We start from the raw sequence: 57671 nt of genomic DNA on the forward strand, positions 1-57671 counted from the left end.
TACTACTATAATAGCAAATTTAATCGTATTTATAATAGATACTTTTAATGTCTCATCTGTAAATAATTTTTTATAATTTTCTAAGCCTATAAATGTTGCTGGACTAATAATATTGTACTTTGTAAAACTAAAGTATATTGACATTATTATTGGTAATACATAAAATGCCACTAAAATTATGCCCAATGGTAATATGTATATATATGGTTTAATATTTAATTTTAATTTTTTTCTTGTTGAATTTTCTTCAAACTCTCTAACTAAGTTATTCATTTTTATCCTCTCCAATATAAATATTAGCATTGTACTTATAAATACAATGCTAATTTTAATCTGTAAAGTATTTTATAACATCTTACAGCCTTAAACTTTTATTGTGCTAATAAATCATTTGAATATTTTGCAGCATCATCTAACGCTTGTTTTGGAGTTTTATCTCCTGAAATCATAGTTTGAAGTTCTTTCCATAAATATTCATATATTTCAACACCATGTGGTCCTACTACCAATGGTCTATATACATCCTTATCATTTTCAACCATTGCTTTAAATCTTTCATCACCTTGATATGGTTCCCCTTTTGTTATTGGTGCTCTTGGTATCGCTTTATGGAATTCTGTCATTGATTCAACACTTAACATATGTTGTATTAATTTATATGCAAGTTTTTTATCTTTTGCTGATGACATTAAAGATAAATGGTCTACTGCTCCAAAAGTTGCAGCTTTCTTGTCTTCTAAACCAGTTACAAATCCCCAATTTAAATCTGGGAATGACTTATCAAATACACTTGTTGCAGCAGAAGACAACATTATAGTAAAGGCTGCTTTCCCTGGTCCAAATACACTTTCTATCATTTCATTGCTATCTTTAGATAAAGAATCTTCAGGTACATATGCTTGTAATTCTTTTAAGAAATTAGCTGCTTCTAAACCACTCTTATCATTAAATTTAACTGATTTTAAATCATCATTAAATATATCTCCACCAGCTTGCCATAAATATGGATACCAGTTCCAGTTCATGTTGCCAAAAGTTTTAGCTCCCCATCCTTGAGCTAATCCCCATTGGTCTATTTTTCCATCGCCATCAGTATCCTTTGTTGCTTTTTGGCAGATTCTTTTAAAATCTTCCCATGTTTTAGGAGGTTTTTCTCCTATTTTATCTAGAATATCTTTGTTATAGTATAATACACCTGGATTTGCTGCTTGGAATGGCATTCCATACATTCCACCCATCATTTCAGATGTTTTTATGTAAATAGATTGTTCTTTATCCTCTTTAGTTGCATAGTCAGTTAAATCTTCTACTGCTCCACTTTGTATAAACTGAGGATACATTTCTGCATACATATATCCAACATCAGGGCCTTCATCAGCACTTATGGCTGTTGCAAATTTTTCTGAATAATTTTCCCAAGGAATTATCTGTAAATCTACTTCACAGTTATTTTTTTCCTCAAATTTATCTAAAATAGGGTCCCAAACTTCCTTCATATTATCTTCTACTGGTGGCATCCAAAGAACTAGCTTTTCTTTTTCCCCATCCTTTTTTGCATCTTTTCCACTACCACTTGAACACCCTGTTATAAGTGTTGTAGTCATAATTGCCACCATAGCTAGTGAACACAATTTTTTCAACATACTCACCTTAATTCCCTCCATCTTGTTTGGTTTTTCTTTTTTCATTGTAATTCTACATAATTTTACTCCATTTAAAATATTATCAAAGCATGTATTTCTTGTCTAATCAGTTTTTTCTATATATTTTTTTTTATTATAGTTTTTTTCTATAGTGCCATTTTTAATTTTATTTTTTATGGCAATAAATATAGTTAAAATAAACTAGAATCTTTTAGTAAAATTTTTAATTTTAAAGTCTCTTTTATTAAATTACAACACAAAAAACAGACCATATAATTATATGGTCTGTTTTCATCTACTTAAAAAAGTTTATTTTTTAGGTCTAAGTTCAGCTTTATCTCTTTTTATTTCTTCTAATATTTCTTTTAAATTATACTCAACACTAGAAAGCACATCTTCTGCATATTCAATTGAACCAATTCTTATCTCATTGGCTATTCTTTCAGCCCTATCAACTATATCCTTAGCTCTTTGGTCTGCTTGAACAACAGGTTCACTTGACTCTACATAGGCTTTTACTACATCTTCAGAATTTTTCTTTAATTCTTCTATATTTTCTTGATATTCTTGCTGTATTCTTTCAGCTTCTTTTTGTGCTTGTTCAACTATGTTTGTAGCATCTTGTTTAGCTTGGCTTATTATTTTATTTCTTTCTTTATTTATCCAGACTGCCTGTGTTACTTCCTCTGGTATTAAAGTTCTTATATCATTAACTATTGCTAAAACTTCATCCTTATCTACAGTGCATTTATGAGAAAACGGAATTGTAGAAGCACTTCTAAATATCTCCTCTAACTGATCAAATAGTTCAATCATTTCTAAATCTATCTTCATATATCAATTACCCCCAGTAGTTTTTTTCTTTAATTCTTCCAAAACAATTTTTGGAACCAAATTTTTTATATCAGCATCAAAGAGCAAAACCTCTTTTATTAAAGATGAACTTATAAATGAATATTTTGTACAACTTGGTAAAATTATAGTCTCTATATCTGGATTAAGCTCTCTATTCATATGAGCCATTTGAAGCTCATAATCAACATCTGCACCACTTCTTACACCTCTAACTAATGCTCCAATTCCATTTTCTTGACAGTAACTTATTAATAGCCCATCAAAAGTTACAACTTTTATATTCTCTAGATGGCTTGTACTTTTTTTTATAAGTTCTACTCTTTCATCAAAGCTAAATAGACCTTTTTTATTAGGATTATTTAGGACTCCTATTTGTAATTCGTCAAATAACTTCGAAGCCCTGCAAATAATATCTAAATGTCCATTAGTGATTGGGTCAAAGCTTCCTGCAAATATAGCTTTTCTAGGTTTATTTTCCATTTTATGCCTCCATCTTATAAAAAGTTAATGTAGTATTTCCATATTTTTTATCTTTAGTTTTTTCTAACTTACATATTTTATCTGGAAATAAATCATTAGTATCATGTTCTACAACTATTATTCCATCTTCATTCAATAAATTGGAATTATCAATTTTTTCAATAGCTTCTATAAACATATTTTTATAATACGGAGGGTCCATAAAAATTATGTCAAATTTACTATTTTGTAACTTAAGCTTATCTATAGCAGTTTTAAAATCAAGGTTTAAAATAAAACTCTCATTTTCAACCCTTGCTTTTTTTATATTAGATTTAACAATTTCTATACTTTCTTTACTAATATCTACAAAAGTACATTCTTTGGCACCTCTTGACAAACACTCTATCCCTAAAGAACCAGTTCCAGCAAATAAATCTAGAACTTCACTTTCCATTATATATGAATTTATTATATTAAATAAAGACTCTTTTACTCTATCCGTTGTTGGCCTTACATCTTCATTTTTTGGAGTATTTAATTTTAATCCTCTTGCTTTTCCTGAAATTACTCTCAATATGACAATCTCCCTTCAGCACATTCTTACATCAATAATATTTTAACATAAATTAAAATCAATTTAATGAAATTTCTTCCAATGTATCTTTAAATTTATCTATAATTTCCTTTTTAAGTGGAATATTCTCTTTCAATTGTAGATTATTATCTTCACCTAATATATATCGAGCTTCCTGCTGTGCTAATTTTAATATTTTTATATGCTTAAACAAATTTGCTACTTTTAATTCTGGAAGTCCATGTTGTCTGGTCCCAAAAAACTCTCCAGGTCCTCTTATTTCTAAATCCTTTTCTGAAATTCTAAACCCATCATTTGTTTCTTCCATTATAGACATTCTCTGCCTGCATACATCTGTTTTAGAGTCGTAAATTAGCACACAATATGACTTATGGCTTCCTCTCCCAACTCTACCTCTAAGCTGATGTAATTGTGCAAGTCCAAACCTTTCAGCATTCTCTATTATCATTAGAGTTGCATTTGGCACATTGACACCAACTTCTATAACTGTTGTTGAAACCAAAATATCTATTTCTTTATTCTTAAAGTTACTCATTACTTCATCTTTTTCACTTGATTTCATTTTCCCATGAAGAAGTCCAAGTCTTAAATCTGAGAAGTATTCAGCTCTTAATTCCTCTACTAATTCAACAGCTGACTTAGCTTCTATTGATTCACTTTCTTCAACTAGTGGACATACAATATATACTTGCCTTCCCGATTCAACTTCTCTTCTTACTAGGTTATTGTAAGCTCTATCTCTCTTGCTCTTTTCAATAGCAAGTGTTTCTATTGGCTGTCTACCTGGGGGGAGTTCATCTATAATAGAAATATCTAAATCTCCATAAAGTATAAGTGCTAATGTTCTTGGTATTGGTGTTGCTGTCATTACCAGTATATCTGGATTTATTCCTTTTAATGAAAGTCTACTTCTTTGCATAACTCCAAATCTATGCTGCTCATCTGTTATAACTAGACCAATATTATTAAATTCAACTTTATCTTCAATTAATGCATGTGTTCCTATCAATATATCAATTTCATTATTTTTAATTTGTTCTAATACCATATCTTTTTGTTTTTTTGTAAGACTACCTATTAATAGACCTACATTTATACCAAAATCTTTTAAGGTTTCAGTAAGTGAAATATAATGCTGTCCTGCTAATATCTCTGTAGGTGCCATCAAAGCTCCTTGATAACCATTTAAGACACAATTTGCAAGTGCTAAGAGAGCAACTACTGTTTTACCACTACCTACATCACCTTGAACTAATCTATTCATTATTTTATCAGAATTCATATCATTTATAATTTCATCTAATGCTCTATTCTGAGCTTTAGTCAATTTAAATGGTAAAGAACTTATTATATTCTTTAAACTTTCACTTGTTGTAAATTTTATTCCGTTTTCTTTATTTCTTCCACTTTTAAATACAAACAGTCCCAACTGTAATATAAGTAATTCTTCAAATACAATTCTATATAAAGCTATTTTTAACGATTCCTTATTGCTTGGTGAATGAATATTTCTAACTGCAAAATCTATATTACATAATCTATATTTTTCTATAATTCTTTGTGGCATATATTCTTGCATAATTAATTCCTTATCTTCAAGTACAGTCTTAATTATGCTCATAATCTCTTTATTTGTAACACCATATGTAAGTTGATACACTGGCATAAATCTACATGTATTTTTAGGTGAATTAGTAAGGTACTCTAATTCACACGATGTAAGTTCTAAGTTATTAAATCTTTTCTTAACTTTTCCAAAAACCAATATTGAATCTCCAGGTCTAAATGTATTTTTTATATAAGTTTTATTAAAAAACACTAGTTTAGCCGAACCAGTTTCATCTTTTACATCAATCTTTGTTAAAGTCATTCCTTCTTTTGGACTAAATGTATTTATATTTGATATTACTGCTTTTATTGTAGCTTTTTCATCATTCTCCAACTGCGCTATTTTCTTAAGATTGTTTCTATCTTCAAATTGCCTTGGAAAATAATACAATAAATCTTTTAATGTGAATATACCCAGCTTATTTAGCTTACATGCCTTTTTAGGTCCTATCCCTTTAACATATTGAACATCTTTATATAAATCCAACAAATATATCACCTACTACACAAAAATCCTGTACAACCAACTTTATAAAAGCTACATGGTCATACAGGTTCTTATAATCATTATTCAACTGAAATTAAGTAATAATAAAGAGGTTGTCCTCCATAATATAATTCCACATCTACATCTTCAAATTTTTCTTCTAAAGAAGTACGAAGTTCATTTGCCTGAGATTCTGTAACATCTTCACCAAAGAATAAAGTTATTATAGCAGTATCCTCATCAACCAATTTTTCAATAAGATTTGATGTTACTTCATCTACATAATCCCCTGCTGATAATAATTTACCTTCTGCAATTCCAATTATATTACCTTCTTTAACATCAATTTCATTCATTACTGTATCCCTAACAGCAAAAGTTACTTGACCTGATTTAACTGAATTTAAAGCATTCATCATAGCTTCTTCATTTTCATCTTCACTTAATTCTCCATTAAATGTTACTAATGCAGCAAATCCTTGAGGTGTGTTTTTTGTAGGTATAACTATTATATTTTTATCACTCAATTCTTTAGCTTGGTTAGCAGCCATTATTATATTGCTGTTATTTGGGAAAATAAATATATTTTTAGCATTTATATCCTTTATGGCATTCATAAAATCTTCAGTACTTGGATTCATAGTTTGACCACCTTCTATTATATGGTCAACACCAAAGTCTTTAAATATATTTGCTAATCCTTCACCCATTGAAGTAGCTATGAATCCAAATTCTCTTTCTTCTTCTAAAGGCTCACAATCATTTTCTTTTTTTTCTTCTACTTCCAATATTGTATTTTCATGTTGTAACTTCATATTTTCTATTTTTATAGTTAATAATTGACCATACTTTAGAGCTTCTTGAAGCACGTTTCCTGGGTCATTAGTGTGTACATGTACCTTTATGACTCCATCATCTCCAACTACTGCTAAACTATCGCCATAAGCCATCATTATATCTCGTATTTTCGTATCTTCTACTTTAGAACTTTCTAGTATAAATTCTGTACAATAACAGTATTTTATATCATCTGTGCCAGTACTATTCTTTGGGAAGTCTATATTTGTTGCAATATTAGTGTCTAGGCTAGTATTTTTTATTTCTATATTGTTACCTTTCATAGAAGCTAACATACCTTCATATATAAGTACAAGCCCTTTTCCTCCAGAATCAACTACACCAGCATCCTTCAGATTTTTTAGAAGGTCTGGAGTTCTTTCTAGTGAAGCATTTGATTCCTTTACAAGCATACTTAAAAACTTTACTACATCTTTTTCTTTTTTAGCAGCTTTTACTGCAAACTCTCCGCTCTCTCTAACTACAGTAAGTATAGTTCCTTCAATTGGTTTTATTACAGCTTTATAAGCTGTATCAGAACCATTTTTAAAAGCTTTTGCTAAATCATCTGTTGATAATTTACTTTTTCCCTCTATAGACTTAGCTATACCTCTAATTATTTGTGAAAGTATAACTCCTGAGTTTCCTCTTGCACCCATTAAAGAACCTTTAGATAGTGCTTTTCCGATGTCTGATATATTATCATTGTCTACTTTCGCTAACTCTTTTAAGGCATAAGATATAGTTAAGGACATATTAGTCCCTGTATCTCCATCTGGTACAGGGAATACATTTAATTTGTCAACTAAATCTTTATTGTTTTGGAGATTGTTTGCACCTGAAATGAACATCTCTCTTAACCTTTTACCATCTATATACTGAATCATTTCTTTCCTCCTATAAAATTACTTCACTCTTATTCCTTGTACATTAATATCAATTTTAGTGACTCTTACACCAGTCATCTTTTCAACTACATATTTAACTCTATCTATTATGTTATTTGCAACTGTAGATATATTTGTACCATATTGTATTATAACATAAAGTTCTATTGCTATGGCATCTTCTTCTACTTCTTCTACTCTAACACCTTTAGTAGCATTTTCACCTTTTAATAATTCTACTATTCCTTTAGATTTAGATGCTAAACCTACTAGACCATAACTTTCCATTGCAGCTCTATATGTGACTTGAGCTATTACTTGATTATCTATTTCTATACTTCCATATTGATTCATTACCTTTGCACTCATGGTTGACCCCCTTAAGTTTTTTTTATTAAAAATGTTTCTTAATTTATTTTTTACTATTTTTACTTATTTATTATATAAAATTATAATCATATCATACTATAAATATGGTATAATTTAAACCTAGAAAAGTTTTTGGATAAAATTTCTTGTACTGTCTATATATTTAAAGAAAAATAATAATTATTTTTCAAATATATTTACTTTATATAAAATTATATATATAATTTTATATGATAATGAGAAATTCTTCAATATATGTAAGGCAAATATATATTTCTATTGCAAATTTTTGTTATTTATGATAATATAAATATGTTTTTAGTCTTTAAATAGTTATCATTTTAAGGAGGTGTGCGTAGATGGCAAAAGTATGTAGCGTATGTGGTAAAGGTAAGGTTTCTGGAAACCAAGTATCACACTCAAATAAACATAATAAAAGAACATGGTCAGCTAATTTAAGAAGCGTAAGAGCGATTATAGATGGAGCTCCTAAGAGAGTAAAAGTTTGTACTAGATGTTTACGTTCTGGTAAGATTGAAAGAGCTTAATAGCCACGTTTAAAAGCCTACTTCCGAAAGTAGGCTTTTTAAATTTAATCATTTTTACTCTTTCTCATAAATTTTAAAACTATGTTTGAAATCCATTTTGGTAACTTTATTGTTACTACTTTCATCAATACTCACCCCACACTTTATAGTTAAAATTATTTTAACAAAAAAATAATAATGCTCCACATCCAATAAGTATTAATGCGGTAAGTGCTGACCAAATCCAGCCAGGAAGCAACATAGATAAAATTACTGCCATTCCTGTTGCTAGACACAGTATTCCTAGCAATACCTTAGACTTGTTATTTCTCATGGAACACCTCCACATAGAACTTGTATCTACAAATATTTTCATATTTAAGTTTATGCGATAAGTTCCTATTTTAGACCGATAAATACATTATGTAATTTTAATTTTTTATACTGGAATTATTACTATCTTCTGATGCAGATTCTATAATATCTAAAATACCTCTTTTTTTACTTAACCTTTTAGGTCCACTATATAGAACTACTGGTATAACTTTTGGGAGTTTAAAATCTTTGCTTTCTATTTCTTCAAGACTCTTTTTCATTATAAAGCTTTTCCAAATTTGCTCTCTGTATGATTTTAATCTTGGTACAATCTCAGTATCCATTTCTGTTTGAAACTCCAACACTATATAGTGTGAAATTTTACGATTTTTAGAAAAAACTTTATAAATTATATCTACTTCCTTTCCTTTATATTCACATATAAAAGATGTTTCTAACTCTATACTTTTAAGAGTTAATTCCTTTGCTATTGAGACGCTTGTAAAATTTTGAATCAAACTTAAAAAACTTTCTTTATCTGAATACAGCCTTCTATATTCTTCACGTTTTTCTTTGCTTCTTTTTAAATTCATACAATTCCTCCCAGGTTATAGATTCTCTATCTTTTGATAAAAATAATCTATAAATTTTATTTTTTAATTTTCACTAGTGATTATTGACACTTATGATTAAAATATCCAATAAAGATATTTTTTTATATTTTTATTAAAAGATATGAATTTTTATATTTTAATATATTGACATTGACGTTGCGTAAAAGTGTATATTTAATTTATAGGAGGTATTACTTATGGAATATACAGTTCAGAAATTAAGTAAAATAGCTGGTATAAGTACTAGAACCCTTAGATACTATGATGAAATCGAGCTTCTTAAGCCACTTAAAATAAATTCCTCAGGTTATCGTATATATGGTCAAAATGAAGTTAATAAGCTACAACAAATACTTTTTTATAGAGAGTTAGGCATTAGCTTAGAAAATATAAAAAACATTATAAATTCACCAACTTTTGACAGTCTAAGTGCATTAAAACAACATCATAGCAAATTACTAGCTAAAAGAAAACAAATTGACTTACTGATAGAAAATGTAACTAAAACTATAGCATTAAAGGAGGGAAAATATATTATGACAGATTTAGAAAAATTTGAAGGTTTTAAAGAAAATATGATTGATGAAAATGAAAAAAATTATGGAACTGAAATTAGGGAAAAATATGGTGAAGATGTAATCAATCAATCAAATAGAAAATTTAAAAATATGTCTAAAAAAGATTATGAGGACTGGCAAGATTTAAGTACTGAGATAATTAGTAAACTCAAAAAAGCTTTTAAAACTGGTGATGCATCTAATGAACTTTCTCAAGAAGTTGCGAGATTACATCATAAATGGTTGAGTTACACTTGGAATGCCTACTCTAAGGAAGCTCATGCCGCTTTAGCACAGATGTATGTAGATGATGAACGTTTTACATCATATTATGATAAAGAACAGCCTGGACTAGCAAAGTTTCTAAGAGATTCCATAGTATTCTATACAAGATAATAATCAATGTAAAGTAATAAAAAGAGTGCTACTTTAAAATAGCACTCTTAAAAAATTTTATTTTTCAAATTATATAGTTATAATCTGTGATAAAAATCTAACTTAGTTTTTATTAAAAGTAATTGTAACTTTAAATAAATCTCCATCTATATCTATCTTCATTTTACCACCTTGTAGCTCTACAAAACTTTTTGCTATTGCTAGACCAAGTCCAGAGCCTTCTGTATTACGTGACTTATCTCCTCTTACAAATCTCTCCATAATATCATCTACACTAAAATCAATTTCAGTTGCTGACATGTTTCTAAGCATGATATTTACTTGTCTATCTGTTTCTAAAATATCAATATATACTCTTGAATTTGGCATTGCATATTTACTTATATTTATTATAAGATTCTCAAATACTCTAAATGTACGTTGACTATCTAATGGTAATATTATTTTTTCGCTAGAAAAATTATTTTTTATTTTCAGTGATGACTCTGCTATCTTATCATCTAATTCTAGTAATGTCTGTTTCATTAGAGATATAATATCTACATTTACTATGTTTAAGTGTACATCTCCACTATTTACTTTGCTCACTTCAAATAAATCTTCTATTAAGTGTTGTAGTCTTTGTGACTTTCTATCCAATGTATCAATATACATTTTACGATTTTCATCTGTTATATTTTCATCCTTTAGTAAATCTATATAAGTGATTATAGATGTCAAAGGTGTTTTTAAGTCATGTGACACATTTGATATAAGCTCTGTTTTCATTTTTTGACTTTTAACTTCTTCATCTACAGCTTTTTTAAATCCAGATTGAATATTTCCAAGCTCATCTTTAATAGGATTAAAGAACCCTAAATCATCTTCCATATTTGCTTCTAAATTTCCATCTGAAATTTTCTTTGTAACATCTAAAAGTTGATTGTATTCACGTATTGTTTTCTTAGAGTAATCTGACAATACCTTAAATAAAACTATTGAGTAAATTAATGCAAGTATTATTCCAAAGAACCACATACTACACATTATAACTATAATTAATAAGTTTACTGCTAAAATTATAGCTATAGTTTTATTTGGCTTTTCTTTTAAATTTGTCATTCTAACTTGATTAATAACTACTTTACTTGATTTTTTAAACCATTTTAGAAACATCCCTGTCAAAGTATTTTTTACAAAGTACTCTTTTATTCCAACATTTAGAATATGTTTTAAAAGTACTATAAATACAAATATTATTGAGAAGATTACAAACCAATAAATTAAATTCATTGAGCTTACTAATATATTTGCCATTTTACCACTTATATCATTTTTTATTAGATACTCGACATAATTTCCATTCAATGTGTTACTTATTATATCAGTAGGATATAAAGCTACAATACTCTGTATAATAACAATAGCAATAAAAAGTAACTCTAACGGTATTCTTGTGATTATCTCAAACCCTAATAACTCTTTAGATTTTCTATATGGAAATGCTACAGCTACAATTACAACTATAGATATTATGATTTTTATAATCATTGCAGAAATTTTATAATAAGAATTATTCTCTACATTATTTATATATCTACTTATATCATCACTACTATAAATCATCCCATAATTATTATATGAGCTATATGAATTATCTTGGCTTATTACTTTAGGTACCGCATATACCAATGTTTTATTTTTTATTGGAGATAATTTATATGAGATTGAATTTCCATCTAAATCTGTCTCCATCAAATCTTCTTTAGATTTAGATAATAACATTTGGCTGATAATCTTTTGGTCTACTCCATAAGAGTCTACAATATTTACTTTTCCATCTTTATCAAAATTCATCACAAGGTAAAACCTATAATTTGCTTTTATATTTTTAATCTTTTCTTGTCTTTCCTCATCATTCATAGTTGTCTCTTGAGGCTGCTTTTTATCAGATTCCTCTTTTGAAGTGTCATTTTTTGTTGTATCCAGTGCTTTTAACTCTTTATTCTCATTAAAAAGCTCAAAGTTATTTTCTTTATCAACTAAATAGTATTTTAAGTTTTTACTTGAATTATTAATAAAAGATTCCCATTCATCAAATTTTTCATTAAAATCTGCATTAATACTCTCATCAGTGTAATAGGTTTCTGAACCTTCATATGCGCTTTTCTCTTTACTAGTATTTTTTATATAATTTATAGTTTCTTCACTTAAAAAAAGCTTCGAAGGTTGTATCATCTTACCTTCTTGTTCTTCTTTCATATTGTGGTCTAAAACATAACTTCCTTTATATATGCTATCTACAAATCCTTCTTGCTCAAATGGATTTTTAGCTCCACCTTTAGCAGCTGACTGTATAGTCGAATATTGGCTAATCATACCTAATGATGCTGATAACATAAGTATAAAGACTATCACACTGATTATATATTTTTCCTTAAATTTTTTCGATTTTATATCCAACACCCCACACCACCTTTAAATATTTTGGATTTTTTGGGTCAATTTCTATCTTCTCCCTTATATTTCTAACATGTACCATAACTGTATCTGTGTTTACAGCATTTTCATTCCAAACTCTTTCATATATTTCGTCTGCAGAAAAAACCCTTCCTGCATTTCTCATAAGTAAACTTAATATCTTAAATTCTATAGGAGTTGTTTTTATATAATTTCCATCAATACTGACTTCTTTTGTATTTTCATTTAATTCTAATCCACCTATTACAAATATACCTTCATTATTTTCTGAACTTTCTTCTTTATTTTTTATCATATTTAGATACTTAGTATATCTTCTAAGTTGCGAATTAACTCTAGCCAATAACTCTAATGGCTTAAAAGGTTTTGTTACATAATCATCCGCTCCGATGTTAAGTCCCATTATTTTATCAACTTCTTCTGATTTTGCAGATAACATTATCACTGGAAAATTATGATTTTCTCTAAGTTTCATTGTAAGAGTTATTCCATCCATTTGAGGCATCATTATATCAACTATAGCTAAGTGTATTTCTTGGCTTTCTATAATTTTAAGACCTTCCAATCCATTGTAACCTTTAAAAACATTATACCCTTGATTTAAAAGGTATATTTCTATAGCATCTGCTATTTCCTTTTCATCTTCTACCACCAAAATATTATATGAATTCATTTTAATCTCCTTTATATCAATTAATTTATAAACTACCTTTACATATATGATTATACAATATGATAGAAGTTTTTCCATTTTTTTATAAATTTATAGTGGTCTATTCTAATTATTTATCTTTGATGTCCATTTTAGAACCCTCCCTTTAATTTAACTTCAATACTGTTTTACTTTATTTATATATCTAATATTAAAGCTAAAAACTTAAGATATTATATATACTTTTCTAAAGATTTTCTAAAGATTTAAATTTACTTGTTTTAATATACACAAAAAAAGTAGGTATTATTGTATTAATTAAATCAACAACCTGAAACATAAATTTAATATCAATAAAATCTACTTTTTAGTTTTTGCATATTTATTTTTAGTTTATTTACTTTTTATAAAAATTCTTGTTTTTATTTTATAAATGTACATATGTCTTCCACTGGTTTTTTAGATGGACTTCTTAAGTTGTCTTCTGGTACTCCAAGTGCTAACATTGCACCTAAGAAGTATTCGCCTTTTTCAAACCCTGTTTCTGCCTCTAAAACAGATTCTATCTCATCTGCTGCATAGTTTTGACTTGTCAACCAACAAGAACCATATCCAAGTTCAATTGCTGATAATGTAAAGTTTTCAATTGCTGCTCCTAAACTTTGCATGCCTGGATTTCTTATAAATAACTTATCTATAGTCTCTTTAGGTGCATTTATAAGTTCTAACTCATAATAGCCTGATGGGTTGTATACCTTTGTAAAAACTAATACCAAAACTGGAGCTTTTAAATAAAATAAAGTAAAGTTTGGCACAAATTTTCTAAACCTATTAGCTTTTTCTACTGATACTTTGTCCATCTCTACAAGTATTTCTTGTTGTTTTTTAGTTATCACATCTGCTATCTTTTCCATTAAATCACGACGCTTTATAACTACAAAATGCCAGTTTTGAATGTTTTTACCTGATGGAGCTGCCCCTGCTGCTTTTACCATTTTCAAAATATCTTCATCTAAAACATCTTGTTCTTTAAATTTTCTTACACTTTGTCTTTTGTAAATAGTATCTTGTAATTCCATTTTTAAGTCCCCCTGTAGATTATTTTTTTAATTTAAAAACAAACTTTAAACTTCCCTTATTTTAATATATCATGTTCTAACAAATCTTTAAATGACTCTATAGAATAATCATACTCATCCACATTTCCAAAACCATATTTTGCATATACAAAAGGAATCCCAGCAAATTTAGCACTATTTGCATCCCCTTGAGTATCTCCAATATAGATTGGATTAGTTAGTTTATTTCTATCAATTATGAGTTTATTATTTTCACCTTTATGCAATCCAGTATTTCCAGGACACTCAAAATCTATAAAGTAATTTTCTAGCTTATGTGCTTTTAAAAAAGATTCTATATATCCTTTTTGACAATTACTTACTATAAATAATTTATATTTTTTAGATAATTCTCCAAGAGTATTTTCTATGTCTTCAAATAATTTGCCTCCATATTCAGATAAGTAATCACATTCTCTTGCAGAACATTCATCTAATATATTCATTCTTTCTTCTTCATCTAAATCTGGAAAGAAACGCTTTGCTATTTCATCAAATGAAAGACCCATAACACTTCTAAATAATTCTACTGTAACATTTAAACCTATATCCTCACGTTTATCTAAGACCTCTTGCCATACCTTACATACTCCTTCAGTTGAATCCCATAGAGTTCCATCTAAATCAAAAATAATACTGTCTATCACAAAAAATCCCCCTTGCGTCAAAAATTATTATTTATTTATAATTATATATTAAAAAGCAGATACAATTATAAATATATTTTACTTGATTGTATCTGCTCTGTAATATAAAATCAATTATTAAAGTCCATTTTTATAAATTTCTAATTACAAGTACACATCCCTGCTCTACTTTAATTTTACAAGAATTCCCTAACATAACATTGGATATTCCAATAGGTACTGAATACTTCATATAATAATCATCCAAAGGATATTCCAAGCCAGTAAGTGTTACTCCTTTAGCATCTCCTTTTACAGCTATTACAGAAATAGTATCTCCTTTGTTTCCAAACAAGGTAAATTCTTCATTTTCAACTATATACATCTCTTCTTTATCTGAGAGTATCCTAGAATATATGCCATCTTCTTTTAAATAATATAATAGCTTTATATTTGCAAGGGTATGGTCAATTCTCCCACCTAAAGCACCAAAAAAATCAATATGGTTAGCTTTAAGAGTTTTAGCTAAAAAAAGACATAGTTCTGTATCAGTTTCATCCTTTTTAGATGGAAATTTTTCAAATTTAACACCTTGATTTCTATAGAAATTTATCTTGTCTTCTTCTACTGAATCTAAATCTCCCAAAATATAATCTGGTATTATATCCATTTTGTAGGTGTGATTTGCTCCTCCATCTGCACATATTATGCAGTCATAACATTCTTTAAGTATAATATCTCTTGTAATTTTATAATCTTCAATTTCACCATTTAAAACAATACAGATTTTCATACCTAAGTCTAAACTAATTCTTCAAGAGAAGCATTCTTTCTAAATAAATTAACTGTTTCTTGAATGTCATCACTTCCAAATATTGCAGAGCCTGCTACTATTACGTTAGCTCCTGCTTGCACAACTTCAGCCACATTTTTAGGACTTATACCACCATCAACTTCTATATCAATATTTAATCCTTTACTATCTATAAGTGTTTTTAATTCTTTAATTTTATCTAACACACAAGGTATGAATGATTGTCCTCCAAATCCAGGATTAACAGACATTAAAAGCACCATATCTAAATCAGATAGTACATGTTTAATAGTATCTATTGGTGTTGCTGGATTAAGCACTACACCTGCCTTTATTCCATGTGATTTTATATTTTGTATAGTTCTATGTAGATGTGTACAAGCTTCCTGATGAACAGTTATTATATCACATCCTGCTTTTACGAACTCTTCAATATATTGGTCTGGATTCTCTATCATTAGATGAGCATCAAATACCATATTTATATTCTCTTTTTTTAAACTTTTAACTACAAGTGGTCCTAGTGTGATATTTGGTACAAAATGTCCATCCATTACATCGATATGAAGATATTCACATCCTGCACTTTCCACTTTTCTTACATCCTCTAATAATTTTGCAAAATCTGCTGATAATATTGATGGTGCTAATTTAATCATGTTTCTAATACCTCCTACTGTTATTTTGTCTTATTTCATTTAGTAGCTGTATATAACTATCATATCTTTCTTTAGATATTTCTCCATTTGCAACAGCTTCTTTTATAGCACAATTAGGTTCATTTTCATGAATACATTTTGAACCAAACTTACAATCATTAAATTTATCAAATTCTATAAAATAATCTTTAAGTTCAACTTCTTCTATGTCTTCAAGTGCAAGTGAACTAAAACCTGGTGTATCTGCAACCATTCCACCAAACTCCAACTTTAAAAGTTCAGCATGACGAGTGGTATGTTTTCCTCTTTTTATTTTATCACTTACTACACCTGTTTGCAGTTGAAAATTTTCATCTATTTCATTTAATAAACTCGATTTTCCAACTCCAGACGGTCCTGCAAATACTACTACATTTTCTTTTAATTCATCTTTTACTTTATCTATATTTAACTTAGTGACATTACTTACAGGAATAACCTTATATCCACTAAGCTCGTATATCTTTTTAACATGCTCTAATATGTTATCATCATCTAAATCTGCTTTTGTAAGGATTATTACAGTTTCTAAATTTTCTTTTTCTGCCAAAACTATAAATCTATCTAAAAGAGATAAGTTTGGTTTAGGATTTTTTATTGCAAATACTATTAGTGCCTTATCTACATTTGCTATAGGTGGTCTTATAAGTTCTGTGTCTCTACTATCTATTTCTTCCACAATTCCCTTTTTTTCATCTTCATCAACAACACTTATTTTAACTCTGTCACCAACTAAAGGTGTTACTTTTTGCTTTCTAAATATACCTCTAGCCTTACATTCATAAAGACCTTTTTCTGTATCTACATAATAAAATCCGCTAATCCCTTTTATAATTTTTCCTTCTAGCATCAAATACCTCCCTTTATAAAATTATATAAACCTATACTGTTTATGAGTAGTATATAGTGTTATTCTTTCCTATTTTTATATAATACCACATTTTTTTTAAATAACAAATCCTCCGTTTGGGCTAATTACCTGACCAGTAATAAAACTTGATTTATCAGATGCTAAAAAAATAGCACAATTTGCTATATCTTCTGGTGTTCCTAATCTCATTAAAGGAGTTTCCTCTACAAGAACATCTATCTCATCTTCATTATATTCAGATAACATATCTGTATTAATAACTCCTGGTGCTATGCTATTTACTCGAATATTTGATGGAGCAACTTCTTTAGCTAATGCCTTTGTCATTCCTATTATACCTGCTTTTGATACAGAATAATGTACTTCACAAGAAGCACCTGATATACCCCAAATTGAAGATATATTAATTATGTTTCCTTTTTTTTCTGATATCATGTATTTTAAAGCAATTTGTGAACAATAAAAACTTCCTTTCAAGTTAATATTCATCATATTATCCCAATCTTCATCAGTTATATCTGTAAATAACTTATCTTGGCTTATACCAGCATTATTTATAAGTACATCTAATCCTCCAAACTCCTTTATACAATAATCTATCATATTTTCGACTTCTTCTCTATTTGAAATATTAGCTTTAAATAATTTTACAGAAAAACCCTTTTCGTTTAATACAGTGTATAATTCTTTAGCCTCATTTTCTGATTTATTAAAGTTTATTAATACATTATACCCATCTTTTGCAAATATTTTAGATATTGCTCTTCCAATTCCTCTAGAGCCTCCTGTTACCAAAACTGTTTTATTGTTTTTATTCATAAATATTTATCTCCCTTATAATTAATCTAATATTTTATACAAAACAAACTGCCCCTTTAAAGAAAATAATTTCTATAAAAGGACAGCTTTTTATTTTTAGCTACTATTTATTCTGATTTACCAATATTTCCACCAGTTCCTTCTGGAGTTTCTCCACTATTTCCTGAGTTTGAACCTCCTGAGTTATCTCCACTATTTCCTGAGTTTGAGTCTCCTGAATTATCTCCATTATTTCCTGAGTTTCCTCCACTATTTCCTGAATTATCTCCACTATTTCCTGAGTTTCCTCCACTATTTCCTGAATTTCCTCCGTTAGTTCCTGAGTTTGAACCTCCTGAACTTCCTCCACTATTTCCTGAGTTTGAACCTCCTGAACTTCCTCCACTATTTCCTGAGTTTGAACCAGGTGTTGTTGTATCATTCTCATCTGGTGTTGTTGGAGTCTTATTTGGTGTTGTTGGTGTTGGCGTATTTGATTTCTCTGAGCCTTTGCTAACATATAGGTCTATTTCATCACCTTCTTGAACACTTGATGAACCAGAACTAGGGCTCTGACTTAAAACTGTACCTTCTTTATATACTGAACTATACTCATACTTGACAGTTCCAACTTTCAATTTATTTTCCTCTATAATTTTTTTTGCATTAGTTAAAGTAATACCTACTACATTGGGAACTGAAGCTTCGTTTGCACCTTTACTTACAACGACATTTATGGTGTCACCTTTTTTAATATTTGTACTTCCACCTTCAGGTGTCTGCGATATTATACAATTTTTATCTACCTCACTGCTATACTCTTCACTTTTTACACTTAAGGACAATCCTTCTTTTTCAACTGCACTCTGTGCTTCCTCTAATGTCATATTCACAAGATTAGGAACAGTTAAATCTTTACTACCAAATCCTCCAGCAAATAAAAATTTATATGCTAAGAATACTTGTGCACATAAGATTACTATCAAAACTGCCGCGACTACTTTTAGTCTTTTTCTAGCTTTAGGACTTTCTTGTTTTTTCTTCTTTTTCTTAGCCCTCTTACTTTGAGTATTCTTAGGTTTTTGATTCTTTTTAGCTCTCATTATCTCTTCCTCATCTTCATCGTCTTCATCTTCTTCTTCATAAAAATCATCATAATAATCTTCATCTTCATCTAAATCAGCAACTTCTATAGGTTTAACTACTTTTTCCGGAACTGGCTTTGCAAGTACTGGATTTACAGCTTTATTAATCTCTTTTTCATCAATTTTCTTCGTTGCAAAATCATCGTATTCCTTTATAAAATCTAAGTCAATATTTTTTTCTATATAATCTATATCTTCTATTAACTCTTCAGCAGTTTGGTATCTATCTGCACTAGATTTTTCTGTAAGCTTTTTTATTGTAGTTCTTACACTTTGAGGAATCCTAACTTTCTCTTCTGATGTAAAATCTATATCATCATTGATATGTTGAAGTGCTATAGAAATTGGGCTATCTCCTCTAAATGGTACTTTTCCTATCAGCATTTCATATAAAACTATACCTAAAGAATACAAATCTGCATTATTAGTTACAAACTTTCCTTTAGCTTGCTCTGGTGAAAAATAGTGTACTGAGCCTATTATACTACCAATATTAGTCATAGTTGAATTTGAGACAGCTTTGGCTATACCAAAATCAGCTACTTTTACTACTCTTCCTTCATTGGATATGAGAATATTATGAGGTTTTATATCTCTATGTATAATCCCCTTTTTATGTGCAGCACTAAGTGCCATAGCTATTTGTTTTGTTATATCCAGTGCGGTATATTCGTCTAATATCCCTTCATCCTGTATAATTTCCTTCAAATTTTTTCCATCTACAAATTCCATTACAATGTAGTGAACTTTTCCATCTTCCCCAACATCATATACATTTACTATATTTGGATGTGAAAGGCTTGCTACTGCTTCTGCTTCTCTTTTAAATTTTGTTAAAAATTCATCGTCATCTACAAATTCAGGTCTGAGTACTTTAAGTGCAACAGTCCTGTTTAATAATCTGTCTTTAGCCTCATATACAAAGGCCATTCCTCCATCACCAATCTTCCTGATGATTTCATATCGATTTCCTAAAATTGTATCTCCCACAATATCACCGTCCTAATTATACTTTTATTACTATCACCGAAACATTATCTTTACCAGAAACATCATTGGCCATGCTTATCAATTCATCACTTATATCACTAATTCTCTCATATTCATAATCTAATATTAAACTTCTTATATCTTCGTCATAAATAAACCCAGTTAATCCATCTGTTGCAAGAAGTATTATATCACTTTTTTTGATTTCCTTCTTAAAAATATCTACAACAACCATATCATCTGTTCCAATTGCTCTAGTTATTCTATTTCTCTGTGGATGTCTTCTCGCTTCTTCTTCTGTAATAACATGAGCCATCATAAGTTCTTCAACCACAGAATGGTCTATAGTTATTTTATCAAATTTTTCATCTGTTAACAAATAACATCTGCTATCTCCAACATTTGCCACATATAAGACATTATTATACACTATAGCTGTAACTAATGTAGTTCCCATTCCTTCAAATGCTATATCTTCCATAGATTTCTTGTGCACAATTGAGTTTACATTATTATAAGCCTGTTTTAGTATATCATCTATATAGTCTATTTTTACATTATCATGCTGTAATAAGTTTTCTTTTAGAAAATCAATTATATTTTCTACTGCTAACTTACTGGCGACTTCCCCCTTTTTATGTCCACCCATTCCATCAGCTATGGCAAATATTCCTATTGGACCATGTTCTGTATCTATAACTTCTCCCTCACAATAGTCTTCATTGTTTTTTCTTACTTTTCCTATATGGGAGGCACAACTATAAACCATACGACTTCCTCCTTACATATTACTTGTATTTTCTTCTCAATTGGCCACAAGCTCCACTAATATCAGAACCCATAGACATTCTAACTGTAGCAGGTATATTATTTTTCTCTAAACTATCTCTAAACTTATAAATAAATGCCTTGTCTGGCTTTTCATATTCTCTTTCTTCAACCTTATTTATTGGTATTAAATTTACATGGCATAGCATACCTTTTAAAAGCTTTGCTAATGCCTTTGCTTCATTTTCTGAGTCATTTACACCCTTTATAAGAGAGTATTCAAATGTAACCCTTCTATTTGTCTTTTTTATATAATATCTACAGGCATCTAGTATTTCTTTAATAGAATATGCATTTGCTACAGGCATAATCTTTCTTCTTTCTTCATCATATGGTGAATGAAGTGATAAAGCCAAATTTATAGCTATTTTCAAATCAGCCAACTCGTACATTTTAGGCACTATCCCACAAGTTGAAAGAGTTATATGTCTATACCCTATATTAAGACCATTTTTTTCATTAATTATTTTTAAAAATTGTTTTGTATTTTCAAAATTGTCAAGTGGCTCACCACTTCCCATTAAGACAAGATTTGATACTCTTTTTCCAGTATCTTCTTGAATTTTAATAACTTGGTCTAAAATCTCCCATGGTTCTAAGTTTCTAATCAATCCATCCATTGTAGATGCACAGAAGTTACATCCCATTCTACAACCTACTTGATTAGAAACACAAACAGTGACCCTACTGTCATAATCCATCATCACAGTTTCTATTATATTTCCATCATCTAATAAAAACAAATATTTTTTTGTGCCATCTACCTTAGATTCTAACTTTAATTCTATATCTATATGACCTATACATGAAACTTCTTCTAATTTATTTCTCAAACTTTTTGGTATATTATTCATGTCATCAAAAGTTTTTGCACCTTTGTATATCCAAGAAAATATTTGGCTCCCTCTAAAAGGTTTTTCATCTATAGTTTTCATAAATTCCTTGAGTTCATCTTCAGTAAAGTTTTTTAATACTATTTTTTTCTCTTCCATTCTATTCACTACCTTATTCTCTTTAATTTTGCTATAAAAAACCCATCTATACCATGAATATTAGGATATATTTTTAAATATCCTTTATCTTGATTGTCTAAATCTACGTTTACTGTGTCAATTGGAGTCAATTCAAAATTATTATATTCTTCAATAAAAGAAGTAATTATATTTATGTTTTCCATATCTTGAACTGTACATGTACTATAGACTAAAGTTCCTCCAATTTTAACATACTTTGATGCATTTTCTAATATTTTCTTTTGTATAGAAGTAATATCTTCCAACTCTTCTTCTTTCTTATATTTAATTTCTGGTTTACGTCTTATTATACCAAGACCAGAACAAGGAACATCTGCTAAAACATAATCAAATTTATTTATGCTATTTTCATCAATTTCAGAAGCATCAAATCCTTCTACACATACATTTTTTAGACCAAGTCTATTTACAGTAGCTTTTATAAGCTTTAGTTTATGCTCAAAAATATCTCTAGCTATTACTTGACCTGTATTATTCATTAAAGTGGCTAAGTGAGTAGATTTTCCACCAGGAGCACTACATACATCCAAAATCAATGAATCTTCCTTTGGATTAATTACTTTCCCTACTATCATAGAACTTATATCTTGAATTGTAAATAAACCAGCCTTAAATAACTCATTATTTTCTATATTTTTTAATTTTTCGACTTTTATAGCTTCTTCCACCATAGGGACTTTCAAACACATAATACCCTTTTCATTTAATTTTTCAATAAGCTCTTCTCTGCTAATTTTAAGTGTATTTGTTCTTATATAAATACTAGGTTTTTCATTGTTTGCTTCTAATAAATCTTCAGTAAATTCTTGTCCAAAATTTTCTATCCAATTTTTTATAATCCAAGAGTTATAAGAATACTTTATAGATAAGTATTTTACACTATCTTCCTCAGTTATGTCCATTATAGTATCTTTATTTCTTATTTCATTTCTAAGAATAGCATTTATAAAACCAGAAGATTTTTTATCATATTTTTTAGATAACTTAACAGTTTCATTAACTGCTGCATAATCTGATATACTATTTAAAAATAAAATTTGATATGTTCCCATTCTTAAAAAGATTTTAACATAAGTTGACATTTTTTTTACTTTTATTTTTGAAAGTTTATTAATTATATAATCTAAGTAATATTTATTTTCTACTACTCCATAGATTAACTCTGTTGCAAGTCCTCTATCCATATCGCTTATTTCTAAGTTTTTAAAATGCTTATTTATTGCAATATTTGAATAGTTATTATTTTTCTCTATATCACATAATACTTTAAATCCAATTTCTCTTGCATCCATATAAATTTCTCCCTTTTATTAAACATAAAAAAGGGTTGTTTCTAAACAACCCACTTTATTTTTAGTCATCTCTTCTTTGAGCTATTAGTAACAATCTAAGTAATTGAAGTATTGAAACTAGTGCTGCTGCAACATATGTTAAAGCTGCTGCTGAAAGCACTTTTCTACTTTGTCTTACCTCACCCTCATCTATAATACCTAGATTTCCAAGTTGAACAATTGCTCTACTAGAAGCATTAAATTCTACAGGCAATGTTATTATTTGGAATAGTACTGAAGCTGAAAACAATAGTATCCCAATTTTTAGAAATGGTCCAGCCATAATAAATCCTAGAAATATTAAAAACCAAGAAATACTTGAAGCAAAGTTTACTACTGGCACCAAACTACTTCTTATTTGAAGAGGTGCATAACCTTTAGCATGTTGCATTGCATGACCACATTCATGTGCAGCTACTGCAACAGAAGTTATTGATGTTCCATAATATACATCTTCTGATAATCTTACAGTTTTTCTTCTTGGGTCATAGTGGTCACTTAAATGACCTCTAACCATTTCTATCCTTACATCATACAAACCATTTGAATCAAGTACTCTTCTTGCTGTCTGTTCTCCAGTATATCCTCTACGTGTATTTACTCTTAAATACTTATTTGTTGTTGAGCTCACTTTAAATTGAGCATATGCAGTGAATAATATAGCTGGAATTAATATAATCATCGTTGGGTCAAATCCCCAAAAGCCGCCATATACAGGGTACATAAATAACACTCTCCTAAAATATATTTTTATTATACATCCTCTTTAATATTCACATAACTTAAAAACAGTTTAATTACAAGCTAATATCTCTTTTCCTGTTAAAAAGCTTATAGCTTTTTCAATATCTACTATGTCTACATTAGTATTTATACAAGGTCCATTAGGTCTTTTATTAAATACTCCTAAAACAGGAATTTTTTTTATATCTTGTATTCCAGATGTTAAATCTCTCTCACATGCAACAGCTATAACAGCTTTAGGTTTATTGTCAATTATAATTTTTCTAGCTAGAGTCCCTCCTGTAGCTACAAATACTTTTACTTTAACACTTTTATTTAGCTCAGCTAATTCTCCTATATTGCATTTTCCACATTTTTTACAATTATCTATATCATTAGTAACTTTTAGTTTGCAACTATTCTCTTGAATACAATGAGGTATTAAAATTATTATATCCTCTGGATTAAAATTATATTTATTACTGTATATATATTCATTATTTAATTTTATATATATTCTTCTAATTTCACTTTTTGACATACCAAATGATGATGCAATAAAAGATATAATGGGAAATAATACACTAACAATTTTAAAATTTATTTTCATTATATTTGAGTTAACATTTTTTCCTTTAATTACTCTATACGTAACTATTGTTGAGCATAGTATTATAAGTATTAGTGATATTACTACAGCATTTATTCCTAAGGAAAATATTTGAGTCAAACTAATTATAAAAAAGTTTGCAACCCCCATTAAAATCCCTAATATTAAGACTAAGATACCAACACTTGTTAAATACTTTTTTATATCTGTCATACTTTTCACCTAACTCAATACTACACCAATTTCTATAGTATTTCCTTTTATATATTCTCCAACTAGCATTCTCTTTTTATTTGGCATCTGAATTTCTTCAATTAAAAGTACCTTATCTTTAGTACTTACTTTTATGCCATCTTTATTTACCTCAATTATTGTACCTGCTTCTTTGTTACTTTCTTCCTCTAATACTTTAGTTTTCCAGATTTTCATCGTTACACCATTATAAGTAGTATAAGCACTTGGCCATGGATTTACACCTCTAACTAGATTGTGTATTTCCTTAGCATTTTTTGAAAAGTCTATATTACCTAGTGATTTATTCATTATTGGTGCATAAGAAAATTCCTCATGATTTTGTACTTCTCTTGGAGCAGTTCCTGCTTCTATCAACTTTAATGTTTCTTTTAAAGTTTCTGCTCCTATATTCATCATTTTATCATGAAGTTCTCCTGCTGTTATATTTTCATCAAGATTTACTTCTGTCTTTAATATCATATCTCCAGTGTCTAACCCTTCATCCATATACATAGTTGTAACACCAGTTTTTTCTTCGCCATTGATTATTACCCAATTTATAGGCGCCGCACCTCTATATTTTGGAAGTAAAGAAACATGGACATTTATACATCCAAACTTAGGAATTTCTAATATTTCTTTTGGAAGTATTTGCCCAAAAGCTACAACTACCATTACATCTGGCTTTAAAGATTTCATTGTATCTATAAAATCTTTGTCTCTAGCTTTAATTGGTTGATATACAGGTATATTATTTTCAATTGCAAGTTCTTTTACTGGACTCATGCCAAGTTTTTTACCTCTTCCTTTTGGTTTATCTGGCTGAGTTACAACTCCTAGTATTTCATACTTTTCATCTATTATTTTTTGTAAACAAGGAACTGCTATATCAGGAGTTCCCATAAATACTATTTTCATCAAATCAACCCCTACTATTTTTCTATTTTATCAACAAACAGTATTCCCTCTAGATGGTCTATTTCATGACAAAACGCTCTAGCTAAAAGTTCTTCCCCTTCTAGCTCTATTGTTTCTCCATTTCTATTTAAAGCTCTAACTTTTACATAGTTTGGTCTTTTAACCTCTCCAGATTCTCCAACAACACTTAAACAACCTTCATCATCTATTTGTTCTCCAGATGTTTCTATTATTTCTGGGTTTATAAGTTCTATAAGTTCTTCTCCAATATCAATTACTACAACTCTTTTTAAAATTCCAACTTGAGGTGCAGCTAGTCCAACACCATCTGCATCATACATAGTTTCTGCCATATCGTCTAACAATTGTATTATTTTTGCATCAATTTTTTCAACTTTTTTTGATTTCTTTCTTAGTACTGGTTCTCCTATTTGAACTATTTGTCTTAAAGCCATTACACTTCCTCCTAAATTTATAATACACTATTTGGATTAATATCTATAGATACATTAATATTCTTATTAAATATCAAATCTCGTTTTGTTATACATATATATTTTATTATACCCTTTAAGAGATTAATTTCAATATTTTCATCTTTAAAGAGTATTTGCCATCTATAATTTTGATTTATTTTTGATATTGAGCATGGATTGGGTCCTAATATAAACCCTAAGTCGTTTATACCCCTTTTTTCTAATAAATAAATCAAAGATGCATGCATATTTTTTATATTTTTTATAACTAATCTTTCATCTTCACCACTAACAACTACACTTAACATGTTATTAAAAGGAGAATATCCAAATGCCTTTCTTATCTTTATCTCATCTTCATAAAAACCTTCATAATTATACTCTATGGCATGCTTAATAGCATAATGCTCAGTATCATATGTTTGAAGTACTACTTTACCTTCTTTGTCTGCTCTTCCTGCCCTTCCAGAAACTTGAGTTATCAACTGAAAGGTTGTTTCAAAACTTTTAAAATCAGGAAAATTTAGTATCATGTCTGCTGACAAAATACCTACTAAAGTTACATTATCAAAATCCAATCCTTTACTTAACATCTGCGTTCCTATCAATACATCTGCTTCTTTATCTTTGAACTTATTTAGTATTTCCTCTAATGAACCCTTTTTTGATGTTGTATCTTTATCCATTCTCAAAGTTTTTATATTTGGAAAAATACATTTTAACTCTTCCTCAATTTTTTGAGTTCCTACTCCAAATGGCTTAACATAATTACTTCCACATTCTGGGCATTCTTTTGGAATTTCTCTTTCATATCCACAATAATGGCATCTTCCAATATTACTTTTTTTATGATATGTCAAAGATATATCGCAATTTTCACATTGAAACACATAGCCACACTTTCTACATGATACAAAATTTGCATAACCTCTTCTATTTAAAAATAGTATTACCTGACTATTTTCTTCAATCGCACAACTAATTTCTCTTTGAAGTTTTAAACTAAATATACTTCTATTACCTATATCTAATTCATCTTTCATATCTACAACTTCAATATTTGGAAGTGGTTTATTGTTTGCTCTATTTTTTATATTTATAAGTTTATATTCACCAGTTTTTGCTCTATAATACTCTTCAATTGAAGGTGTCGCTGAACCTAAAATAAGAGTTAGATTATTTTTTAATGCCATAAATCTAGCTACTTCTATAGAGTTAAACTTAGGATTTTTTTCAGACTTATATGATGACTCATGAAATTCATCAATTATTATCAATCCTAAAGAATTAAAAGGAGCAAATAGTGCTGACCTAGCACCAATTAAAACTCTTATCTTGCCAGCTTTAACAGCTTTATAAACGTCGTGTTTTTCTCCTTCAGATAGTTTACTGTGAAACACTCCAACTAAATCGCCAAACCTACTCTTTAATCTATCTATCGTTTGGGGAGTTAATGCTATCTCAGGAACCAAAAATATACTATCTAAACCTTGGCTTAATGCAAATTCTATTATTTCCATATAAACTTCAGTCTTTCCACTTCCAGTTATACCATGAATTAAATATGGCTTTTTATCATCTATAAACATACTTGAATTTATCTCATCAACCGCTTGTTGTTGCTCATTGTTTAATTTTATACTTTTTGATATAGATTTGTAAATACTTTTTGGCTCTCTATAATAATCTTTAAATTCTAAAGTTATTAACTCTTTCTTACTCAAAGAGTTTATACTCTGCTTTGAAGCATTTAATAAATCCAATAAATCATTTATCTCTACATTTTCATTATTTTTAAGAAAATTTAATATCTCTTTTTGCTTGCTTCCTATGCTTATTTTATTTTGTTCTATATAATCATCAATTTTATCATTTTCTAAACTCAAAGATACATAGCATACTTTCTTCTCATTTTTATGATTTTTGTATTCCCAACATAATTTTATAATTCCATTTTTATTCATTGTATATAGATAATTATTTAGATTCGCTATATATTTTAACTTATCAACCTTAATTTTTCCTTTACTACCAACTACTTTTTCTAATATCTCTCTATTTTTATCACTCAGCTTTGATATCTTTTCATATAATTCAGTCTCACTTAATCCATTTAGCTTTTCACCTAGTAAAACTACTTTGTAATTATTTAGTTTATATCCTTTTGGATATATCAAATTTATACACTCTATATAAGTACACAAATATCTATTTTTCATCCAGTAAACCAACTCTAAATCTTCTTCTCTAAATATTGGATTTTCATCTAATATATCTATGATTTCTTTAGTCTTTATTTTTTCATCTAAATTATTTGTAAGTTGAAATACAAAGGCTTCTGTTGGTTTATTACCTCTTCCAAATGGCACTAATATTCTATGCCCAACACTTATAACTTCCTCTAAAAATACAGGAATTTGATATGTAAATAAATTGTCTGTGTATATAGTATTGCTTCTAACTATTACCTTTGCATATTTTTTCATTGTAAAACTCCTACTTAAAATTAATCTACTGCTCATATTTTAACACATTTCATAACATATCAAAAAAATCTCAGCATATCTAAAAAGTTTCAAGTTATTACTAATATTAGATATATCTTAATAATTAACTATTAATCATATTTTATACTTTACAGCAAAATAAATGCTGAAAACCACAATTTAACTGACATTTGCGAGTTTTTACTCGCTAAAAGTAAATTGCAGCTTTCAGCCACTTTAGCTGTGATAAAATACACAAATATCATATTTAAAAAAGTTCTTATTTCTCAAGTAACACTTTAATCTTATTTAATATAACATTAGCTACTTCTTCCTTTTTCATTTTAGGGTACTCAGTAATATTTCCTTCTGTATCTATTATTTTTACAATATTAGTATCAGTTCTAAAGCCAGCTCCCTCTTTAGTTAAATCATTTGCCACAATAAAATCTAAATTTTTCTTTTCAATTTTTCCTTTGGCATGTTCTATTAAGTCATTAGTTTCAGCAGCAAATCCAACTAATATCCTATCTTCCTTTATTTTTCCTATTTCATAAGCAATGTCATAATTCCTACTTAATTCTATTGATAAATCATCATTATTCTTTTTAATTTTTTTGTCAGAATAAGTTTTTGGCTTATAATCTGCAACTGCTGCACTTTGAATTACTATTTTATTTTCTTTTAAATTTGATACTACTGCCTCATACAAATCTTGTGCTGATTCTATTTGTACAAATTTTTTAAGGTTTTGTGGAATAGAGAGATTTGTAGGACCTGATATTAATGTTACATCAGCACCTCTAGATATAGCCTCTTTAGCTACAGAATATCCCATTTTACCAGAAGACCTATTAGTTAAATATCTTACTGGGTCTATACTTTCTACAGTTGGTCCAGCTGTAACTATTATACTTTGACCTTTCAAATCTTGCTCTTTCGTAAGATTGGCTAAAACTGCCTCTACTATTAAATCTGGTTTAGCTAGTTTTCCTGCTCCAATATCTCCACATGCAAGTCTTCCACTTTCTGGTTCTATAAATTTATATCCAAATTCCTCTAAAGTTTTTATATTTTTTTGGACAATTGGATTTTCATACATATTAGTATTCATAGCTGGTGCTATTAAAACTTGTGCTTTTGTTGCCATAACAGTAGTTGTTAGCATATCATCAGCTATACCATTTGCAATTTTTCCTATAACATTTGCACTTGCTGGTACTATTAGAAACAAATCTGCCTTTTTTGCTAATGATATATGTTCAACTTCCCAAGATTTTGGTTCTTCAAACATATCTTCTACTACATAATTTTGACTTAGTGATTGAAGTGTAAGTGGTCTAACAAATTCTGTTGCTGATTTTGTCATTATAACATGGATATTTGCATTTAATTTTTTTAATTTACTTACAACATCACAAGCCTTGTATGCAGCTATTCCGCCGCTTATGCCAATTACAACAGTCTTATTTTTTAGCATGACCTTACTCCTCTTCTGAAATTTGTTGATGTTGCTCAGCGTAGTGTCTAGCTTCTTCTATCTCTATTTCTTCTTCTGTCAATAATCTATATGTTATTTTTCCACTTGCAACTTCCTTAGTAGCTACACATACAGGTTTTTCCTTAGCTTTGTTTGGAACATATGGTTCGTCTCCATCAATTAACTTTCTTGCTCTCTTTGAAACAGTCCCTACTAAGTAATATCTGTTGTCTATTTTTTCTAGTACCTCATTGATAGATGGTTTTAACATAATTATAATTCCTCCTTAAATTTCTCTATTATAATATTTTTATATCTGCTAACTTTATTCTTTTCAGATGATATTATACCTTCTATTTCTTTAGCAGATGTTTTCACATCTTCATTAAATATAAAATAATCATAATCCTTAATCATTTTTATTTCTTCATATGCACAACTAAATCTCTTTTCTATTTCTTCTTCTGTCTCTGTACCTCTTCCAACAATTCTATTTTTTAACTCTTCAAGTGATGGAGGTAATACAAATATAAATACTCCTTCTGGACAAACCTCTTTTATTTGTTTTGCTCCTTGCATTTCAATTTCTAGTAGCACATCCTGTCCTTTTTCTAAACATTCCATTATTGCTGCTTTTGGAGTTCCATAAAAATTATCATAAATTTGAGCATACTCCAAAAACTCACCTTTTCCTATCATATCTTCAAACTTTTCTTTACTTATGAAGAAATAATTTACTCCATCAACTTCTCCTGCTCTTGGTTTTCTTGTAGTAGCTGATACAGAAAGTTTTATTGTATCATTCTCTCTAAGTAATTCTTTGCAAATAGTACCTTTTCCTGCACCTGATGGACCTGATACAACTAGCAATAATCCTTTTTTTGTAAACATTTAAATATTCCCCTTCTAATATTGTATTCTTACTCTATGTTTTGTATTTGTTCTCTTATTTTTTCTAACTCACTTTTCACTTCTACTACTAAATTAGTTATATTTATATCAGATGATTTTGAACCTATTGTATTAGTTTCTCTGTTCATCTCCTGTATTAAGAAATCAATTTTTCTACCTATAGAATCGTCTTTAAATATAGTTTTTTTAAGCTGACCAATATGACTTTTAAACCTAACTATCTCTTCTGTTATACTACTTTTATCTGCATATATTGCAACTTCTTGTGCTAACCTATTTTCATCTATTATACTTGGGTCTTCTAGCATTTCACTTATTCTTGAATTTAGTTTTTCTCTATAGTCTTCTACAACACTACTTGAATATTTTTCAATTTCTTCTATATGATTTTTTAATAAGTCACATCTCATGGTAATATCTTCAGCTAGTTTTTTACCTTCTTCACTTCTCATTTCTCTTAGTTTTATCATTGCATCTTCTACAGCTTGATTTAACATCGACCATAATAAATCTTCATCTTCATCTTTTTCTTCTATTTTTATAATATCAGGAAATCTTGCAACATTCATAACACTAATATCATCTATAATATCAAATTTGTCTTTTATTTCCTTTAAGATATCTATATATTGAGATGCTAATCCTTCATCAAAATTTAAGTTTACATCTTCTTTGCCTAATAAGTCAAATTTTATGTATAAATCAACTCTTCCTCTTTTTACATAGTTTTTTACTAAATTTCTAACTTTATCCTCTAAAAATGAAATTTTTCTTGGAAGACGTATATTTATATCTGAATATTTATGATTTATTGTTTTACATTCTACTAAAAAATAATAGTTGTCGTCTTTGTATTCTCCTCTTCCAAAACCAGTCATACTTATAGCCATTACCTAAACCTCCAAAACACCTTCACATATTTTTACTGCTGGACCTGTCATATAAGAAAACTCTCCTATATCTATTCGTACTGTTCCACCTTGAGAAGTCACATTTACACTATTTTCTACCATATCAAGTAAATTACATACTATTGCTGATGCAGTCATACCTGTTCCACATCCTAAAGTATATCCACAACCTCTTTCCCAAGTATAGACATGTATATTATACTTATCTTCTACTTTTACAAAATTTACATTCGTTTTTTTCGGAAATATTTTATTATTTTCAATCTCTTTTCCATATTTACAAACTTCATCTACATTTAATTCATCCACTATAACCACAGTGTGAGGAACCCCCATCAACATAGATGTAATCTTAAACTCTTTATCTAAAACTTTTATATTTTCTTGTACAAAACGTTCTTCGTCAGTTAACACAGGAACATCTTTAGCTAAAAAACTTCCTTTTCCCATATTAACTTTTATAGTATTTATTTCTCCATTTATAGTGTTTATTTTTATATTTTTTACACCATCTAGTGTATCTACTGTAAAGTTTTCTTTTTTAACTATGCCATTATCATAAACAAACTTACAAAAACATCTAAGTCCATTTCCACACATAGCTGCTCTTGAACCATCAGAATTATAATACACCATTTCTACATCTGCAATTTCTGAATTTTTTACAACTAGTAACCCATCCGCACCTACAGAAAATCTTCTATGGCATACTTTTTTTGCTAAAACAGTATAATTTGATGAATCTATTTGGTCAAATCTTCCATCTATTGCAATAAAATCATTGCCTATTCCATGTAGTTTCCAAAATTTCATAAGTATCGCTCCTTTGTAAATTAACACTTAAACTATTATAACATAAAAAAATTCCCATAAACTTATAATTTATGGGAAAAGTTTTGTAATGACAACTATAATTTGAGGATGTGAGGGAGAGTTGCCATTACAATTAGGGTAATTATATTATGTTTTTAAGCTAGTTCTTTCTATATTTATATAATAATATTTCTATATGAATTTTATGTATAGTTTATTTAAACTGTATATGAATTTTTTAAATAAAATATTTAGCATCTTCTATTTAGTTTTTTGAACATACCTAATTAGCATACACCTATTAATTCTTTAAGTGTTTTTAAAACATAATCTAAATCTTCTCTAGTAATATCTACATGAGTTACAAATCTATACTCCCCATTTTCCATTTTATTGATTTTTATATTTCTTTCAAAAAACTCTTTTATTAAAACATCTTCTCTTATTACATCTTCACTCATTTTAAAGAATACCATACTCAGGTCTGGACTAGTGTTATTTACTTCAATTCCTTCAATTTTATCCAACTCACAAGCTAAATATTTTGCATTATCATGGTCCTCATTTAATCTCAGTGTCATTTTTTCAATGGCAATTATACCAGCTGCTGCAACTATACCAACTTGTCTCATGCCTCCACCCATAACTTTTTGCTTTCTTCTAGCTTTTGCTATAAATTCTTTACTTCCAGCAAGAATAGAACCCATTGGTGCAGCTAAACCTTTTGATACACAGAACATAACACTGTCACAACATTGTGCAATTTCTTTAGCTTCTACACCTAAAGTTAATGCTGCATTGAATAATCTCGCTCCATCTAAATGCACTGGTAAATTGTGTTTTTCAGCTATTTTTTTAATTTCTTTTAAATTGTCAAGGCTTACAACAGTTCCACCTGAATATGCATTTTCTACACATATAAGACCTGTTTGTGGTTCATGTATATCATCTCTCCTAATTGCCTTCTCAACAAGCTCAGGATTAAGAGCTCCACTTTCATCTTCATCTATAGTTCTAAGTTGAACTCCAGCTATTACAGCAGGTGCTCCAACTTCATGAGTCACAATATGATACCCTTTACCAATAATGATTTCTTGACCTCTTAGGCAGTGAGTAAACAAAGCTAACTGATTTCCAAAAGTTCCACTTGGAAGGAAAATAGCATCTTCTTTTCCAACTTTAGCTGCTGCTAATTCTTCAAGTTTATTTACAGTAGGGTCATCTCTAAAGATTGAATCTCCAACAGGAGCCTTTGCCATGGCTTCTCTCATTTCATCAGTAGGCATAGTAACAGTATCACTTCTTAAATCAATAAATTTCATTTTTTCAACCTTCTTTCATATTCATATACTATACAGCTTTAATATTTATTTAGCTTTGTAAAGTTTATATACTTTTATAAGTTATTCTTTACACACTAATTATACTACATTTGTTTTATATTTAAGCAAATTTAAATTATTAATTTAAAAATATACTTCCTATTCTCTTGTGAGTATATCCTGTAAGTATAAATAATTATAAAATTTACACATTAATCCATGTTGTTTAAATTCCCCCTAGTCATAGAGCATATATTATGTGTATAATTAATTTACTGACTTATTTTGGTCAAAGAAAGGGGTGCTATACATGGCATTAGATGGATTAGTTATACATTCAATAGTAGATGAATTATCATCAAAGCTTACAGGTGGAAAAATAGATAAGATTCATCAACCTGAAGATGATGAAGTAATTTTTAATATAAGAAACAACAAAGAAAATTTTAGATTGGTTTTAAGTGCAAGTGCTTCAAATCCTAGGGTTTATTTAACAAGCAATTATAAAAAAGAAAATCCGCTAAAGGCGCCTATGTTTTGTATGTTGCTTCGAAAATATATACAAGGTGGAAATATTATAGAAATTTCTCAAATTGGTTTTGAAAGAATAATAAAAATCAGTGTTGAATCTTTAGATGAATTAAAAGAAAAGACAATCAAAAATATTATAATTGAAATTATGGGAAGACATAGTAATATAATAGTAACTCATAATGAAGATGATAAAATTATAGATTCTATAAAAAGAGTGCCTTTTAGTATAAGTAGAGTTCGTCAGGTTTTACCTGGACATAGTTACTCATTGCCACCAAAGCAAGATAAACTTAACCCTCTTGATAATATATCTAAAGATTCGTTTATTAACAATCTAAATGAATTTGATGGACCTATTTTTAAGTCTATATATTCTAAATTTTTAGGTATAAGCCCTACTATCGCCAAAGAAATTTGTTATAGAGCAGATGTAAATCAAAACGCTATTAGCAAAGATATATCTACTCAACAGTTTGATTCTTTATACAAAGAATTTTGTAGTTTATTTAATGATATAAATTCTAATAAGTTTTCACCTTGTATTGTTATAGATAAAAAATTAGATAAAGTCGTTGATTTCAGTTGTGTCAATCTTACATTGTTTAATGATTTATCATATATCAATAAAGAAAGCATCTCTAATATACTAGAGGATTTCTACAGAACTAAAGATATTAAAGATAGAATCAATCAACGTTCATCTGACTTAAAGAAAAGCATATCTGTTAAACTGGATAGACTTTATAACAAACTTAGAAAACAAGAAGAAGAATTATTAGAGTCTGAAAATGCAGATATTTATAAAGTAAAGGGTGAACTAATTACATCTTATATATATATGGTAGAAAAAGGGATGGAAAGTGTTGATGTTGCCAACTTCTATGATGAAGAGTGTAAAAATGTAACAATAGAATTAAATAAAAATTTGACTCCATCTGAAAACGCTCAAAAATATTTTAAAAAGTATACTAAAATGAAACATGCCAAAGTTGAAATATCTCACCAAATTTCATTAAACAAAGAAGAAATAGATTACTTAGAAAACATAATTTTGAGTATTGAAAACTGTGAAAATTTGGCTGAATTACAAGATATAAAAGAAGAACTTGGTAAAGTTGGATATATCAAAGCCCAAAAGAAAAGTAGTAAAAAAGACACTATTCCTTCTACAAAACCTCATGAATTTATTTCTTCTGATGGATTTAAAATCTTGGTTGGAAAAAACAACAAACAAAATGATTATCTTACATTAAGGCTTGCTGATAATGATGACTTATGGATGCATACAAAAAATATTCCAGGTTCTCACGTAATAATAAAATGTGCTGGTAAAGAAATTACTGATAATACTATATTTGAAGGAGCTATGTTAGCTGCATTTTTTAGCAAATCAAAGATTTCTTCTCAAGTACCTGTGGACTACACAAAGAAAAAAAATGTAAAGAAACCTAGTGGTTCTAAACCTGGCATGGTTATCTATGAAACTAATAGTACTATTTATGTTACTCCTGAAGAAGAAATGGTAGCTAAGCTTAAAATTAAATCCGAATAAAATATATCTCATAGATATAAAAATTTCTGACTGGTAAATAATAATATATTTATCATATTAACTAAAAGTAGTGGCATTCTTATTGTATAAGAATGCCACTTTTAAATTTGTTTATTTTTAGTTTTTTAATAATCAATACTTATATTTAAATTGATTAATTTCTATTTTTATAAAAAAACAACGATTAGTTTAATTTTGAGCATTATTTTTTATACGTCTAATTTTTTCTAATAGCTCATTATATTCTAATTCATAACACTCTTTTTTTGCATTATCTTTTTCTATTGACAGCATAGATATAATGTTTGTAAGTCTATTTTCTAATACTAAAAGATTTTCTTGTTTTACTTTACTTTCTCTACTAGAAGTTTTTTTATTTCTACTAATGATATAATCACTATAGTTACAATCAAACTCCTTTATATTCTTATCTTTTATTTCTAAAAAATAGTCACAAATATGAGATATAAATACTCTATCATGAGATACTATAAGCATAGTTTTATCAGTATTTATCAATGCTTTTTCCAATGCTTCCATAGATTTTATATCCAAGTAATTAGTTGGCTCATCAAGAACTAAAAAATTATTATCTTCTAGTATTATTTTGCATAGAGCTATCTTTACTTTTTCACCCCCACTAAGAACTTTAACTTTTTTATAAACAGTATCACCTTTAAATCCAAATAAATTTAAATTTATTCTTATAAAAGACTCAGCAAATGAACTATTTGCTTTGATATTGTACAAAATACTCTTTTCCTCATCTAATAAATCTTGATTTTGGTCAAAATAACCTATCTTTACTTTGTTATTTATCCTTATACAATCATTTTTATTACTAAGTATTTCTTTTATCAGAGTACTTTTTCCACATCCATTATCACCTAATAAAGCTATTTTCTTACCTCTTTTTACCTTGAAAGAGATATTATCCAATAAAAGTTTATTTTCTACATTTAAACTTAAATCCTTTAATTCCACTAAGTTTTTGCTGATTATTTCCATACCATCCTGTATTTTAATATTCATATCTGTACAAACTTTAGGCTTATCCTTTACTTCCAATTTCTCAATTCTACTTTTTAATGCTTTTACACTTGAATCTATTTTTTTCTTATTTGTTTGACCACCCATTTTATGGAGTCTAGCTTCTGAATTCCCCATTCGTTTTGGAGTCTTCCTTATACCATCACTTAAAGCTTTTTTGCCTAAAAGAGCTTTCTCCAATCTTTTTTTCTCATTTATATATTCATGATATTCAAAGTCAGATCTTTTTGTATCCGCATCCTTTTGTTCTAAATAATCAGTGTAATTACCTTTATAAACTTTTAATTTGCCACCTTCCAATTCCAATATAGTTGTACATAATTCATCTAAAAAACGTCTGTCATGAGATATTAATAATAATGCTCCTTTATGTCTCTTAAACATATTTTCCAAAATATCTATACTCTTTTTATCTAAATTTGAAGTTGGTTCATCTGCTATTATTATATTTTTCTTATTATTCAGTGCATCTGCTATCTTTAGCTTAACTTTTTCTCCTCCAGATAAATAATCTTCAAATTTATCTGGCGCATTTAATAGACTTTTTTCTTTACTATCATTACATTTTTCAATATTATTTTCACTCTGACTTATATATGAATAGCTATCTGTAAGATAAATACAACCTTCATCAATTTCTATTTCACCCAATATTGCTTTTAATAAAGTTGTTTTTCCCTGACCATTTGAACCCACTAAACCTATTCTCTCATTCTCTAATATTTCAAGTTTATCTATATCCAAAATTAATTTATCAGCATAATATTTTTTTAAATTTTCTACTTTTATTAACATCATAAAAAAATCCCTCCCTGGTATACTTAAATATAAGGAGAGATTTACATAAATAGGCACAATAACTAAACGTATAGACTATAATCTACTCTCCTTAATTTAAGCATTATAAATAAAGCCACCAATATAGGCTTTTCAAAATTTACAATACTTTAAATTATAAAAAATAGATTATATTCTCATCTTCCCAGTTACCTTACCCTTTCTTTTATTTATTTTTAATCATTATATCAACATTGATTGCCAATGTCTATAAAAAATTGATTATTTAAAATAATATATACTTAATTAATTATTATTTTTCAACTTTAAAATCTTGATTATTCAATATTCTATTTAGTACAATACCTACAATCGCAGCCAAACTAAGACCAGTTATCTTTACAGTACTTGTTATAGGAATTCCTATAGAAATCCCTTTATTAGATAAGTAAGTTGTTCCAAGACCTATCAATAATATAACTGCTATTATCAATATATTTACTTTACTTTCTACACAAGAACTATCTTTTATAGTTTTTAATCCAACATAAGTTATCATTGAAAATAACATTATACTGATTCCACCCATAACTGAACCTGGTATACTTTGAAGAAATCCTCCAAACTTTCCTACACATGCAAGCAATATAGCAAATACTGCTGTACGTCTAAGTATTGAAGGGTCATAGTTTTTAGTTATCGCCAGTACTGCTGTGTTTTCCCCATAAGTAGTGTTAGCTGGTCCACCTAAGCATCCTGCTACTATAGTTGCAAATCCATCACCAAGTAATGTTCTGTTTAATCCTGGATTCTCTATAAAGTTTTTTCCTACAACAGCACCATTAGTAGTCATATCTCCTATATGCTCCATAAATACAGCTAAAACAACTGGAGATATAATCACAATTGCTCCTAAGCTAAATTTAGGAATTGTAAAGTCAGGTATAGCAAGTAAACTTGCTTCTGTAATTGTAGTTATATCTACTAATCCTAATACCAAACATATTATATATCCAGAAAAAACAGCTATTAATATACCTAATTGTTTTATAAATCCTCTACCAAACTTATTAGTCAAAATTGCTATTGCTAAAGTCAAAAAAGCTATTATAAAATTAGCTGAAGCCATATTAAAAGCTGTTGGTAATAAATTCAAACCTATAACTGCTATCATAGCTCCTGTAACTTGTGCTGGAAAATATAACTTAATTTTATCCACCCCAACTAATTTTACTATAATTGACATTATAATATAAATTAATCCTGCTACTATTATACCACCCTGAGCATATGCCAAATCTCCTCCATAAGCTTCTTTAGCTGCTAGTATAACAGGAATAAAAGCAAAACTTGAACCTAAAAATGCAGGTACTTTTCCTTCTGTACAAAAATGAAATATCAATGTACCAACACCAGCGCAAAAAATTGCAACTGATGGATTAAAGCCTGTTAAAATGGGAACTAATACTGTCGCTCCAAACATGGCCAATAAATGTTGTAAAGACATTATCGTTTTTTTCATAAAAACCTCCAAAAATTATTATATATGAATAAATCCTTTGTTCAATTAATATCTTTTAATTAATTATAATTCCCTAGATTCTATTTTTTAATCTCTATATACTTACTGTACAAACTATCATTTTTTTACATTTTACGACATTGAAAACCAAAATAAAGGAGAATAGAGACTACATTAATATACACATTAATAAACTTGTATTATTTATTTTGTGCAATATATGTAAGCTTTATCCTCCTCCATGACTATACAATGCTGAGCTTTTATATAATATTAAAAAACCACTATTCTTTGATTGTAACTGAATCTTCTCCATCAATTTCTAATAAACTAACAGATATAATTTCATGTCTTGAAGTAGGGACATTTTTTCCTACATAATCTGCTCTTATAGGCAATTCTCTATGTCCTCTGTCCACTAATACTGCTAATTGTATTGATTTAGGTCTTCCTATATCAATAATAGCATCAAGTGCTGCTCTTACAGTTCTTCCTGTATATAACACATCATCAACTAAAACTACTGTTTTATCATCTACATTAAAATCTAGATATGTTCCTTTGACTACTGGTTCAACATTAATTTTTTCTAAGTCATCTCTATAAAGTGTTATATCAATATCACCAGTATCTACTTTTGTTCCTTCTATTTGTTCTATTTTTTTAGATATTCTATTTGCGATTGGTACACCTCTAGTCTTTATTCCAACTAAGACTAGGTTTTCTACACCTTTATTTCTTTCAATTATCTCATGACTTATCCTAGTAATTGCTCTTGCTATAGCCTTTTCATCCATTAATTGAGCTTTTTCTACCATATCATAACTATTGTCAAAAAAATATATTCTCTTTTATTTTGACAAATCTACTCCTCTCTCTTAAATTTTTATAGAACCACTTTATTAAAATTTTCAATTTAAACAACAAAAAACTTCTCATCACAAGACAAGAAGCTTTTATATAAAAAAATATATAGTCTAATTCAGCAATTGTCTTACGATATCTCTGTATCGTTTAAAGATAATTTTTATACTCCATTAACTCAAATTATATATTTATATTTCAAATTTTTCAAGCTTTTTTAATCAAAATACTTTAATATAAAATATTTTAGCTAAACTTCACTAATTTTATCACTTGTATAAATCTAATTAGATGATTTATAATATCATACAAACTTTTATTTAATTTTTCTAAGAACTTCCTTAAAGTATTCTGGTAATTCTGAATCAAATTCAATATATTCCTTAGTGGTAGGATGTATAAATCCCAATTTCTTAGCATGTAAAGTTTGTCCCTTTAGTTTAAACTTATTTTCTTTAGGTCCATATACACTATCACCTAAAAGCGGATGATTTATAGATGAGGCATGAACTCTTATTTGATGAGTTCTACCAGTTTCAAGTCTAGCTCTCATATGAGTAAATTTATCAAATCTGTCTACCACTTCAAAATGAGTTACTGCATTTCTTCCATCTTTTACTACAGCCATTTTTAATCTATCCTTAGGATTTCTTCCTATTGGTTTGTCTACAGTTATTTTATCTTCTTTAACTACACCATAACATATAAATTCATACTCCCTAGTTATAGAATGCTCTTTTAATTGTTCTGCTAAAAAATTATGTGCATAATTATTTTTAGCTACCATAAGAAGACCAGAAGTATCTTTGTCTATTCTATGAACTATACCAGGTCTAATAACACCATTTATTGATGATAACTTATCTTTACAATGATACAAAATTCCATTTACCAATGTATTTTCATAATTTCCAGGAGCAGGGTGAACAACCATATCCTGAGACTTGTTAATTATTAAAATATCATCATCTTCAAATACAATATCTATTGGTATATTTTGAGCTACAACCTCTAGAACTTTAGGTTCTGGTATTTCTATAATAATCTTATCTTCTTCTTTAACTAAATATTTTGCTTTTTCTACTTTATTATTAACTTTTACTTTACCATCTTTTATAATTTTTTGTATGTAGCTTCTTGACATATCTCCTAATTGTTCTGCTAGATAAACATCAAGTCTAACCTCTTCTTCCTCTTCAAGCACTAAAAACTCTCTTACATTCTCCATCAAATCACCTACTTTTACTTTCAAAAAATAAAACATATATACATAAAAATACAGTTCCTACAACTACAAATACATCAGCTACATTAAATACATACTCCCATATAATCCTAAAGTCAAAATAATCTACTACAAACCCTAATCTAACTCTATCAATTAGATTTCCTAATGCACCAGATATTATTAATATGATTCCCAACTTTCCAGATGTATGTACTTTTCTTGTATTGAGATAATATAACCCAAATACTGTTGCAATTAGTGCAACTATTATAAATATCCATTGATTATTTTGTAATAGTCCAAATGCTGCACCTCTATTTTCAACATAAGTTAGATGAAATACATTCTTTATTATTGGTATTGTAGATACATTCACCAAATTATTTAACACCCATAGTTTAGACAATTGGTCTAATCCTATAAGCAGAATTATTATTAACACATATAACAATGATTTTTCCCCCTATAAATTATTTAAAAATCAATTTTGATTGAAATTCACTATTACCATTATACAAAAAAAATACTATAAAGAGCAACTCTGTTAAAATTGAATTTTTTAGTAAAACTAATCAAAAATAATATTAACCCTTCTATATTATAAATTGCTACAAATTTAAAATTACATTATTATGTATAAAAAATTTCAAAATACTCTATTATTCAATACTTTTTGTGTATTTTATAGCTTAAAGATTAATGATGCTTGTATTTTAGATTTACAAGCATCATTAGTCTTTAAACAAATATCTTTTATTTTTGTACTTGTTGATTTTTATCTAAATGTTGTATAAGTTCAGATACTGTTACAAATTTATACCCTTTTTCTTTTAACTTGGGAATTACTACTTCCAAAGCCTGTATAGTCTGTGACTTATTGTTTCTTTTATTATTATAATCATGCAAAAGTATTATATTTCCATTTTGTACTTTTGTAAGAATGGTATTAATAATACTATCAACGCCAGGATTTGACCAATCTCTAGGGTCCAAGTTTGACCAAAGAATTATATTCATACCTTTAGAAACTATAATATCACATACACTTTTGCTCATAGCTCTATATGGAGGTCTAAATATTTTGGGCTCTACTCCAATTACACTCTTTACAGCATTTTGTGTATCTGTTATTTCTTTTTCTACTTTATTATAACTATTTTTTTCAACATTTATATGTGTAAATGTATGATTACCTATCTCATGCCCTTCCTCATACTGTCTTTTTAGTAATTCCTTGTTATATGCAACTTTTTCTCCAACCACAAAAAAAGTTGCTTTTACATTATTTTTCTTTAGTATATCAAGTACTTGTGGTGTAAAGTCTTCATCTGGCCCATCATCAAAAGTCAATGCTAAAATTTTTTCGTCCTCATTTCCTTGCTTGATTATTACATCTTCATAATCGTTCTTTATATTGTCATTTAGACTATAAGCTTCTTTTACGCTATTTTGATTATGTGTATTATGACTATATGTATATACGCCTACTATTGATAATACACATATACATATACCCCACATTACTTTTTTCATGTCATTACCTCTTTTCTTAATTCGTTCTAACAATATGTGATGTCAATTTTTTAATCTCTTAATGTTCCGTTTTTGTTTAAATCAGTTAAATTTGTTAGGTCTGTTGAATAAAAATTAGAATCCTCTACTTCAGGAGTTTCACTTGCATGTCCTAATAAATCCTCTTCTTTTTTTGCACACTCATTGCATAAATTTGTATCAGGTAGTATATCCAATCTTTCTAAATCTATTTTATTATGACATAAATCACAAAGTCCGTATGTCCCATTTTCTATTTTAGATAATGCCATATCTATTTGATACAATCTACCTTCTTCATGATTTATTAAACTATTTTGCATATTTTGCATATATAAATCTGTTCCCATATCTCCTATATGATTATCATAACTAGATAACTCTCCTGATGAATACTTTTCACTGGTATGTTTATTTGTATCTCCAAATAAAGTATTGTCTTTCATATCTCCCACTAAATTAGTCAAATTTGCTCTTTCTTTCAATAATTTATCTTTGTATTTTTTAGTATCCATTTTAACACCTCTAATTTTAATATTTATATCATAAAAATAGTATGTGGAAAACTAAATTAAAAATACAATAAAAAGTAAGATTTGATTTTTTCAAAAAAAAATTGTAGGCAAATTTTAAATTCACCTACAAATTTTTAAAACACATTTAAATGTTATATTTTTATTTTTTGTAATAATTATATTAACTTGCTAATTTATGAGTATTTTGTTCTTTTATATCTTTAGCTTTTTTAAAGAATAAAATACCAAGAATTATTGCAACAGCAACACCTATTCCATTAGATATATTTACTGGTAGTCTAAAACCTTCTTTTGCCTGCATTATATAACTAAATGTTACTACAGTCATAAAAAGCGCTGGCAATGTAGTTATGTAGTGGTTTTTATTTGCTTTAACCAAATATGCAGAACCAGTCCATAACATTATCATAGCAAGTGTTTGATTTGCCCAAGAGAAGTATCTCCAAATTATATTAAAATCTATAAATGTAAGAGCAACACCTACTGCAAATAGTGGTAAAGCTATTAAAAATCTATTTTTAACTGCATCTTGATTGTAGTTCATTGCATCAGCTATTGTTAATCTAGCACTTCTAAATGCTGTATCACCTGAAGTTATAGGACATGCTACAACACCAAGTATAGCCAAAGCTCCTCCAATAGGCCCCATCAATCCAACAGATACTGTATTAACAACAGTAGCTGCTCCACCATCATTAAATATTACATTAAGTTGAGGTATATCATGGAAGTATGACATAGCTGCTGCTGCCCAAACTAAAGCTATTATTCCTTCTGCAACCATTGAACCATAAAATACTGGTCTTGCTTCACTTTCTCTTTCAACACATCTTGCCATAAGTGGTGATTGTGTTGCATGAAAACCTGATATTGCCCCACATGCTATTGTTATAAATAAATATGGGAATAGAGGTGTTCCATTTGGATTCATATTTTGTAAATTTATATTTGGTATGTTATATCCCTTTATTATTAATCCTCCTGCTACACCTACTGCCATAATTAATAAAGCTGCTCCAAATAAAGGATATATTTTTCCAATTAACTTATCTATTGGCAAAACAGTAGCCATTATATAATAAAGAATTATTACTCCAACCCATATTTGTGTATTTACTCCTGTTAATGTTTTTAATAATCCTGCTGGACCTGTTATAAAAACAACTCCAACCAATACCAAAAGAATAACGCTAAATATTCTCATTGCTATTTTTGCACTATTGCCTAAGTAAAGACCTACTAACTCTGATGCAGATGTACCTTTATTCTTCATAGATAAATATCCAGAAGCAAAGTCATGTACACCACCTGCAAAAATTGTCCCAAATACTATCCATAAAAATGCTGATGGCCCAAATAATGCACCTTGTATAGCACCAAATATAGGACCTAAACCTGCGATATTTAAGAATTGAATTAAGAAAATTCTTTTCCATTTCATTGGAACATAATCTACACCATCTCTACAAGCTATAGCTGGAGTTTGATTTTTATCATTAATTCCAAAAACCTTTTCTACAAAAGTACCATAAATAAAATAACCTACTATAAGTACCACCATTGAACCTAAAAAACTTACCATAAATTCATCCCCTTAGTTTTTTTATAATTGCTTTATAAATTTTTATAAGTTTAAGAAAACTATTTCCAGTTCAAATAGTAATACTTTTTTGTACTAATATAAATGTTAATCACATTAAGTGCATATTTAAATACATGAAATGACTTTATATGTGCATTAATAGCCTAAATTCTTTTACTCTACTTCTACTTACAGTTACTTCATAATCACTATCTTTTAACTTCAATATGTATGTGTTATTAAACCATGGGATAATTTCTTTTACTTTAGTTAAATTTACTATGTAAGACCTGTGTGTTCTAAAAAAAGTTTTATCATTTATTATGTTTTCTACTTCTGATATACCCTCTTTTAGTATAAATGTTTCCTTTTCAGTATATATAAATGTCTGTCTTTCATTAGCCTCACAGTAATATATATCATCAATATCTATTACAACCAATTTATCACCTTTCCAAAGGCTAATTTTATGTGTTATTTCCTCTATATTTTGATTTATTATACATTTTTTATCACTAGATATATAATTATTATCACTAGATATTTCACTACTATTTGTTTCACTTTTCTCTAACTTATCCAACATTGATGTAATCCTATCCTCAGAATAAGGCTTAAGTACATAGTCAAATACACCTAATGAAAAAGCATCTACTGCATAATTTTCATATGCTGTTATAAATACTATTTTAGGTCTTGCTTTAAATTGATTTAATGTTTTTGCAAGTAACATTCCATCAAGATGAGGTATATTTATGTCCAAAAAAATTACATCTATTTTATTTTCTTGAATAAAATCTAGTACTTCTATGCCATTAGTAAATTCACTTACTACCTCAATCTCGCTTTTATTTTCAATAAAATATCTCAATTCTTTTCTTGCTGGAAACTCATCCTCAACTATTATTGCTTTCATATTCTTACTCCTTTACGTAAAACATAATTAAAGTTCCTTTATCAGTTCTTCTCATATTAAGACCACTTCCATACATTAGCTTAAGTCTTAAATGAACATTATAAAGTCCAATCTTATTTTCTGGCATATTATCTTGATATACATTATTTATAACTTCTTCACTTATACCTATACCATTATCCTCAATCGATATTCTAATAGTATTTTCTAATGAATGTTGTAATTTTTTTATAGATATTTTTACCACACCAGCTCTTCCACTTTCCAAAACTCCATGTATAATTGCATTCTCTACTATTGGTTGTATAATTAAACTTGGAATTTTTATATTTACATCATCTATATCATAAATTATAGTTAATAAATCTCCAAATCTAGCCTTTTCTATTTCTACAAAAGATTTAACTTGCTCAATCTCTTTATTTATGTCTATCAAGTTATCACTATATTCAAGATTGTATCTCAAGTAAGTTGATAAATTTATTATGAGTTCTCTAGCTTTATCTGGATTAAATCTTATAAAGGATGCTATTGTATTTAGAGAATTAAATAAAAAATGCGGATTAATTTGCCTTTGAAGTGCTTTTATTTCTGCTTTATTTCTTGCTTCTATATCCTTTTTATCTTTTTCAATTCCCTCAACTATAGATATAACAAATCCTATACCAATTTGTCCGACAATTAGAGGCAAGTATATTCCATTAATTATTTGAATTGCCAGAGAATGAGGCTGTGATATTAAATATATAAGTAATATAGTAAAACTTTCAGAAATCATACCTACTAGTATTCCATATATCACTCTATGCTTCTTTGGTATCTTCTTATACAAAAATCCTGATAACACACCTGCTAGTATACTTGATAAAAGGCATGGCATGGATGTTATACCTCCAATATCCATAAAATACCTATGTATACCTGATAGCAAACCTGCTGTAATACCTACAATTGGTCCAAATAAAACGCCTCCTGATACTATAGATATTATTCGAGTATTTACTATTGACCCCATATAATTTATGCCATTGTAAGTACCAAATATAGCTAGAAAATTAAAAACTAAAGATATACAAATCAAATCATTTAAGCTATATTCTTCTTTTTGAAATATTTGTTTAAATGTTTTTAGCTTTGTTATTAGAAGAAATAATACTACAATAAGGCTTGTTTTTTCTATTAACGCTATTAAAATTGATGTTTTCATGTTTTTTCCTCTTATTTTTCCTATTTAAAATAATTTTTACATATGTTATTGGTATTATTTTTATGGCTTATTAAATACATAAAAAATAATTGCCTTAATTATTGTATCATATCAGTTAAACATAAAATCAAACTCATTTAATTATATATATAAATTTTTTTAAAACGTTTTTTTGATATATTATTGACAATTTTCTTTATAAGAGTTAAAATTAATTCATAAATTACATATTGAGTATAAAGTATAATGGATGTATGTTCAAGGTTAGTTCAGAAGGCTCTGGTTTTCTGATTTTTTTATGCTCAGTAGTGATATGCAAAAAAGAACAAAGTTAACGTCAGTTAACTTTTACCTTTATTCTACTTTCCCCAAAGTAAGAATAATCTAACCCCTTTGAGATGAGCAAAAGCTCATCTTTTTTTATTACAAAACTAAAGAGGATATTATCTTAATAATATCCTCTCTATTTCCTATCATATACTTTTTTAATAACTTTAAATATTTATTTACTAAAGAAGATATATAATATAATTAATATCTTCTCTCTATAAACCCAACCTTTTTATAAACTTTTCTAAGAGTTTTTCTAGCTTGCTTTTCAGCCTTTTCAGCTCCCATAGTATAGATTTTTTCTAAATAATCTTTATTATTAAGAAGGTCAACGTATTTTTCTCTTATTGGTCTTAAAGCTTCTGATACTACTTCAGCTACATCTTCTTTAAATACTCCATAACCTTTACCTTCATACATGTTTACAATTTCTTCTACACTCTTTTTACTTAAATTAGAATATATATCAAGTAAGTTTTTAATACCAGGTTGTTCATCAGTATACTTTACAACACCTAAAGAATCAGTAACACTTCTCTTAATCTTTCTCTTTATAGTATCTGAATCATCTGCCAATAATATAAATGCGTTGTCATTTGAATCAGATTTACTCATTTTCTTAGTTGGTTCTTGTAAACTCATTACTCTTGCTCCACCTTTTGGATAGTATCCTTCTGGGACTACAAATGTAGGTGAAAATCTATTATTAAATCTATTTGCTAAATCACGAGATAGCTCTAAATGTTGTTTTTGGTCATCTCCAACTGGAACCAAATCAGCTTGATATAATAGTATATCAGCAGCCATAAGAACTGGATACGTAAATAATCCTGCATTTAGATTTGCTTCACTCTTTTGTGATTTATCTTTAAATTGAGTCATTCTACTTAATTCACCCATATAAGTCATTGTATTTAATATCCACATAAGTTCAACATGCTCTTTAACATGTGATTGTATAAATATAGTATTTTTTTCTGGATCTAATCCACAAGCTAGATATTGAGCAAGTAATTCTATAGTATTAGCTCTCAAAACTTTAGGGTCTTGAGGTACTGTTATTGCATGTAAATCAACAATACTATAATAACAATTATAATTTTCTTGAAGTTCAGTCCAGTTTTTTATAGCTCCTAAATAGTTTCCTAGAGTCATCTTACCTGATGGTTGTGCACCACTAAATATAACCTTTTTTTCACTCATATGATTTGTACCTCCTTATATATTTATATTGATTTTAACATGCTTAATACGATATCTTTAGAATTGTTGGCGGCCTCATGTACAAATACTTCATATGCAACGCCAGCACTTCCATCTGCTTTATCAGACATTGCTCTTATTATGACAAATGGAACATTATTTAAGTAACATACATGAGCTATAGCTCCACCTTCCATCTCTCCACAATACCCGCCAAAATCATTTACTAACTCTTCTTTTAATTCTTTAGAGTTTATAAATATATCTCCTGTTACTACTCTTCCTTTTAATACTTTATGCGTTTTTGTTTCTTCTACAGAAGATTTATAAGCAGCTTCTACGAGTCTTTCATCTGCTTTAAATACAGATGTTTCCATTCTTGGTATAACACCTTTAGGGTCTCCAAATGCAGTAGTATCTATATCGTATTGTATCGCATCAGTTGAAATTACTATATCATTGACATTAAGATTTTCATTTAAAGCCCCCGCAACACCTGTATTGACAATAGCATCAACTTCAAATTCACTTATTAATATTTGTGCACAAAGAGCAGAGTTAACTTTTCCTATACCACATTTTACTAAAACAACATTTTTTCCTTCTAAAGTTCCTTTATGAAATTCTAAGCTAGCTTTTTTTACAATTTCTTTAATATCCATTAAATTCACTAATATACTTACTTCTTCATCCATTGCACCTATAATTCCTATTACGTTCATCTTTCCTCCTAAATTTTATATATTAAAAAATCCGTCCTAAATCAATAGGACGGATATATTTTCCGTGGTACCACCTAAATTTATATATACTCAAAGCTGAATATATATATCTTAATATGTGCTATAACGTGCACACACGATATCAGATAATCTACAGTCTTAAACTGCATTTCACATTACTCCTCAAAGACCCATTCAATAAATACTTTTTATTAAGTTCTCAGCACCCTTAATTCTCTGTGTAAAAGTCTATTTATTTACTCTTTCTTATCCCAGGATTTAATTTATTAATTTCTTTATTTTATAATATTCCTTATGATATAAATTGTCAACTATATATATAATAATATCCAAAATATATATTTAAAATACATTTTTATTTAGCTGTTCTCTTTTCATATCTATTCCATAACCATAGACCAGATAGGATAACTAGAAGACCTCCACCAATCATTTCTATTTCATATATGATATTTTCAGCAAATGTAGGCATAACTGGTGCTGCTGATAATAATATACCAACTACAGTTACAGTTAAAACCATTTTCGCTAAACCTATACAAGTACCTGTTGATTTTGCCATAGTATATGGTCTAATTTCATCTGGTCTCTCTTTTCTTAGCTTAATATAAGAAGCATATAACAATACATATGGGAATAATGCAGTTAATGCTGTCATAGTTACAAGAACATTGTATATAGCATCAACAGAAGGCATTAATGTAGTCACTAATAATATTATAGTAACTATTATTGCTTGAAGTATAACTGCTTTCGAAGGTATCTTGTGTTTATTTACTTCTACCAAACTATCTGGAAATACTCCTTTTTTAACACTACCAAATAACATTTTTATTGGTGATGCTATATAAAGAACTATTGCTCCTAATATTGAAAAAGCTATACCAAAAGCTATCAATTGAACTAACCAAGAACCTATTCCTAAAGATTCACAAACAGCTGCAAGCGCATCTAACACACCTTTAGAAGCAGTAATTTGGTCTGGTGGTATTATCATTGTTATTGCAATAGAACCTAATACATATAATGAAGCAACTATTCCAGCTGATATTAATATAGCTTTAGGGAAGTTCTTTTCAGGCTTATCTATCTCTGTTATAAAGTTAGCTGCAGTTTCTGCTCCTGCTAAACCAAACATTATAGCTGATATAGCAACAAATGCATCCATATTAAGTTTTGGAGTCATTGAAGCTATTGTATATGTTGAAGCCATATCATGTTTTTTCAATACTAATACTGCTAAAAATGAAAATATTATAAGTATAGCACTTGGTATTGTTGAACCTAATGCACCTGTATTAGTAAATATTTTTGTAAAGCTTATTCCTTTAGTTGCTATAATAGATAATATCCAGAATATTACTAAAGATAATATAAGTACAAATATCTTATTATCTGCAAGTGCTGGATTTCCTATTGTATAAGAAACATTTACTGCTAAAAAAGTTAGGAATGAAGAATACCAAAATATTTTAGCTGTCCAGTTTAACCAAGAAACTAAAAAGCCATATTTTTCTCCAAAGGCTTCCTTAACCCAATCATATAAACCTCCATCACCTTTTTGATATGTAGAAGCTAATTCAGCACAAATTAAAGCTCCTGGTACGAAATATATAAATGAGAATAATAACCACATAGGTATTGCACCTAATCCTAAACCGAAGCTTGACGCTGTCGACTTAGCTATCCATCTTATACCATATAAAGCTGATACATTCATAAATACCAAACTCCATAGGCCTATTTTTTTCTTTTCCATCCTATTATAATTTCCCCTCTCTTTATTAATTAAAAATTGATTTCATAACAGTTAAAATAACTTTAACCTATAAAATACTTCAATTTAACCTATAAAATACTTTAAATAAAAATATTTATACCTCAAATTTAGATATTTTGAAATCAAAATTTACTAAAAGTGATAAATTTTGAAAGTTCTATCACTTTCTCTTTAATGATACTAAATTTTTAAAATTGTTTCAATATTATTTTAATATAAAAATTTTTTTATTAATTTTCATAATTATATAACTATCTTAAATATATATTTTTACTTATTCAAGTTATTATTTTTATAAAATTTTCACAATATAAACTTATTTTACTTTTCTTTTAATGTAAAATAGGGAATTAAATTTAATATAAAAAATATATGTTAAAATTTTTTTATATTTCTAGAAGAAAAGTATACTAATTTTTGTTTAATAGTGCTAAAATTGATTTGTATCGAATTTTGATTAGGAGGAAATTATTATGAAGACTCAAAGATTAAATGCTGTACTTGAACAAATGAAAAAAGATGATATTTCTCAAATGTTGGTAAGTGATCCTACTTCAATATTTTATTTAACAGGATTACTAATCCACCCAGGTGAAAGACTGTTAGCTTTATACTTAAATTTAAATGGTAATAATAAATTATTTATAAATGAATTATTCCCAGTTGCAGAAGATTTAGGTGTTGAAATGGTTTGGTTTAATGATACTCAAAATCCAATAGAAATAGTAACTGAACATGTAGACAAAAATGCTACTATGGGTGTTGACAAAAACTGGCCAGCTAGATTCTTATTAAGCTTAATAGAATCAGGTGGAGGAAGTAAATTTGTAAACTCATCTTATATAATAGATACTTTAAGAATGTGTAAAGATGAAGAAGAAAAAGAATTAATGAGAATAGCTTCAAGATTAAATGACAAAGGTATGGAACAACTTAAAGCTACTGTTTCTGGTGAACTTACAGAAAAACAACTTGTTGGTAAATTATCTAAAATATATGAAGACTTAGGTGCTGATGGATTTTCATTTGACCCTATAATAGGATTTGGTCCTAATGGAGCTAATCCACATGGAGAACCAGGAAATGCTCTTGTAAAACCTGGTGATGCAATAATATTAGATATAGGTTGCATAAAAGATAATTATTGTGCTGATATGACAAGAACTGTATTCTATAAAGAAATACCTGAAAAAGGTAGAGAAATATTTGAAATAGTTCTTGAAGCCAATAAGAGAGCTGAAGCTATTGTAAAACCAGGAGTTAGATTCTGTGATATAGATGCAGCTGCTCGTGATTACATAACTGAAAAAGGATATGGACAATACTTCACTCATAGAACTGGTCACTCTATAGGACTTGAAGTTCATGATAAGGGAGATGTATCTTCTATAAATACAGATACTGTGCAACCAGGAATGATATTCTCTATAGAACCAGGTATATATTTACCAGGAGAGTTTGGAGTTAGAATAGAAGATTTAGTACTAGTTACTGAAGATGGTTGCGAAATACTAAACAAATATGACAAAGAAATATGTGTGGTTGGTTAATTGTAAGATTAACTTAATAACATCAAAATAAGCTGTATAAAAATGATTTTATTCATTTTTATACAGCTTTAACTTTTTAGTTTGTTGTTTATATTGCAGTTATCAAAATTGCACCTTTTGAAGTATATGTTCCCATTACTGAACCAACTTCACAGATTACAACGTCTTTATATTTAACATCTTTTTCCATAGCTTCTCTTACTTTTTGAGCTTTTTCGGGGCAGTTAGCATGTCCTATAAATAAAACCTTCTCTTCTTTATCTATAATTTTTGATTCTACTAACTGAATCAGTTTTTTCAAGCTATTCCCTTCACCCCTTGCCTTATCTATTGGAGTTACAATCCCATCTGCAACTTGTATTATAGCCTTAAAATTTAATGTATTTATAATTTTTCCTGCTATTGGATTTATTCTACCTCCTTTTATAGCATTTTCTAATGTCTCTAGAGTTCCATAAAATGGTGGATTGTCTTTATATCTATCTATTATTGAAACAATTTCTTCAAGTTCTTTTCCTTCTTTTATTAATATTGCCGCTTTTAATACTAATTGTCCTATGCCAATTGACCCACTAAGTGAATCTATAATTTCAATTTTTTTATTATTTCCTTCTTTTTCGAACATGTCTTTTGCCAAAAGTGCACTATTATAAGTTCCAGATAATCCTGAACTTATGCTAATTACTAATATACTTTCCTCTTCGCATTGATATGCTTCTAAAAACTTATCTGGTGAAGGACATGATGTTTTTGGCAATAATTTACTTTCATCCATTTTTCTGTAGAAAGTTTCATTATCTATTTCCTTCCCAGATATATAGTTCTCTTCTCCAAAAGATACATTTAAACCAATAACTTCAATATTGTATTTCTCTATTATATGATTAGGTAAGTCACATGCACTGTCTACTATCAATTTTATTTTATCCATATTAACCTCACTATAAGATATTGTTTTTGTTTATTCAGTCGGTCGTACGACCGATTTAATTATTATTTTATATTTTGGATGAAAAAAAGTCAATAGATATAGATTCTTGCTTTATTGACAATAATTTTCTATAAGCTTATAATGTTATTAATTTGTTATAAATATACATAGAAAGGTAGGTTTTATGAAAACAAATAATATGAAACAAGCTATTTTATTATCTGCTACTAATTTAATAGCCAAAAATGGAGTTCAAAATACCAGTCTTGCTGATATTGCAAAAGATGTGAATATAAGTAAGGGTACACTATATTATCACTACTCATCTAAAAATGATATTATATATGACATTGCTGATACTCATTTAGAAGTTATAACTAGTGCTATATTAAACTGTGTAAAAAATGTCAAATCCAAAAATTCTCAAATAGAAATGGTCAACTTAATACTAGAAAAAATATCTACTATAGAAAGTCGTGGTAGAGTACATATGTATCTTATTTGTGAAGCTATTACTTCAAATGATGATTTAAAAGAAAGAATGAGATTGAAATATATTGAATGGCGAACTACCCTTAAATCTGAAATTATTGAATCTCTTGAAAAATATAATGGTGATGAGAATGAACAGGATGCTGAATCCTTTTCTTTTTTACTTATGTCTATAGTTGATGGTTTAGTTGTCCAAAGCTTGTTAAAAACAGAAAAAATGCCTTATGAAAATATCGCTTCTTTTTTAGTTAACCATTGGATTTAAACTTGATATTTTAATAATTAATAAAAGTGAACTATTAAAGTTTTTTAATTTAACAGCTCACTTTTTTATTTGCTATGAATAATTTTTATTTAAACCTTCATGGAATAACAAAATAAAAATCATTTTATTAATTTAAAATACTTCTATTTATGTTGATGTGTATGCCCATCTAAATGTTCATGCCCATGTATATGTGTATGTTCATGCCCATGCTCATGAGTTCCTGAAAATCCATCATCATGATTATGGTCATGACCTACACCATTTACATGCTCATGTTCATGTCCATGACTGTGAGAATGCTCGTGTGAATGTTGATGGTTATCTCCCCCACAGCATCCTTCTCCTCCAGTTCCACAGCATCCATTAGCATGTGGATTATGATGATTTCTTACTACAAATCTCTCTCTTAACATATTATTATACCTCCTAGTATATTATTGAGCACTTCATGTGCCCCATTAGTTACAGTATACATCTAACTAGGTACAATAACAAGATATATGGTATTTTTTAACACTTATATCTTATAAAAATTTATCCTTAAAACCTCCACCTTTTACTTCTTCTACATTGTTTACAGAAATAAAAGCTTCACTATCCATATCATAAATTAAATCCTTAAATTTACCTACTTCATTTGCAGATATGATACAGTAAATCATTTTTTTCTTATTCTGCGTATATGCTCCTTCTGCTTCTAAAAAAGTTACTCCTCTACCCATCTTATTCATTATTACTTTTGATATTTCTTCATATCTATTTGATATTAAAAGTATAGATTTTTTTCTATCAAAGCAATCTTTTGCTATATCCATTGTAAAAGAAATTATATACATAGTAATTAGAGTGTACATTACCAATTTTGCTCCAAATAAAAATGCACCTGCACATACTACAAAGAAATTAATAAATAAAAATGTATTTTTCATTGGTATATCGTACTTTCTTTTCATTATAGCTGCTATTATATCAAGCCCTCCAGCAGTAGCTCTTGCTTTAAAGGTCAATCCCATACCTATACCAGTTAAAACACCACCATAAATAGATTGTAGCATAGTATCATCTATTGGAAAATATTTAGCAATATCTTGTGTTAAACCAAGTGCAACAGAAAATAGTAACATATTTACAAAACTTATTAACAAAAATTTATTATCAAAATACTTCTTAGCTATAATAAATATTGGTATATTCATCAAAAAACTAGATAATCCCTGATTTATACCAAATAACTTATATAATATAACACAAATTCCAGCTACTCCTCCACTTAACAACTTGGCTGGTGCTAGATATAAATTTATTCCTAAGGTTGATAAAATCATTCCCAATATAATAAGACCATATTGCAAAAATATGTTATTATCAATACTTAGTTTTTTGCTTTCACCATACATCAAAACGCACCCCTTTGCATAATAAATAAACCACCCTGCATAATACACAATAAATTTAAAAATAAATTTACCAGAAGTAGTTCACTCTAAAATATTATTCATCCTCACTTAAACGTTTATTCACTAACATTTTATCATATGCTATAAATAATTTATATGATTTATATAAATTTATTTGTTGTAAATTTTGGAATATTAAAACATTTAATTATTGAAGTACAAAAACAATTAATTAAATAAAGAAATAAGCTATCTTTTTAAAAAAAGCCCTATAGAAATTTACAAATCATTTTCTATAGGGCTCTTAATTAACAGCTTGTTATTTTTTATTTTCTTGTAACTTTTATACCTGTCATATGGTCATTTAAGTTTTGTTCTTCTAAAGATTTATCATCCACTCTATTTATTTCTAAAGCTAAAGTCTCAGACTTGATGTATTCATCAAAATGCTCAACAGCTTTAGCAATCTCATCATCACCACAGTAATCTATTACTATGTTGTCTAGTACTTCAAAGTTATTAGATTTTCTCAATTGTTGTACTTTAGATATAAATTCTCTAGCATATCCTTCATCAACTAACTCATCAGTTAATTTAGTATCTAGTATAACAAAAAGATTATTTTCAACAGATACATTAAATCCTTCTTTAGCAGTTATACCTATTAATACTAAGTCTTTATTAAATTCAAATGCTTCTCCATTTAAATCAACTGTTAAAGTTTCACCATTTTCAAGTTTATTAGCAGTTTCATGTGCATTTAACTTGTTTAATGCTCCTACAAATAAGTTCATCTTAGCGCCTAATATTGGTCCAGCTTCTTTAAAGTTTGGTTTTAGGCTAAAGTTCATATATTCATCTAAATCTTTAGCAAATACTACCTCTTTAACATTAAGCTCTTCTTTTATTAAATCAACTACATCACTTATTGTGTCTTCAAATTTACCATCTACTAATACTTTTTGTAATGGTTGACGAACTTTTATTCTCTCAACTTCTCTTGAAGCTCTACCTAAAGTAACTAGATTCTTAGCTAAATCCATTTTTTCTTCTAATTTAGTATCAACTAAACTCTCATTAAACTTAGGATATTCAGCTAAATGAACAGATACTTCTCCAGTTAGGTTTCTATACATTTCTTCTGACATATATGGAGCAAATGGTGCTATAGCTCTGCAAAGTCCATGTAATAATTCATAAGTTGTATTGTATACAGCTTTTTTATCTTCTGTTAATTCAGTTGCCCAGAATCTTCT

At 28.2% G+C, this 57671-nt stretch carries 55 protein-coding genes and 1 other annotated feature (2 of these 56 running past the window's edge); of the genes, 5 read left to right on the forward strand and 50 right to left on the reverse strand.

Features of this window, described 5'->3' with window-relative positions; genetic code table 11:
* The 8 genes from IC173_RS07595 to IC173_RS07630 all read right to left on the reverse strand — a co-directional run.
* Positions 1-273 carry the 5' end (the start) of a carbohydrate ABC transporter permease gene (locus tag IC173_RS07595; RefSeq protein ID WP_227432497.1) on the reverse strand. It extends 645 nt beyond the left edge of the window, so the window shows 273 of its 918 coding nt (coding positions 1-273); it begins with the start codon at positions 271-273; its stop codon lies off the left edge, out of view.
* Positions 274-371: 98 nt separating this feature from the next.
* Positions 372-1688, reverse strand: coding sequence for an ABC transporter substrate-binding protein (locus IC173_RS07600; protein ID WP_227845603.1), 1317 nt, complete (start codon positions 1686-1688; stop codon positions 372-374).
* A gap of 264 nt (positions 1689-1952) precedes the next feature.
* The gene (locus tag IC173_RS07605) at positions 1953-2477 is read right to left on the reverse strand and encodes a hypothetical protein (protein ID WP_227432496.1); all 525 of its coding nucleotides are present in this window, start codon (positions 2475-2477) and stop codon (positions 1953-1955) included.
* A gap of 3 nt (positions 2478-2480) precedes the next feature.
* Positions 2481-2978: a pantetheine-phosphate adenylyltransferase gene (gene coaD, locus IC173_RS07610; RefSeq protein WP_227432495.1), complete on the reverse strand. Its 498-nt coding sequence runs from the start codon at positions 2976-2978 to the stop codon at positions 2481-2483.
* Between the two features lies 1 nt (position 2979).
* On the reverse strand, positions 2980-3534 hold the full coding sequence (gene rsmD / locus IC173_RS07615) for a 16S rRNA (guanine(966)-N(2))-methyltransferase RsmD (protein WP_227432494.1): 555 nt from the start codon (positions 3532-3534) through the stop codon (positions 2980-2982).
* A gap of 58 nt (positions 3535-3592) precedes the next feature.
* Positions 3593-5650, reverse strand: a complete 2058-nt coding sequence (recG, locus tag IC173_RS07620) for an ATP-dependent DNA helicase RecG (protein ID WP_227855376.1) — start codon at positions 5648-5650, stop codon at positions 3593-3595.
* Positions 5651-5730: 80 nt separating this feature from the next.
* A complete protein-coding gene (locus IC173_RS07625; RefSeq protein ID WP_227855377.1) occupies positions 5731-7374 on the reverse strand; it encodes a DAK2 domain-containing protein in 1644 nt (547 codons plus the stop codon).
* 18 nt (positions 7375-7392) lie between these two features.
* Positions 7393-7743, reverse strand: coding sequence for an Asp23/Gls24 family envelope stress response protein (locus IC173_RS07630; protein ID WP_227432491.1), 351 nt, complete (start codon positions 7741-7743; stop codon positions 7393-7395).
* A gap of 359 nt (positions 7744-8102) precedes the next feature.
* Here IC173_RS07630 and rpmB point away from each other — a divergent pair, with 359 nt between their 5' ends.
* On the forward strand, positions 8103-8291 hold the full coding sequence (gene rpmB / locus IC173_RS07635; protein ID WP_003416297.1) for a 50S ribosomal protein L28: 189 nt from the start codon (positions 8103-8105) through the stop codon (positions 8289-8291).
* Positions 8292-8451: 160 nt separating this feature from the next.
* Here the strand turns inward: rpmB and IC173_RS07640 are convergent, their stop codons facing one another.
* Positions 8452-8604 carry a hypothetical protein gene (locus tag IC173_RS07640; RefSeq protein ID WP_009893656.1) on the reverse strand — a complete coding sequence of 51 codons (153 nt, stop codon included), beginning with the start codon at positions 8602-8604 and terminating at the stop codon, positions 8452-8454.
* Between the two features lie 97 nt (positions 8605-8701).
* Positions 8702-9178: an Rpn family recombination-promoting nuclease/putative transposase gene (locus IC173_RS07645; RefSeq protein WP_227855378.1), complete on the reverse strand. Its 477-nt coding sequence runs from the start codon at positions 9176-9178 to the stop codon at positions 8702-8704.
* A gap of 218 nt (positions 9179-9396) precedes the next feature.
* Here IC173_RS07645 and IC173_RS07650 point away from each other — a divergent pair, with 218 nt between their 5' ends.
* Entirely contained in the window at positions 9397-10152 is a 756-nt protein-coding gene (locus IC173_RS07650; protein WP_227855379.1) for a MerR family transcriptional regulator, read from the forward strand.
* A 102-nt stretch (positions 10153-10254) separates the two neighbouring features.
* Here IC173_RS07650 and IC173_RS07655 read toward each other — a convergent pair whose 3' ends face one another.
* The 23 genes from IC173_RS07655 to ltaE form a co-directional block, all read right to left on the reverse strand.
* Positions 10255-12597 (reverse strand): sensor histidine kinase, encoded by a 2343-nt coding sequence (locus IC173_RS07655; protein WP_227855380.1) that lies wholly within the window; start codon positions 12595-12597, stop codon positions 10255-10257.
* Positions 12569-13285: a response regulator transcription factor gene (locus IC173_RS07660; RefSeq protein WP_227432488.1), complete on the reverse strand. Its 717-nt coding sequence runs from the start codon at positions 13283-13285 to the stop codon at positions 12569-12571. The genes IC173_RS07655 and IC173_RS07660 overlap by 29 nt, the downstream gene beginning before the upstream one ends.
* A gap of 401 nt (positions 13286-13686) precedes the next feature.
* A complete protein-coding gene (locus IC173_RS07665; protein WP_227432487.1) occupies positions 13687-14343 on the reverse strand; it encodes a nitroreductase family protein in 657 nt (218 codons plus the stop codon).
* A gap of 56 nt (positions 14344-14399) precedes the next feature.
* Entirely contained in the window at positions 14400-15029 is a 630-nt protein-coding gene (locus IC173_RS07670; protein WP_227432486.1) for an HAD family hydrolase, read from the reverse strand.
* A gap of 130 nt (positions 15030-15159) precedes the next feature.
* A complete protein-coding gene (locus IC173_RS07675; RefSeq protein WP_227432485.1) occupies positions 15160-15801 on the reverse strand; it encodes a thiamine diphosphokinase in 642 nt (213 codons plus the stop codon).
* Between the two features lie 8 nt (positions 15802-15809).
* Positions 15810-16481 (reverse strand): ribulose-phosphate 3-epimerase, encoded by a 672-nt coding sequence (gene rpe, locus IC173_RS07680; protein ID WP_227432484.1) that lies wholly within the window; start codon positions 16479-16481, stop codon positions 15810-15812.
* 4 nt (positions 16482-16485) lie between these two features.
* Entirely contained in the window at positions 16486-17370 is an 885-nt protein-coding gene (gene rsgA / locus IC173_RS07685; RefSeq protein ID WP_227432483.1) for a ribosome small subunit-dependent GTPase A, read from the reverse strand.
* A 96-nt stretch (positions 17371-17466) separates the two neighbouring features.
* The gene (gene ymfI, locus IC173_RS07690) at positions 17467-18210 is read right to left on the reverse strand and encodes an elongation factor P 5-aminopentanone reductase (RefSeq protein WP_227432482.1); all 744 of its coding nucleotides are present in this window, start codon (positions 18208-18210) and stop codon (positions 17467-17469) included.
* 107 nt (positions 18211-18317) lie between these two features.
* Positions 18318-20324: a Stk1 family PASTA domain-containing Ser/Thr kinase gene (pknB, locus tag IC173_RS07695; RefSeq protein ID WP_227855381.1), complete on the reverse strand. Its 2007-nt coding sequence runs from the start codon at positions 20322-20324 to the stop codon at positions 18318-18320.
* Positions 20325-20340: 16 nt separating this feature from the next.
* A complete protein-coding gene (locus IC173_RS07700; protein ID WP_227432480.1) occupies positions 20341-21093 on the reverse strand; it encodes a Stp1/IreP family PP2C-type Ser/Thr phosphatase in 753 nt (250 codons plus the stop codon).
* A gap of 19 nt (positions 21094-21112) precedes the next feature.
* Positions 21113-22144 carry a 23S rRNA (adenine(2503)-C(2))-methyltransferase RlmN gene (gene rlmN / locus IC173_RS07705; RefSeq protein WP_227432479.1) on the reverse strand — a complete coding sequence of 344 codons (1032 nt, stop codon included), beginning with the start codon at positions 22142-22144 and terminating at the stop codon, positions 21113-21115.
* 8 nt (positions 22145-22152) lie between these two features.
* The gene (gene rsmB / locus IC173_RS07710) at positions 22153-23478 is read right to left on the reverse strand and encodes a 16S rRNA (cytosine(967)-C(5))-methyltransferase RsmB (protein ID WP_227432478.1); all 1326 of its coding nucleotides are present in this window, start codon (positions 23476-23478) and stop codon (positions 22153-22155) included.
* Positions 23479-23539: 61 nt separating this feature from the next.
* Entirely contained in the window at positions 23540-24241 is a 702-nt protein-coding gene (locus tag IC173_RS07715; RefSeq protein WP_227432477.1) for a zinc metallopeptidase, read from the reverse strand.
* Between the two features lie 69 nt (positions 24242-24310).
* Entirely contained in the window at positions 24311-25063 is a 753-nt protein-coding gene (locus IC173_RS07720; protein WP_227432476.1) for a DUF116 domain-containing protein, read from the reverse strand.
* 9 nt (positions 25064-25072) lie between these two features.
* A complete protein-coding gene (fmt, locus tag IC173_RS07725) occupies positions 25073-26002 on the reverse strand; it encodes a methionyl-tRNA formyltransferase (protein ID WP_227432475.1) in 930 nt (309 codons plus the stop codon).
* Between the two features lie 14 nt (positions 26003-26016).
* Positions 26017-26457 carry a peptide deformylase gene (def, locus tag IC173_RS07730; RefSeq protein ID WP_227432474.1) on the reverse strand — a complete coding sequence of 147 codons (441 nt, stop codon included), beginning with the start codon at positions 26455-26457 and terminating at the stop codon, positions 26017-26019.
* Between the two features lie 17 nt (positions 26458-26474).
* On the reverse strand, positions 26475-28964 hold the full coding sequence (gene priA / locus IC173_RS07735) for a primosomal protein N' (RefSeq protein ID WP_227845598.1): 2490 nt from the start codon (positions 28962-28964) through the stop codon (positions 26475-26477).
* A 280-nt stretch (positions 28965-29244) separates the two neighbouring features.
* Positions 29245-30444, reverse strand: a complete 1200-nt coding sequence (gene coaBC, locus IC173_RS07740) for a bifunctional phosphopantothenoylcysteine decarboxylase/phosphopantothenate--cysteine ligase CoaBC (RefSeq protein WP_227845597.1) — start codon at positions 30442-30444, stop codon at positions 29245-29247.
* A gap of 4 nt (positions 30445-30448) precedes the next feature.
* Positions 30449-30715 (reverse strand): DNA-directed RNA polymerase subunit omega, encoded by a 267-nt coding sequence (gene rpoZ, locus IC173_RS07745; RefSeq protein WP_227432471.1) that lies wholly within the window; start codon positions 30713-30715, stop codon positions 30449-30451.
* Between the two features lie 2 nt (positions 30716-30717).
* Positions 30718-31335, reverse strand: coding sequence for a guanylate kinase (gene gmk / locus IC173_RS07750; protein WP_227432470.1), 618 nt, complete (start codon positions 31333-31335; stop codon positions 30718-30720).
* A 29-nt stretch (positions 31336-31364) separates the two neighbouring features.
* A complete protein-coding gene (locus tag IC173_RS07755; protein ID WP_227482880.1) occupies positions 31365-32246 on the reverse strand; it encodes a YicC/YloC family endoribonuclease in 882 nt (293 codons plus the stop codon).
* A 3-nt stretch (positions 32247-32249) separates the two neighbouring features.
* The gene (gene dapF / locus IC173_RS07760; RefSeq protein WP_227482881.1) at positions 32250-33080 is read right to left on the reverse strand and encodes a diaminopimelate epimerase; all 831 of its coding nucleotides are present in this window, start codon (positions 33078-33080) and stop codon (positions 32250-32252) included.
* 287 nt (positions 33081-33367) lie between these two features.
* Complete coding sequence (gene ltaE / locus IC173_RS07765; protein ID WP_227830781.1) at positions 33368-34402, reverse strand: low-specificity L-threonine aldolase; 1035 nt, start codon at positions 34400-34402, stop codon at positions 33368-33370.
* A 310-nt stretch (positions 34403-34712) separates the two neighbouring features.
* Here ltaE and IC173_RS07770 point away from each other — a divergent pair, with 310 nt between their 5' ends.
* Positions 34713-36488, forward strand: a complete 1776-nt coding sequence (locus IC173_RS07770) for an NFACT RNA binding domain-containing protein (protein WP_227855382.1) — start codon at positions 34713-34715, stop codon at positions 36486-36488.
* Between the two features lie 189 nt (positions 36489-36677).
* Here the strand turns inward: IC173_RS07770 and cplR are convergent, their stop codons facing one another.
* From cplR to IC173_RS07835, 13 genes are all read right to left on the reverse strand, one after another.
* Positions 36678-38336, reverse strand: a complete 1659-nt coding sequence (gene cplR, locus IC173_RS07775) for an ABC-F type ribosomal protection protein CplR (RefSeq protein WP_227855383.1) — start codon at positions 38334-38336, stop codon at positions 36678-36680.
* 292 nt (positions 38337-38628) lie between these two features.
* Positions 38629-39837, reverse strand: coding sequence for a uracil-xanthine permease family protein (locus IC173_RS07780; RefSeq protein ID WP_227432465.1), 1209 nt, complete (start codon positions 39835-39837; stop codon positions 38629-38631).
* A gap of 284 nt (positions 39838-40121) precedes the next feature.
* Positions 40122-40655, reverse strand: coding sequence for a bifunctional pyr operon transcriptional regulator/uracil phosphoribosyltransferase PyrR (pyrR, locus tag IC173_RS07785; protein WP_227432464.1), 534 nt, complete (start codon positions 40653-40655; stop codon positions 40122-40124).
* A gap of 362 nt (positions 40656-41017) precedes the next feature.
* Positions 41018-41965, reverse strand: coding sequence for an RluA family pseudouridine synthase (locus tag IC173_RS07790; protein ID WP_413927244.1), 948 nt, complete (start codon positions 41963-41965; stop codon positions 41018-41020).
* A complete protein-coding gene (gene lspA, locus IC173_RS07795) occupies positions 41934-42380 on the reverse strand; it encodes a signal peptidase II (RefSeq protein WP_227432462.1) in 447 nt (148 codons plus the stop codon). Before lspA ends, IC173_RS07790 begins: the two co-directional genes overlap by 32 nt.
* A gap of 302 nt (positions 42381-42682) precedes the next feature.
* Positions 42683-43462, reverse strand: a complete 780-nt coding sequence (locus tag IC173_RS07800; RefSeq protein WP_227432461.1) for a polysaccharide deacetylase family protein — start codon at positions 43460-43462, stop codon at positions 42683-42685.
* A gap of 50 nt (positions 43463-43512) precedes the next feature.
* Positions 43513-43995: a TraR/DksA C4-type zinc finger protein gene (locus IC173_RS07805; protein WP_227432460.1), complete on the reverse strand. Its 483-nt coding sequence runs from the start codon at positions 43993-43995 to the stop codon at positions 43513-43515.
* 181 nt (positions 43996-44176) lie between these two features.
* Positions 44177-45598: a carbon starvation protein A gene (locus IC173_RS07810; protein WP_227855384.1), complete on the reverse strand. Its 1422-nt coding sequence runs from the start codon at positions 45596-45598 to the stop codon at positions 44177-44179.
* A 145-nt stretch (positions 45599-45743) separates the two neighbouring features.
* Positions 45744-46514: a LytR/AlgR family response regulator transcription factor gene (locus IC173_RS07815; protein ID WP_227855385.1), complete on the reverse strand. Its 771-nt coding sequence runs from the start codon at positions 46512-46514 to the stop codon at positions 45744-45746.
* A 4-nt stretch (positions 46515-46518) separates the two neighbouring features.
* A complete protein-coding gene (locus IC173_RS07820) occupies positions 46519-47721 on the reverse strand; it encodes a LytS/YhcK type 5TM receptor domain-containing protein (RefSeq protein ID WP_227855386.1) in 1203 nt (400 codons plus the stop codon).
* 531 nt (positions 47722-48252) lie between these two features.
* Positions 48253-49254 carry a tryptophan--tRNA ligase gene (trpS, locus tag IC173_RS07825; RefSeq protein WP_227482885.1) on the reverse strand — a complete coding sequence of 334 codons (1002 nt, stop codon included), beginning with the start codon at positions 49252-49254 and terminating at the stop codon, positions 48253-48255.
* A 23-nt stretch (positions 49255-49277) separates the two neighbouring features.
* Entirely contained in the window at positions 49278-49976 is a 699-nt protein-coding gene (locus IC173_RS07830; protein ID WP_227432455.1) for a 5'-methylthioadenosine/adenosylhomocysteine nucleosidase, read from the reverse strand.
* 42 nt (positions 49977-50018) lie between these two features.
* Positions 50019-50259 (reverse strand) — a binding site (T-box leader).
* A 93-nt stretch (positions 50260-50352) separates the two neighbouring features.
* A complete protein-coding gene (locus IC173_RS07835) occupies positions 50353-51756 on the reverse strand; it encodes an APC family permease (RefSeq protein WP_227432454.1) in 1404 nt (467 codons plus the stop codon).
* Between the two features lie 494 nt (positions 51757-52250).
* Here IC173_RS07835 and IC173_RS07840 point away from each other — a divergent pair, with 494 nt between their 5' ends.
* Complete coding sequence (locus IC173_RS07840; protein ID WP_227432453.1) at positions 52251-53327, forward strand: M24 family metallopeptidase; 1077 nt, start codon at positions 52251-52253, stop codon at positions 53325-53327.
* Positions 53328-53415: 88 nt separating this feature from the next.
* Here the strand turns inward: IC173_RS07840 and IC173_RS07845 are convergent, their stop codons facing one another.
* Complete coding sequence (locus tag IC173_RS07845) at positions 53416-54258, reverse strand: DegV family protein (RefSeq protein ID WP_227482886.1); 843 nt, start codon at positions 54256-54258, stop codon at positions 53416-53418.
* Between the two features lie 184 nt (positions 54259-54442).
* Here IC173_RS07845 and IC173_RS07850 point away from each other — a divergent pair, with 184 nt between their 5' ends.
* The gene (locus IC173_RS07850; RefSeq protein ID WP_227855387.1) at positions 54443-55015 is read left to right on the forward strand and encodes a TetR/AcrR family transcriptional regulator; all 573 of its coding nucleotides are present in this window, start codon (positions 54443-54445) and stop codon (positions 55013-55015) included.
* Positions 55016-55158: 143 nt separating this feature from the next.
* On the opposite strand, the gene IC173_RS07855 is transcribed toward IC173_RS07850, so the two are convergent.
* The 3 genes from IC173_RS07855 to ileS form a co-directional block, all read right to left on the reverse strand.
* Entirely contained in the window at positions 55159-55431 is a 273-nt protein-coding gene (locus IC173_RS07855) for a hypothetical protein (protein WP_227432450.1), read from the reverse strand.
* Positions 55432-55542: 111 nt separating this feature from the next.
* The gene (locus IC173_RS07860; protein WP_227824210.1) at positions 55543-56415 is read right to left on the reverse strand and encodes a YitT family protein; all 873 of its coding nucleotides are present in this window, start codon (positions 56413-56415) and stop codon (positions 55543-55545) included.
* 326 nt (positions 56416-56741) lie between these two features.
* On the reverse strand, positions 56742-57671 hold the 3' portion of the coding sequence (gene ileS, locus IC173_RS07865) for an isoleucine--tRNA ligase (protein WP_227432448.1). 2178 nt of this gene lie beyond the right edge of the window; 930 of the gene's 3108 nt are visible here — the last part of the coding sequence; the start codon falls outside the window, past its right edge — the gene reads right to left on this strand; its stop codon occupies positions 56742-56744.

The sequence above is a fragment of the Clostridioides sp. ES-S-0048-02 genome (genome assembly GCF_020658495.1).
In the GTDB taxonomy this organism is placed as follows: domain Bacteria; phylum Bacillota; class Clostridia; order Peptostreptococcales; family Peptostreptococcaceae; genus Clostridioides.

Excerpts from the sequence above, each read along its gene's own strand:
- IC173_RS07600 (WP_227845603.1), bottom strand. The coding sequence starts at position 1,688 with ATGAAAAAAGAAAAACCAAACAAGATGGAGGGAATTAAGGTGAGTATG.
- IC173_RS07605 (WP_227432496.1), bottom strand. The coding sequence starts at position 2,477 with ATGAAGATAGATTTAGAAATGATTGAACTATTTGATCAGTTAGAGGAG.
- coaD (WP_227432495.1), bottom strand. The coding sequence starts at position 2,978 with ATGGAAAATAAACCTAGAAAAGCTATATTTGCAGGAAGCTTTGACCCA.
- IC173_RS07625 (WP_227855377.1), bottom strand. The coding sequence starts at position 7,374 with ATGATTCAGTATATAGATGGTAAAAGGTTAAGAGAGATGTTCATTTCA.
- IC173_RS07630 (WP_227432491.1), bottom strand. The coding sequence starts at position 7,743 with ATGAGTGCAAAGGTAATGAATCAATATGGAAGTATAGAAATAGATAAT.
- rpmB (WP_003416297.1), top strand. The coding sequence starts at position 8,103 with ATGGCAAAAGTATGTAGCGTATGTGGTAAAGGTAAGGTTTCTGGAAAC.
- IC173_RS07640 (WP_009893656.1), bottom strand. The coding sequence starts at position 8,604 with ATGAGAAATAACAAGTCTAAGGTATTGCTAGGAATACTGTGTCTAGCA.
- IC173_RS07645 (WP_227855378.1), bottom strand. The coding sequence starts at position 9,178 with ATGAATTTAAAAAGAAGCAAAGAAAAACGTGAAGAATATAGAAGGCTG.
- IC173_RS07650 (WP_227855379.1), top strand. The coding sequence starts at position 9,397 with ATGGAATATACAGTTCAGAAATTAAGTAAAATAGCTGGTATAAGTACT.
- IC173_RS07660 (WP_227432488.1), bottom strand. The coding sequence starts at position 13,285 with ATGAATTCATATAATATTTTGGTGGTAGAAGATGAAAAGGAAATAGCA.
- IC173_RS07665 (WP_227432487.1), bottom strand. The coding sequence starts at position 14,343 with ATGGAATTACAAGATACTATTTACAAAAGACAAAGTGTAAGAAAATTT.
- IC173_RS07675 (WP_227432485.1), bottom strand. The coding sequence starts at position 15,801 with ATGAAAATCTGTATTGTTTTAAATGGTGAAATTGAAGATTATAAAATT.
- rpe (WP_227432484.1), bottom strand. The coding sequence starts at position 16,481 with ATGATTAAATTAGCACCATCAATATTATCAGCAGATTTTGCAAAATTA.
- rsgA (WP_227432483.1), bottom strand. The coding sequence starts at position 17,370 with ATGCTAGAAGGAAAAATTATAAAAGGGATTAGCGGATTTTATTATGTA.
- ymfI (WP_227432482.1), bottom strand. The coding sequence starts at position 18,210 with ATGAATAAAAACAATAAAACAGTTTTGGTAACAGGAGGCTCTAGAGGA.
- IC173_RS07700 (WP_227432480.1), bottom strand. The coding sequence starts at position 21,093 with ATGGTTTATAGTTGTGCCTCCCATATAGGAAAAGTAAGAAAAAACAAT.
- rlmN (WP_227432479.1), bottom strand. The coding sequence starts at position 22,144 with ATGGAAGAGAAAAAAATAGTATTAAAAAACTTTACTGAAGATGAACTC.
- rsmB (WP_227432478.1), bottom strand. The coding sequence starts at position 23,478 with ATGGATGCAAGAGAAATTGGATTTAAAGTATTATGTGATATAGAGAAA.
- IC173_RS07715 (WP_227432477.1), bottom strand. The coding sequence starts at position 24,241 with ATGTACCCTGTATATGGCGGCTTTTGGGGATTTGACCCAACGATGATT.
- IC173_RS07720 (WP_227432476.1), bottom strand. The coding sequence starts at position 25,063 with ATGACAGATATAAAAAAGTATTTAACAAGTGTTGGTATCTTAGTCTTA.
- fmt (WP_227432475.1), bottom strand. The coding sequence starts at position 26,002 with ATGAAAATAGTATTTATGGGAACTCCTGATATAGCAGTTCCTTGTTTA.
- def (WP_227432474.1), bottom strand. The coding sequence starts at position 26,457 with ATGGCTTTAAGACAAATAGTTCAAATAGGAGAACCAGTACTAAGAAAG.
- priA (WP_227845598.1), bottom strand. The coding sequence starts at position 28,964 with ATGAAAAAATATGCAAAGGTAATAGTTAGAAGCAATACTATATACACA.
- coaBC (WP_227845597.1), bottom strand. The coding sequence starts at position 30,444 with ATGCTAAAAAATAAGACTGTTGTAATTGGCATAAGCGGCGGAATAGCT.
- rpoZ (WP_227432471.1), bottom strand. The coding sequence starts at position 30,715 with ATGTTAAAACCATCTATCAATGAGGTACTAGAAAAAATAGACAACAGA.
- gmk (WP_227432470.1), bottom strand. The coding sequence starts at position 31,335 with ATGTTTACAAAAAAAGGATTATTGCTAGTTGTATCAGGTCCATCAGGT.
- IC173_RS07755 (WP_227482880.1), bottom strand. The coding sequence starts at position 32,246 with ATGGCTATAAGTATGACTGGTTTTGGAAGAGGAGAATACAAAGACGAC.
- dapF (WP_227482881.1), bottom strand. The coding sequence starts at position 33,080 with ATGAAATTTTGGAAACTACATGGAATAGGCAATGATTTTATTGCAATA.
- ltaE (WP_227830781.1), bottom strand. The coding sequence starts at position 34,402 with ATGAAATTTATTGATTTAAGAAGTGATACTGTTACTATGCCTACTGAT.
- IC173_RS07770 (WP_227855382.1), top strand. The coding sequence starts at position 34,713 with ATGGCATTAGATGGATTAGTTATACATTCAATAGTAGATGAATTATCA.
- cplR (WP_227855383.1), bottom strand. The coding sequence starts at position 38,336 with ATGATGTTAATAAAAGTAGAAAATTTAAAAAAATATTATGCTGATAAA.
- IC173_RS07780 (WP_227432465.1), bottom strand. The coding sequence starts at position 39,837 with ATGAAAAAAACGATAATGTCTTTACAACATTTATTGGCCATGTTTGGA.
- pyrR (WP_227432464.1), bottom strand. The coding sequence starts at position 40,655 with ATGGTAGAAAAAGCTCAATTAATGGATGAAAAGGCTATAGCAAGAGCA.
- IC173_RS07790 (WP_413927244.1), bottom strand. The coding sequence starts at position 41,965 with ATGTTTTATTTTTTGAAAGTAAAAGTAGGTGATTTGATGGAGAATGTA.
- IC173_RS07800 (WP_227432461.1), bottom strand. The coding sequence starts at position 43,462 with ATGAAAAAAGTAATGTGGGGTATATGTATATGTGTATTATCAATAGTA.
- IC173_RS07805 (WP_227432460.1), bottom strand. The coding sequence starts at position 43,995 with ATGGATACTAAAAAATACAAAGATAAATTATTGAAAGAAAGAGCAAAT.
- IC173_RS07810 (WP_227855384.1), bottom strand. The coding sequence starts at position 45,598 with ATGGTAAGTTTTTTAGGTTCAATGGTGGTACTTATAGTAGGTTATTTT.
- IC173_RS07815 (WP_227855385.1), bottom strand. The coding sequence starts at position 46,514 with ATGAAAGCAATAATAGTTGAGGATGAGTTTCCAGCAAGAAAAGAATTG.
- IC173_RS07820 (WP_227855386.1), bottom strand. The coding sequence starts at position 47,721 with ATGAAAACATCAATTTTAATAGCGTTAATAGAAAAAACAAGCCTTATT.
- trpS (WP_227482885.1), bottom strand. The coding sequence starts at position 49,254 with ATGAGTGAAAAAAAGGTTATATTTAGTGGTGCACAACCATCAGGTAAG.
- IC173_RS07830 (WP_227432455.1), bottom strand. The coding sequence starts at position 49,976 with ATGAACGTAATAGGAATTATAGGTGCAATGGATGAAGAAGTAAGTATA.
- IC173_RS07835 (WP_227432454.1), bottom strand. The coding sequence starts at position 51,756 with ATGGAAAAGAAAAAAATAGGCCTATGGAGTTTGGTATTTATGAATGTA.
- IC173_RS07840 (WP_227432453.1), top strand. The coding sequence starts at position 52,251 with ATGAAGACTCAAAGATTAAATGCTGTACTTGAACAAATGAAAAAAGAT.
- IC173_RS07845 (WP_227482886.1), bottom strand. The coding sequence starts at position 54,258 with ATGGATAAAATAAAATTGATAGTAGACAGTGCATGTGACTTACCTAAT.
- IC173_RS07850 (WP_227855387.1), top strand. The coding sequence starts at position 54,443 with ATGAAAACAAATAATATGAAACAAGCTATTTTATTATCTGCTACTAAT.
- IC173_RS07855 (WP_227432450.1), bottom strand. The coding sequence starts at position 55,431 with ATGTTAAGAGAGAGATTTGTAGTAAGAAATCATCATAATCCACATGCT.
- IC173_RS07860 (WP_227824210.1), bottom strand. The coding sequence starts at position 56,415 with ATGTATGGTGAAAGCAAAAAACTAAGTATTGATAATAACATATTTTTG.